A 57,671-nucleotide genomic window follows, 5' to 3' on the forward strand; every position below is an offset into this window, starting at 1 on the left:
TGAAAGGCTGGCGGCATTGACTTCAGCATAGCTGGGCACGATTTCCGCATCCGCTTCGGCGAAAAAGATCCCCCCAAGATTGCGGCAACTGCATGGAACGATCAAGCGAACGCCCAGTTCACGGGCGACAGCGGCAAAAATCTTTCCATCAACACCTTCTATTTGCGAAATCATTGCATAATCTGGTTGGATCTTCATAAAAAAATTCTTGACTACAAAATACAGTGAGGCGGCGCGTCGCAATTGCTCCTCGCCTGATCGGTGTTTGAAGTTCCGCTTTTCGGCGGCTATGTCAGAATAGATATTCCCGTTATACGAAGAGAGATCGATTTCGTTGGCATTGGATACGCTCGCCAATTTCTCTGTCCAGGCATCCTCGACATCAAGTAACGGAACTTCAGGTAATTTCTCTCGAAAAAGCTGCAAAGGAATGGAATTTCCAAGTACGATGGACCATTCCAGAAAAGGGAATAAGGACTTTGCTTTCTGGATCATGTGGTAGTGAACGAAGGGAAAGGCGCCAAATCCATGCAGTATGATTTTCATGATTGCATCCTGTATTGATATTTTGATGATCGCGGTGCGATTCGGACAAGGATCGCCTTGAATGGCGTTTTTGGTTCCTCGCTGTTGCACATGGGTAGGCTGCCCGGATTCTTGAGCCAAATGTGGCGGGTTTTGGACAGCGATGGCGGCGCACGTACCTCCTCGCGTCGGACCTGATCCACAGCATCATGGACCACCGAAGCGATCAAACGAGATTTCGGCATTGGGAAATGGCTCTTGCAACCTTGCCGTGGAACTTCCGAAGGGAGGGGCACGGTAAGGGGGGTGAGGGGGAATCCCCCCATTATGCAAGTTATCCTTTTCCAAACAGCCTCTTAGAGCAGAAACGTCATCGCCGTCTTGTCTTCGGCCAGGAGCAGAGCATCCAGAAAGAAGGCGTCCTGCCAGGCGTAACGTTCTGCCGCCCACAGCAGGGTAGGAATGAGGTAACCGGATGTTTCCGGATAGGCAGGCATCCAGCCTCGCACAAAATGCAGTGAATGCGCAAATCCCCTGCCGTCACACGGCGCGGAGGTACGGATCAACCATTGCACGGCAGCAAGAATCGGGTCTGCAGGCGGGGATGAACGACGGATGGTTTGCAGATAATCCAGCCAAAGGGGCGCATGACGCACAGCAGAAAACAGCAGAGACGGGCGCGTAACCAGGGTCTTCATGTTCTATTGAACTTTATTTTCTGAGAGGCTGTTTGGTGATTCCGTCCATGAAATCGATAAACAAGCACGGTTCGAAAGAATCGGACCGTGCTTGGACAAATGGCTGTGCAATCTGGCGGGCTATCCCATGGCCCGGGTTGGCTGTTTGGCCATTGCCAAACGGTTTTTCAGAGGTCAAGCACGCTCAATCTTTGCTAAGGACCTCCCTTCGGGAGTTCCACGGTAACTTGCATGATGGGGGGAGAACCCCCTCACCCCCCGTACCGTGGACCTCCCTTCGGGAGTTCCACGGTTAGAGAATGGAGGATGCGCTCTGCTCCACGTCCATCCACCAATTTTCTGCCACGACCGGACATCTCAAGGCGGAGAGAGACATTCTCCAGCAATTTGACGACCTCTTGAGCCAAGGTGTGCGCGTCAACTTCGACAGCCACACCAAGATGCAAAGAACTCCCTGCCTCTTCAAATGGACGATTGATATCCGCATGAGCGTGATCAATCGATAACAATAATGTCGGAGTTCCCGTGGCGGCCAGTTCGTATTTGGTCAGGCCGGATAATGAAATGGCCAGGTCACTCCAGATCATCCACTCGGCGAGATTCCGTGGGGAGGGCAGCAACTCGACGTGATGACGGGAATGGAGCGACAGACGATTGATTTCGAGCCGCAAAGGCTCCGGGAAACAAGGCCCGACAACGATGCGCGCATCCAAGCGACGGTCGTCAATCCGCTCCAGTGCTTGCTGAATCCGCAGGGTCACAGCCAGGGGATCCGCCCCCCCGCAACTGATCAGAACCCGATCGCCTGTACGCCTTATGGGACGTTCCCACGTCTCGGCCATCCGATAGCATGAATCCAAGGGATAATATGCCGTGCCATTGCAATAAAGGATCCCGTTCACGGGTTCGACCGGTATTTCACCACAATAGGGAGAAATTATGCAGTCCGCAGCCGGATTCTGCAACCTGGCCCGTAAAGAATCACAATAGGCGGCGTCCAGAATCGCGACACCGCAAAAGCGATGGCGCAGGGCATGCAGATAAAGCTCGAATTCCCTAAGGTGTTCAAACGTGCGAAAATGAGACATGTCCAGCATCATGATCGCAAAGTGGTCTGTCGTTCCGCCCGGACCAACGATCACGTCTGCATCATAGGCCTCTTCTGAGAGCAGTACCTGACAAGGATATCCGGATTCAAGGACCACCTGTCGCGATTCATCAGCGCCACAACCCAATACAAAGGTGGATTCGATCCCTATGAGTCTGGCGGCATCCGCCAGAACAAGGCAGCGCCGCAAATGGCCGATGCCAATCCGTTGATCGGCATCCAGTCGAAAAATCAGGTGAGAAGGTTTCATGGGTCGTAACGATTCAGGATCCATACCCTTGCAGGGGGCAGGGGAGCGCAAGGTCCCCGGCTTAAGTGCGGAGGCAGAGCCTCCGAGGTTTGTTTTTTGATTTTGCTTCATGAGCGCGTGCTTCAGAAAAAAGCGTTTCTTGTGAAAGAATGCCTAATCGTAAAAGCGCGCGAAAGGCCCATGAAGCGTCCCAAGGGCTTTGTTCTTGGATCCATCATGGGCCATCATGGGCCCCTGGACTCCGCCCAATGCAGGGGGCCTGAATCGTTACCATGGGTCATGCTTTGCGGAAAATCGCTTCCACACACCCCCCTTCCAACTTCTGCTCGAACAAATCATCTCGATGTGCCGAGGCAAACAGCGGCACAACTTGACGAAAGACCGTCTCGGTGAACTCCAGTTCCTTTTCGCCATGGGCCCCACAGGGAATATGGCTGCAAAAATACAGCAAGCCACGTTTGACGCACTCCTGCATGAAATAACTCCGTTTCAGGCGGGTTCGTTTTTCATCGACATCTGGAAAAGCCAACACCGAACGCACGGGATACCCCATCAGTTTGACGACATCTTCCAGTTGGTATTGCTTGATCAGATCCTTGAGGATGGCGTGAACAGCCTCTCCATGCTTCCAGTTTTGTGATAGAATGTTATGCGTCTGTAGTTCATCGATCGTGGCCAGACCTGCCGCCAGGGAGACCGTTTCACCTCCAAAGGTGCCTGAATAAAAGATCTCATCAAATATTTCCATGATCTCTCTTGGACCAACCACGGCGGATAAAGGCAAACCATTCGCCATGGCTTTTCCAAAAGTGGCCAAATCTGGGGTCACGCCAAAGAAAGCCTGCGCTCCTCCCAATGACAAGCGGAAACCGGTCACGATCTCATCAAAAATCAACAAAACCCCATGGGAACGGCACAGCTCCCGCACGCCTTCCAGATATCCCGCTTGCGGTGGTTCCACCCCTACCGGCTCCATGATGACCGCGGCAAATTCACCGGGGTATTGGATCAACAACCGTTCCAAGGATTTCAGATCGTTGTATTGAAACACATGCGTCAATTCGGCCACCGCCTTCGGCACGCCCTTGTCGCGCGTGGTGGAACCGATAAACCAGTCATGCCACCCATGATAGCCGCAACAGGCCACCCGATCGCGACCGGTATAGGCCCGCGCGGCACGAATCGCGGCGGTGTTGGCATCGGAACCGTTTTTTCCGAAACGTACCATTTCCGCACCTGGAATGATTTCGACCAGCCGTTCTGCCAGTTCCACTTCCAGCCGATGCATCATGCTGAAGGTTGATCCGGCGCGCATTTGATCGCAAACCGCCTGCTGGATGCGCGGATGGTTGTAACCAAGAATGATGGGACCGAGTGCCATCAGATAGTCCAGATAGCGATTCCCGTCCACATCCCACACCCAGGCGCCCTCCCCACGTTCCAGAAAGTGTGGGGAAACACCTCTGACCCACTGCGTCGGTCCTTTGGAGAAGGTCTGGGTCGCGGAGGGGATGACCTTATAGGCACGCTCCAACCATTGTTTCGATTGAGTAAAGTTCATCGTCGTGTCCGGTGCGGGTTGGGTTGAATGGGTGGACGATCCTGGGAGGCTGTTTGGCACGGGCCAACCATCCGGTACGGACCATGGCTGGTCTGCCAGATGGCGCCGCCGGTTGTTCAGGCACGAATGCGCAGCGCGGACGTTTCTCGAGATCGTGCGGGGTTGCATGGCATGCACGCCCTTGGATCTCGCTTGTCGTCGTGTGCCTTGCCGGGTTGGGTCAGCAACTTCCGTTCCATTTTTGGCGGGCAGTCGGCGTGAGCGATTCTGCCGGATTCCAGGGGGCGGCGTGAGCGACGGCGGCCATGCTGGCAGATTTCAGGCCTTTGATCCTTGGCCCGCGCCAGGCTCTCCGTGGACGCTGATCCGAACGCCGTTCTCCGTTGGGATCCCCGCTTCCACGAGTCGCCATGCCTGCTGGAAGGTGAGGGTGCGGATCTCCCCGGCGTGACGACGCCACACGCGATCATGGAACCGCTCCAGGGCGGCCAGATGTCCGGCATGAATCCCCTTGGGATGGATGTTCATGGCCACGAAGAGCGGATCTTCCTGCCCTTCACGGTAACCGCTGGCGCGCAGATGGTCCTCGAAACAGGCGAGCAACGGGCGCGGATCGGTGCCGAGTTCCAAGCGTTGAAAATCACGCGCCAACACGGTGTTGAACCGCCACCAGGCCCGCTTGATCCGACCAGCCGATGAGGTGGTGGCGATCGGTTCGTTGCAGGGGGTTCCGCGCGCGGCGGGACCGGACCGGTTCAGCAGGATTTCCCACCCCTGCCGCAACGCCTCGGGCAGACGCAGGGCCAGCCGGTGTCGGGGGGTGAAACGACAGGCGCCGATCGGAATCTCCATCAGCCCTTCTCCACGGGGGGCCGGTTTGTTCAGACCGGTTCGTGGCGCGATCCATCCGTTCCCGTGCGCGGGGAGACGGGTGAAATCGACCCGTTGCATGGGGGTGTGGAGCGTGAATCCCGGAATGATGCTCGAGTCGATGCGATGGCCGGTCTCGTGCAAGGCCGCGAGCAGCATCGCTTCGTCGGGTTGGAGTCCGTACCCTCCGGCGCGAAAGGCGATGCAGCGGTAATCCGGTGCATGTGGGGTCAACAGTTCGGTCAGGTGGGTGGCGGCACGGCGCAGCCAGGCCGTGGTGCGTCGTCGTCGCGCCTCGGGATCCGGGGAACAGGTGCCGCAAAGATAGCTTGACGGGTCGAAATGAAATCGACCCGCCTCGATGCGGGTTGTCTCCCAGTGCGGGTGGAGGTGGCTCTGGACATCGTGACCGTTCTGGATCGCCTCCACCAGTTGCGCTTCGGCCAGATCCGGGAAACGGTCCAGTCCCAAGGCGCGATAGCGCCACAGACAGGCGACATCGGCAAAGAGGGTCAGTGGGATGCCGATCCTTGTGCAACACGCCAGCAGCCGCGCGGTCGGTTCGATCAGAACCGCCTCTTCCGGCTGGTCGATGCCTCCCAGAAAAAGTTCATAATCCGCGGAGTAGAGCAGGTGGATCATGCGCGTGGCCAAAGGGTCCGTGTGGTGGTGGGTGGTGGGGGCGTTGCCCTCGCCGGAGGTTGGTCAAACCGATCCGCTTCCAGATGAGCGGGTGACGTGACGCCGGCATGGCGCGTTGCTCGGGCGCGTGATTCGGGTTTTGATCCAGTTGAGCGTCCTTATCTCCACGAGATGATGAAAAAGATGCGACACCAGGACGATGAGGGGCAAGGAGGTCGTCAGCACCAGGATGGCGATCACGATCTGATGGTCGATCCATGCGTGAAGGGTGACGAACAACCAGCAGGAGAACGATGCGAGGATGGGAATGTGGACCAGGTACAGGGAAAAGGAGATCTTGCCCAGATACCGGATGAAAGGTGTGGTGATCCAGGCATGGAGATGGTTGCGCAAGGAGGCGACGACCAGGATGGTCAATGCCAACAGATACTCCAGGACATTGCCGTCCAGGATATGGTATTCGAGGATGCTGCCAAATCTCGGGAAGAGGCGCAAGGCGGAGAAAAAGGCCAGGAAGAGCGCGATGATGGCGATCTCGATCCCGGATAGCGCGGTTGGACTCAGCAGACGCTTCAGTCGTTCCTGGGGTTGCAGATGAATGGTCCAATCGCACAAGGCCGCGCCCAGCACAAAACCGAGATACAACGATTTCCAGAGCAGGATGGTCAAGACCAGGTAGACGAGGGATCGAATCCACAAGGCCTGGCGGGCAAACATGAATTGCAGTGCGAACAGGCTCATCGAGGCGGCGAACTCGATGGGCATGGTCCAGAATACGTTGTTGTATCTTGGAAAATCGGATGGAATGTTCAGAAGGAAGCGTATGATCGTGCCGAAGACGGCATCCGTGAGATTGGGTTCGAAATTGGACAACCGCAGAAGCCATCTTTGTTTGACCAGGGCGAAGGCTTCGTTGGTGGAATAGAGTTCCATTTTCAAGAATGCGTAGATCAGAAGTGCCGAAAAGATCATCGGAACGCCCAGGCGGAAGATGCGGTACAGTGCCATTTGGCGGATTTTGTGGCTTCCGTGGTTCATGAGGATCGGATAGGAGAGACTGAAACCGCTGATCATGAAGAACAGTTTAACCGATATCGCGGAGTGGATGAACAGATAGAAAGGGGAGTGATATACGAGTTGTTGCAGCCACTCTCCGTTGGGCAGGGTATTGTAAGGCAGGAGTAAATTGCGAACGATGTGCGCCAGCACCACGGAAACAGCCGCCAGGCCGCGTAAACAGTCCAGATACGCCACTCGGGATTCGGGTGATGGGGGTGGATCGGCGGGTGTCATGATGTTATGGTCAACGTTTGGAGGAGCCGCCACGGTGGTGATGCCTGATTGCGAGGCGGATAAGGCAGCCGGAGTGGGTTGCCGGTGAACGCAAGGAATCTTATTGCCTGGCAACGTGACAGGACGGTTGCATCGTGGTTGTGTCTCGATTATGGGGTAGTATAAGGACAGGCGCGGAGAAGGTCAAAGCAGCGTGATGAACCGGGGCGATGGCATGGATGAAGGAGATCGGTCATGTCGGGCATGCGTACCGTATTGAAGGCTTTTCTGGCGGGATTGCCGCGCCGCTGGCGCGAGACCCTGTGCGAAGCGGTGGCGGAAGGGTTGCATGACGATGCCTTGCGCGGGCTGTTGGCCCGGCTGGCCCAGACGCGGGCTGAAGATCTGCAAGCCGGGGAGGCGCTGCGTTTTCTGTTCCGGCTTGACGATCGTCTCTACAAGGTGCAGGGCGAGCAGGCGGTGCGTTTCGGCGCCGGACTGCATCCCAAGCATCGGTTGATGGCCTATCATGACTTCTTCGTCGGTCGTCTGGAACCGGGTGAGCGGGTGTTGGACGTGGGGTGCGGGAATGGGGCGTTGACCCGCGACATGGCCGAAAGGGGAGGGTGTCGGGTGCTCGGAATCGAGTTGGAGTCGGTCAAGGTGGAGGAGGCCCGTCGGTTGCGTCCCCATCCCCATGTCGAGTACCGGGTGGGTGATGCCACCTCGGAGGAGGGGTTGAACGGTCCGTTTGATGTGGTGACCCTTTCCAATGTGTTGGAACATCTGTCGGAACGACCGGAGTTTCTCAAGCGTCTGGTCGTCCGTTGCGGGGCGCGGCGTCTGTTGATCCGGGTGCCGTTGTTCGAACGCGACTGGCGCGTGGCCCTGAAACGGGAGTTGGGGGTGGCGTGGCGATTGGATGCCACCCATCAGACCGAATACACGTTGGAGTCGTTTCACGAGGAGATGCGCGCCGCCGGTCTGGTCGTCGTCCATCTCGAGGTGCGCTGGGGGGAGATCTGGTCCGAGACCAGACCGGTGGACGCCGGGCCGGCAGAGGTGGTGGCATGATTCCCCTGACCCGTCTTGTCGATCCCCTGGTTCAGGAGTTGCGCGGGCGTTTGCGTCGCAGGGTCCATTATGTCTCCGATTCGGCCAACTGGTCTTACCGGTGGGATGCCCATTACATCGCCACCGGGCTGGAGAGTCGTCTGGGGGATGTCGTGCCGATCATCACCGCCCCCTGGCGTCTGCGCCATCAGGTGATTCTGTTTGGCAACCGCGCGGTCTGGTTTGCCGGTCCGCGCGATCGGTTGCACCCCTCCAATGCCCTGTTTCTCACCTGGTTCCACGGGGAACCCGACAGCGGTGAACCGAAAATGGATGAGATGTTCGCCAGGATGCCGGGCATCTTCGATCGGATGCGCAAGGTGGTCGTTTCCTGCGTGATTTCGCGACAGGTGTTGATGGCGCATGGCGTGCCGGGGGAGAAGATCGAGTTGATCCCTCTCGGCGTGGATCTGACCCGTTTCCGGCCCGCCGATGCCGAGACCCGCGCCCGTCTGCGCGCGGCGCTGGAGATTCCCCGCGAGGCATTCGTCATCGGTTCGTTTCAGAAGGATGGGATCGGCTGGGGCGATGGCGAGGAGCCCAAGCCGGTCAAGGGGCCGGATCTGTTTCTGGAGTTGTTGGAACAGCTCCGGGGACGCCATCCGAATGTGCTGGTCATGCTGACCGGCCCGGCCCGTGGCTACGTGAAGCGCGGACTCGAACGGCTGGGCATCCCGTACCGGCACCGCTTTTTGGAGAATTATCTCGATATCGTCTCCTGTTACCAGATTCTGGATCTTTATGCCATCACCTCCCGTGCCGAGGGCGGACCCAAGGCGTTGATGGAGAGTTGGGCCTGTGGGGTGCCGGTGGTTTCGAGTCGCATGGGCATGCCGGCGGATTGGATCCTGGATGGCCGGAACGGGTTCTTGTCCGATGTCGGCGACACGGCGCGCATGGCCGGACAGGTGGGCAGGCTTCTGGAGGATCCGGCGCTGCTGGCCACGATCCGGGATGGTGGGCTCGAGACCGTGCAGGGGTTGGATTGGGATCGGATCGCCGGGCAGTATCATGCCATGCTGCGTGAATGCGATGTGATTTAGGGTTGCCCTGGAAAGGGGCTGTTTGATAGACTTTGGTGCGTAACGAATTACTTTTTGTTATCGAAAGTCAGATGAAACGCTCCGGCAATCCGGAACATCGCGGTTGCAGCGCGATCTCTTTATATTAATGCAATGTACGCCCAAGGAAAGCAACAACATGACCATGAAAGCCGAGTTTGCCGGGTTGATCAAGGAAGCGGTCAAGGAGATGTTCTCCGCCTATCTGGTCATGGAAGTCGAGCCGGGCCCGACGGTCCAGAAAAAGGAGGATGACGACTACCGTCCACCAAGCTCCGAGGTGACCGTGGTGATCAACTTCTCCGGGGGCATCCACGGTGGCATCCATCTGGCTGCGCCTCTGCATGCCGCCATCGAGCTGGCATCCTCCTTTTCGGGCGAGAGCTACGACACCATTTTTGGCGAAGCGGGGGACGGTTTCGGCGAGTTGGCCAACATCATCGCGGGTGGGGTGCAGACCCGTTTGGGTACCGGTTTTGGCAACATCAACCTCACCCCGCCGACGCTGATCACCGGAACGGATTACACAATGCAGTACAAAAGCAATTTCGACAGTGTGAAGCAGTACTTCAGGTGTGAGGCAGGTCTGTTTTTCGTTGAGTTCTTTTTCTACGTCCAGCAGTTCATGAAGAAACGCTGAACAGTCGGCTGTTCCGTCCGGATCGCCGCGCGCGGTCCGGACGGGAGATTCCGCGCCCGATATCCCGGTTTTCCCTTCCGAGTCGGCTTTCCCTTCCGAGTCGGCTTTCCCTTCCGAGTCGGCTTTCCCTTCCGAGTCGGTTTTCCCTTCCGAGTCGGCTTTCCCTTCCGAGTCGGCTTTCCCTTCCGAGTCGGCTTTCCCTTCCGAGTCGGCTTTCCCTTCCGAGTCAGCTTTCCCTTCCGAGTCGGCCTTCGGAGTGACCATCCCGAACCGGTCTCTCTCTTCCCATTCCAAATCGATGGGTCATGTCCCGGTCAATCCGTCCAACACGTTGGTCAGATGGGCGAACTCCGCGATCGAAAGGGTTTCGCCGCGTCGTTCCGGATCGATCCCGGCGCGGGTCAACCAGTCGCGCGACTCGGGGTGGATCGACTTGAGGGCATTGGCGAGCACCTTGCGGCGCTGCCCGAAGGCGGCATGCACCACCTGGGAAAAGCGTCCCAGATTCCGCGTTTCGGCCAGGGGGGCCGGGCGGGGGATGAGACGGATCACCGTGGAGTGGACTTTGGGAGGCGGACGGAAGGCGGCGGGAGGCACCTCCAGCAACGGCTCGACGCACATCCACATTCCGCACATCACCGACAGCGCGCCATACGCCTTGGATCCGGGAGAGGCCGCGAGCCGTTCCGCCACCTCGGTTTGCAACATCACGGTCATGCTGGCGATCACCTCCCGTTGTTCCACCAGATGCATCAGGATGGGCGTGCCGACGTTGTAGGGAAGATTGGCCACGATGGTGAGGGGGCCACCCAATCGGGTGGCCAGCGCCCGATAATCGACCCGCAACGCATCGGCACGCTCCACATGCAGCGTTCCCAACCCCTTGACGCGATTCTCCAGCAGCGGCACCAGCGTGGCGTCGAATTCGATCGCCCAGACCTGGCCACAGGCGCGCAGCAGCCAGACGGTCAAGGCGCCGGGTCCGGGACCGATCTCCACCACCCGATCCTTGGGGCCGGCGCCAGAAACCGCGACGATTTCCTGGGCGATGGATTCATCGGCGAGAAAATGTTGTCCCAGACGTTTCTTGGCCTGGGGAAAGTGGGTGTGGCCGGTGGCGTGCATCGTGTTCTATCCCAGGAAACGGCGCACGCGCGGAATGAACTCATTCGGCGAGAAGGGTTTGGTGATGAAGTCGTTGGCGCCGAGTCGGAAGGCGGTTTCGCGGGTTTCGATGGCGTTGTCGCCGGTCACCAGGATCACCGGGATCTGGCGGGTTTTCGGATCTTCGCGCACCCGGCTCAGGAATCCGAAGCCGTCCAGACTCGGCATCTGCACGTCGCAGATGATCAGGTGACAGACGTTGGATTGCAGGGTGGCGAGGGCATCCAGACCATCGGTGGACTCCACGGTGCGCACCCCCTCCTGATGCAGAAAGGCCACCAGCAGTTGGCGGAACTCCGCGTCGTCGTCGATGATGAGCGCCTTGGGCACCACTTCCGGCAGTTGGGCGTAGAAGATGCTGCCGATCCCCTCCTTGGATTCGACGGTCAGGTCGCCGTGATGGGCGCGCAGCAGGTCGCGGCTGAAGGGGAGTCCGTAACCGGTGCCGTGTTCGCCGGCGGTGCCGACCGTGGAGGTTTTCTCCTCGAGGCTGAAGAGTTTGGGGATGCGTTTTTCGCGGATGCCGACGCCGGTGTCGAGCACCGCCAGGGTCGAGGGTTTGCCGTTGGGACGCAACAGGGTGATGCGATCGCCGCGGTTGCAGAATTTGACCGCATTGGTGAGCAGATTGTGCAGCACCTCGCCGAACAGGGCCGGATCGGCATGCAGACGGAACGACTCCGGCAGATTGTTCAGGAGTTCGATCCCCTTCTGGTCGGCCATGGGACGGATCGAGTCCAGGGACTTGTCGCCGAAGAAGCGGGCGTTGAAGAAGCGCGGTTCCGGGACGATCTTGCCGGTTTTCAGACGGCTGATGTTGAGGATTTCGTTGATCAGGTCGAGCATCTTGGCGCTGCTCTCGGTGATCCAGTTCAGATACCCTTTCTGTTTTTTGCTCAGGGGATTTTTGGGATCGTTGTCGAGGAGTTCCAGGAAGCCGAGAATCGAGGTGAACGGACCGCGCAGGTCGTGGGCCACCAGGGAGACGAACTGATCCTTGAGCCGGGTGGCCTGCTGGGCGGCATCGCTGGCGCGACGCAGGGCGGCCTCGGCCTTGCGGTGCCGGGTGACGTCGCGCAGGATCACCACCACATGCCAGGCGCCGCGGATCTGGATCGCCGAACTGGAGGCTTCCACTGGAAAGCTTTTGCCGTTCTTGCGTTTGACCACGAATTCGGTCACGCGTCCGATCATCGTTCCCTTGCCGGTGCGGCCAAACCCCTTGAAGCTGTTTTGCAGACGGGTGGCGAACTCGCTGGCGGGGAGCAGTTCCAGGACCGACCGGCCCAGGATCTCCTCCGGGGTGTGGCCGAAGACCCGCGCGGCGGCGGGGTTCCAGAAGGTGACCTGCATCTGGGCATCCAGGATCATGATCGGATCCAGGGCCGCCGAGGCGATGGCATCGAGCCGTTCCCGCGCTTCGCTCAAACTTTCCGCTTCGCTTTCGACCCGTTTTTCGAGCAGGGACTTGGCCTTTTGGAGTTCGCTCAAGGCGGCTTCGAGGTTGCGGGCGCTGCGACATTTTTCCAGCACATGATGGATGGCCCGGTTGAGCACCTCGATGCTCAGTTCGCTCTTGCGCAGATAGTCGTCCGCGCCCACCCGCACCGCCTCCAGAAGCGCTTCGTCCCCCTCCGTGCCGGTGAACAGGATGCATCCCGCCCGGCTGCCCATCCCCTTGAGGCGGCGGATCAGATCGATGCCCGATTCGTGGTCGAGTCGATAGTCGATGAAGGCCAAGTGCGGGTCGCCGTGGCGCTCCACCTGTCGGATCGCCTCGTCCACGGTGGCGCAGGCGATGGGGGTGATGGTCCAGCGGGCGATTTTCTTGAGCAGAGCGGACAACAGGGTCCGTTCCATCAGGTTGTCGTCTACGACCAGGGCGATGAGCGTCTCATCCATGGTGTTGATATTCCGTGCCTCTCTTGACCGTGGAACTTCGGGGGGTCCATGGTCCGGGGGTGATGGGGATCTCCCCCCATCATGCCAATTTGGGTTCAGGTGTCCTGAATCGCATCTGTTTCGTGCGGTGTGTTGCATGTACGATACCACGTTTTTCGCGATTGCGGAAAAATTGGTGTGTGGAAAGACGATTTTTTGTCACGCCATGGGGTTGTCGTGATTGTCGGGATGGGGTGGGGTTCGCGTCTTTCCGGGGCTCGGCCTGGGGCAGGCACGGCATAAATGTTAACATATTGTAAATGAAAAACCGTTTCTCCCGTTCGAATCAAACGAATTCAAAGGAGGGGGCGTTCGAACTGGTGAGTAATCTTGATTGTTCAATCCGGGTGGGTATAGACTGATTGGAATGATTGTCCGGTTGACGTGAGTCTTATTTGGTCATACACATGGAGGGTATTGTCTTGACATGGTGGTCGGAGTGTAACAAATTGTCATGAATGGAGCCGCGCATCTGCTGATCGTCGAGGATGACACCGTGACACGGGAGTTGCTCGCCGCCTGTTTCGAAAAGGAGGGGTATGCGGTCTCGCGGGCCGAAAACGGCGCCGCCATGTGGGAGATCCTGCAAGAACAGGCCATCGATCTGGTGTTGATGGATATCAATCTGCCCGATGATGATGGCTTTTCGTTGACCCGGGCCCTGCGCCGGCGCTCCGAGATCGGCATCATCCTGGTGACCGCACGCAAGGAGGATGTGGATCGAATCATCGGCCTGGAACTCGGCGCGGACGATTATGTGGTCAAACCCTTCAACGACCGCGAACTTCTGATTCGCGTCAAGAACCTGCTGCGACGCACCCGCAAGCAACGTCGGGAAGAGGATGCGTCCATCACCCGACACCTCTTCAACGGCTGGACCCTGGATACCGAACGGCGTCGTCTCACCTCCCCGGAGGGCGAGGTGGTCCCTTTGACCAACGGAGAATATCTTTTATTGTCGGTGTTTGTGCGCAAGCCCGGTCGGGTTTTCACCCGTGACCAACTCCTGGAAGCGGTCAGCAGCCGCGACTGGATGCCCAGTGATCGCACCATCGACGTGATGGTCAACCGCCTGCGTCGCAAACTGAACGAATCCGCCATGCCACGCATGCTCGTCACCGTGCATGGCGTCGGCTATCAGTTTCTTTCGGAACGTGAATGAGTCGTCATTAATGATTGTGTTGTTCCTGGGTATTTTTTCTTTCAATCCTTGGATGTGACGTGTAAACTCTTTGGCAGGTTTTGCGGATTTTCAAGATCGCTTCTCATGCGAGGGGGTGACCCGATGTCCGCGACCATTCAACGGGGTGGGTCATTTCCCACTGACCTGCGAATGGCTCGAAAACGATCCGGAATGGCGACTTCTGACGCTCGGAAGTCATGAACATTTCTATCGAGATCTGAAACGACATGGGGGAGTGACCAGGATGGATGAGAGACGCATCGCATCATGGATCGGTCTGCTGTTCGTGCTCCTTGCGTTCCTGGTTCCGTTTCAGCCCCCTCTCCACGCCAGCGGTAAACACCGCATCCTTATCATCAGCAGCTACCATCGCGAATACCTTTGGTCCCAGGATACCCAGCGCGGGGTGCATCACGGGCTGCTGGAGCTGGGGTATTTCGACCAGCAGGCCCAGATCGCACGGTTCTTGCGCGAGGATCGGGTCGAAACCTCACGGGCGGTGCTGCGCAAGCTCTGGATGGATACCAAGCGCAAGAGCGCACCAGACGAAATGGTCGCGAGCGCCCGTCGTGTTCTCGAGGAGGCCGAGGCCTTCGCTCCCGATCTCCTGCTTTTGGGCGACGACAACGCCGCCCGGTTGATCGGCTCCCACTATCTGGATACCCCCATCCCTGTGGTTTTCTGGGGGATCAACATCTGGCCGCTGAAATACGGACTCCTCGACAGCATCGCCCATCCGGGACACAACGTGACCGGAATCTATCAACCCGGTTACATGCGCGAGGGGTTGGAGTTCCTGCTGCGTCTGGTGCCGGGGATCCGTACCCTGGGGGTGCTGGCGGATGACTCCGAGACCAGTCTGGCCAAGATCAAGGAGCTGCACCGGCTCGAGGAGACCGGCAAACTGCCGGTCAAGCTCGGGGGTACGGTGGTCACCAACGACGAAACCGCCTGGAAAAAGGGTGCCCTGGCGTTGGCCGCCCAGGTGGATGCCATCTATCTCACCAACCACAACACCATCCGCGACGCTACGGGCAGACCGATCGATCAACTGGCCCTGGGCGCCTGGTATCTGCGCAACATCGCCAAACCCGACATCGGGGACGAAAAGCAGTTCGTGGAGGAGGGGGTGTTGTGCGTGGCCGATGACTCCGGCTACAAACAGGGCTACGAGGCGGTGCGCATGGCCCATCGGATTCTGGCCGAGGGGATGGATCCAGCCACCATGCCGCCGGTGGCCCCATCCCGTGGCGCCCTGATCGTCAACCGCACCCGCGCTCGCCAGCTCGGCATCGAGGGCCGGCTCAAGAGCCAGCCCGGCATCGAGGAGTTCATCGATCGCTCCGTGGCCCTGGATCGCCATCCGGTCGCGCCATGATCCCGCTGGGCCGCTCGATCTTTCACAAGCTGCTCGCCTGGTTCGTGGGGGTCGGGGTGGTGTTGATCCTGATCTTCGGGACCGCGCAGTTCGTGATCGTCAAGCGGCAGATCCAACAAGAGCTGGAACAGGCGGCCCGACACGCCCTCGACGAGGCGGCGGATAGCTTCGAACGCGGGGTGGTGATCCCCCTGGAGAGCGCCCTGCGCATCCTGGAGAGGCTTTCCGGGCTCGATGAGATGCTCCAGGCCTGGGGAGATAAGGCACTGCTGATCAAACCGAATGTGGAGCGGAATTTTCTGCATGTCGCCTCCGCCCATCGCGGTCTGTTTCTGTCGATCCGCTATTTCGACAGTCGCGGCGTGGAACGGGTGGCGGTCGCGGACAACCGGCGGCTGCGCGATCCGGTGAACCTGACCGATTATACCGGGACCGATCCCTATTACGCCGAGGCGCGGGCCCTGCATGCCGATCTGATCCACGGCCCGGTGGGCGCGTTGCGCTTTCGGGGACCGTTCCGGATGGTCGATGGACGCTGGACCCTGTTGGCCGGCATCCCCAAGCGGGATCCGGAGATCGGCGAATTGGCCGGGGTGGTGCTGATCCATGGGGATCTGGCCGATTTTTTACGCCACATCATTGATTTGCGCGTCTGGGGCCATCAAGGGGCGCGTCTGTTCATCGCCAAGGGAAGGGGGTTCGAACCCCTCGATGGGGGTGGCGTTCTGACGTTGGGCGAGATGGACGGGATGCTCACCCGTGAGGTCCGGCTGGGAGGGGATGATCATGCCATGCAGTTCCGGATGGCCTTTCCGCTGACCGCCGCCATGCTGCACGATCCTGTCATGCGGGCGTTGCATCAGGCGTTGGTGCCGCTGTTTCTGCTGCTGGTGATCATCACCGGCCTGGCCTATCGGATTTCCCGCCGTCTGGCCGCTCCGATCATCGAGTTGCGTCGGGGCATGGATGCCATCGGATTGGGCCGTTTCGACACCTCGATCCCTGTCACCACCCGCGACGAGATCGGCGAGCTGGCCGAAACGTTCAACCGCATGGGACGCGATCTCCGGGAGATGACCCGCGAGCTTTCCAATTCCAGAGCCGCCGCCGAGGAGGCCAATCGGTCCAAAAGCCTCTTTCTGGCCAACATGAGCCATGAAATCCGGACGCCGATGAACGCCGTGATCGGTCTGACCGATCTGGCCCTCGCCCAGGAACTCTCCCCCAAGGTCCACGACTACCTCCGCAAGATCTCCCACGCCTCACGCTCGCTGCTGCGCATCATCAACGATCTGCTCGACTACTCCAAGGTCGATGCCGGACGCCTGGAACTCGACAACATCGACTTCAAACCGCGCGAGCTGTTCGACCATCTCATCGAGCTGTTTCGGGTCCAGATCGCGGGCAAACGGATCACGCTCCTGTTCTCCGTGACCGAGGTGTGTCAAACCTCCCTGCATGGCGATCCATTGCGCCTGGAACAGATCCTGATGAACCTGATCGGCAACGCGGTGAAGTTCACTCCGGAAGGGGGCGAGGTGGAGGTGTCGGTTCGCCGGCTCCACCACGCCGGCGAGGTGCCGATCCAGTTGCATTTCAAGGTGCGCGATACCGGCATCGGCATCACCGATGAACAGGCCGGACGTCTGTTTCAACCCTTTTCCCAGGCCGACCTCTCCGTCACCCGCACGCATGGCGGATCGGGTCTGGGGTTGGCGATCTGCAAGCGGCTGGTGGAGATGATGAACGGTCGGATCTGGCTGGAGAGCCAGCCGGGCGTGGGAAGTACATTCCATTTCATCGCCCGTTTCCAGCCCGCCGTGATCGCCGACGCGATGGATCTGCTCTTGCCACGCGAATGGCGGGGGCTGGCGGTGCTGGTGGTGATCGCCCATCCGGGATTGCGCGCCACCGTGGAGGGGATGCTGCGACAGTTTCAGGCCTCGGTGGTGGCCGTGGCGAGCGTGGAGGCGGCATTGGCGCGGATCGGCCACGCCAGGGCCAGGGGGATCGATCGACCGTTTCGTCTGGCGGTGCTGGATGACGAGATGCCCGAGTGGGCGGATCGGGAGCTGGAAAACCGGTTCCGGAGCGTTTTGTTCGACGGCGAAGGCGCCGGCAGGGTGCTCAGACTGGTGGGGAGCGGGCAGGGACCGGAAGGGGAGATCCTCGGCGCCGAAGGGGAGATCAGGCTGGTCAAACCGGTGGGGTGTACCCGGTTGTTCGCGGCGATCCTGGAGCTTTGCGATCCGGAACGGATCCGGAATGCAGGTGTCGTGCCTCATGATCCGGATCCGAACCATCTGGTGGGAGATCTGTCTGGCGCGCGGGTGCTGCTGGTCGAGGATAATCTCATCAATCGACAGGTGGCCGAGGAGAATCTGGTCGGTTTCGGGATCGAGGTCGAGATGGCCGACAATGGCCAGGAGGCGGTCCAGATGGTCTCCACCCGCTCCTACGATCTGGTGTTGATGGATGTGCAGATGCCGGTGATGGACGGTCTGGCCGCGGCCCGGTTGATTCGTTCGGATGGCCGTTTTGAAACCTTGCCGATCCTGGCCATGACCGCCCATGCGCTGGAGGAGGATCAACGGGCGACACGGGATGCCGGCATGAACGGCCATATCAGCAAGCCGATCCGGCGCACGGAGCTGCTTGCCGTCTTGCGGGAGTGGCTTCCGTCGCGGCATGGCTTCGTGCGGTCGGCGCGTGCCTGGGAGGGGGCGGACCGCGGCGCGCGGCGCGCGGAGGGATCCGACGAGCTTCTGGATCGGGCCGGGCTTCTGGATCGGATCAACCATAAACAGGGGCTGCTGCGCTCCCTGCTTGGGGAGTTTCTGCGTCATTTCGATGGTTTGCCCGGAACGCTGCGCGGCATGCTCGAGGACGGGAGTCCCGAAGGGGTCGCGGAGGCGCGAAAACGGGTGCATGCCTTGAAGGGGTCGGCGGGGAATTTGACCGCCATGACGCTCTTCAACGCGGCTCAGGCGTTCGAGTTCGTTTTGAAGCAGGAGTCTGGCACGGCATGGTGGGGCGGTCTGGAGCGGCTGGAAGAGAGCCTGGAGCGCACCTTCGAGGCGATCCGGCTCTGGTTGAGGGAGCTGGACCGCGAGGAGGTCCAGCACGACGCGGCGCATCCCGATTCCCAGGCCCCGCTGGATCGGGCGTGGGTGACCACGATGATGCGGGAGATGGATCTCCTGCTGGCGCGTCAGGATTTGGCCTCCCAGGATCTGATGGAGTCTCTGGTGTCGATGTTGGGGAGGCGGGAAGAGAGTCAACGCCTGGAAGAGGCGATCGATCGGCTCGAATTCACCGTGGCGCGGGTTGAACTGCAAGCCCTGGCCGAGCGGTTGGGGGTGGTGTTGGAACGGTGAGGAGAGGGGCGAACGGATGGGGCGGTGAGCCTGCCGGCCCGGTTTGGCCGTGTCGTCATGCCTCCTCGCGATCTTGGAACACCTCGACGAACAACGGACCGTTGGTGGTCATGAAGTAGCAACGGGTGCTGGCCTGGGTGTTGGGTTGCCGTTCCGTTCGTTCCTCGCCTTGCAGCACCTTGGGCGGGGTGAGGCTGATGTCGTCGTTGATGCGGCTTTTCAGGGCGCCGGCGATGATGTTGGTCAACTCGCCGAGGGCGTCGCGGGCGGTGTCGTTGAAGCTCTCCAGTGGTTCGCCCCAGAAGGCGGATGCCAGACCCACCGCCGCGTGCATGGGCGCGGAGAGATGCACCCCACCGGTCAGTCCACCTTGAAAGGCCACTATGGCGGTGACATCCGCCTGGGGAGTGAGAAAGGGGTTGCCCTCGCGCTGGATCATCGCCGGGCCTTCCTGGATGTCGATATCGGTGGAAAAAAAGGCCAACGCGGTTTCGTGCATGGTATCACGGATCGCGCGGATCAGATGAAGGTGTGGATCGGTGGCGGAACGCATGGTCTCCATGATCGGTTTTCCCTGATCTATTATTCATATCTTATCTGTTGATAAAAAGAAAATATTTTATATGAATTACCGTTCATATTTCATGATTCAGGCGGGATTTCGAAACAGCATAGTCGGATAAAATGTAATAATCAAGCAGTTTATTTGCGCGAATGACAAGATTTTCAGAATTTGACAGACCAGGAACAGGGGGACGCACGGCAATCCCTCTCCCAAGATGTGGATTCGGATCAATCGAGCAGGCGTGGAATCAGCGTGCGCGCGGCCAGGCGCCAGTCCGGCATCGCGATGCCCAGCCGGTCAATCGAGCAGGCGTGGAATCAGCGTGCGCGCGGCCAGGCGCCAGTCCGGCATCGCGATGCCCAGCCGGTCGTGAATGCGCTGGCAATCGAGTCGGGAGTTGGCCGGCCTTTGGGCGGGCGTGGGAAATTCCTCGGTGGGGATGGGGCGGATCTCGCGCACCGGCAGCGTGATCCGTTCGCCGGCGGTGGCGACGATGAACCGGGCGAAGGCGTGCCAGGTGACCGCTGGCGCGCCTTGATAGTGATAGGTTCCCCAGTCGGAGAAGCCGGGCTGGAGAGCGTTCCCGGCCACCTCCAGGAGCATCCGGGCGATGTCGTCGGCGGCGGTGGGTCCGCCGGTCTGATCATCGACCACGGCCAGGCTCTCCCGTTCCCGCGCCAGTCGCAGGATGGTCTTGACGAAGTTCTTGCCGTGCAACCCGAACACCCAACTGACGCGGATGATCAGATGATGGGGCAGGAGGGCGCGGATCGCCTCTTCGCCCTCCCATTTGCTCACGCCGTAGAGCCCGAGCGGGGCGGGTGGATCCGTCTCGCGGTATGGGGTAGACTGACGGCCATCGAAGATGTAATCCGTGGAGAGGTGGATCAGGGGGAGGCGCATGGCCGCGCAGGCCGAGGCCAGGTGGCGCGCGCCGTCGCGATTGACGGCAAAGGCCGCGTCGGGTTGGCTCTCTGCCAGGTCCACGGCGGTGTAGGCTGCGGCATTGATCGCCAGATCGGGTCGGTGGGCTTCGAGCGCGGCCCGGACCGCCTGGGGATCGGTGATGTCGAGATCGTTTCGGCCCAGGGGGATCGGGTGGAGGTTGCGTTGGGCCGCCAGGGCGACGATCTCCTGGCCGACCTGGCCCTGGGCACCGGTGATGAGCAGTTTCATGGAGGGTCTTTCATGCTGGGGTGACTCCTGGCGATGATTTAACCCTGCCTGATCTCAAAAGGAAAGAGCGCGTGAAAGGTTTTCTCCATGACGGGTGATCGCGAGATGAGGCTGGCGTTGATTCGTCAGCGTCATACGCCGTTTGGCGGTGCGGAACGGTTTCTGGACCGGGCCATGGGGGCCTTGCGGGCCCGTGGGGTGGCGATCACCCTGATCGCCCGGCGTTGGGAGGGCGGGTGCGACGGCCTTGAAACTGTGCGTTGCGATCCGTGGCATCTGGGGCGCTGGTGGCGGGATGTGGCGTTTGCCCGCTGTGTCCATGCGCGGCTGGCCGAGCGTCGTTTCGACCTGGTGCAGAGTCACGAGCGCATTCCCGGCTGCGATCTCTACCGTGCCGGCGACGGGGTTCACGCCGAGTGGCTGGAACAGCGTGGACGGGCACGGGGTCGGGTGGCCCGGTGGCTGGATGGGATCAATCCGTTTCATCGCCATCTGCTCAACCAGGAGCGGCTTTTGTTCGAGCATGCGGATCTCAAGGCGGTGATCTGCAATTCGCGCATGGTGCGCGCCGAGATTCTGGCGCGTTTTCGGATCGCGCCGGAGAAGCTGGTGGTGATCTACAGCGGTGTGGATCTGGAGCGGTTTCATCCCGAGACGCGGGCGCGGGAGCGTGATGCGGCGCGCGCCGGGTGGGGCATCGCCCCGCATGAGACGCTTTTGTTGTTCGTGGGATCGGGTTTCGAGCGCAAGGGGGTGCCGGCTCTGCTGACCGCCCTGGCCGGGCTGGATCGTGCGACGCGGCTGGTGGTGGTGGGGCGTGACAAGGCGCAGGGTCGCATGGAGGGTCTGGCGCGGCGTCTGGGCGTGGCCGATCGGGTGCTTTTCACCGGCGGTCGGCGCGATGTGGTGCCTTGTTACGCCGCCGCCGATGCCGTGGTGTTGCCGACCCTGTACGATCCGTTTCCGAACGTGGCGCTCGAAGCCATGGCCATGGGATTGCCGCTGGTCACCACCTTCAAGTGCGGGGCGGTGGATCTGATCGACCACGGGGTCAACGGTCTGTTGGGCGACGCCTTGGATCTGGCCACCCTGACGCGGAATTTACAGAGTCTGGACGATGCGGCGTATCGTGTCGCCCTGGGTCGGGCAGCGCGGGAGACGGTGGTCGGGCTGAGCCTGGAGACGATGAGCGCGCGGCTGATGGAGCTTTATCAGGGGTTGTTGACGCGGGGTGCGGGTTGCTGAATCCACCCTTCCCGTGCCTTGGCGTATTTGCAAAAGCTGTTGAAACAACCGATCAGGATATGCACCAGTCCCGGCGTTCCATCGAGAAATCCCAGGCGCAGCAGGTAAAATTTAAAAAAACGCAGCAGAGGACTCAACACGATCCGCGCCGCGCCGGGTCGTTTGCCTGCGGCGATCAACCGTTCCGCCTGCAGGGAGGTATAGCGGTTCTGTTTGGCCAGGTAGCTTTCCAGCGTTTGTGCCGATTCGTGCAGAAGATCCCCGGTCAGGGTGCCGACCTTTCCTTGCGCCTCCACCCCCTCGTGGATTGGATCCGTGCGCCACTGGGCGTGGTTGCGGTGGAACAGCCGCAACTGCCAATCCGGATACCCTTCGCCGTGCCGCAGCCAGCGACCCAGGAAACGGTTGCGACGGGCGAAGCGGTAGGCGGTGAAACGCGGGGTGGACAGTTCGTGTTCAATGGCCTGGCGCAAGGCTGGGCTCAACGACTCATCCGCATCCAGGCACAGCACCCAGTCGTGTTGGGCCTCTTGCACCGCGAACCGTTTCTGGGGTCCGAAGCCGAGCCACGCCTGGTGGACCACCCGTGCGCCGTGAGTTTCGGCGATGGTTGTCGTGGCATCCCGGCTTCCGGAATCGACCACCAGGATCTCGTCCGCGAACGGGACGCTGGTCAGACAGTTGGGGAGTTGCGTGGCGGCATCCTGGGTGATCACCACCAAGGAGAGCGGGAGGCGGGTCATGGGCGGGCGATCTCCTGCACGGTTTTCCAGGTCTGCTCCGGGGTGAGGGTGTGCATGCAGCGATCCGGATCGTCGCGCAGGGGGCAGATCCGGCGTCGGCAGGGGGCTTTGGGGCAGTTCCCGATCAAGCGTGTGGCCTTGGCGCCGACGATGCCGATCCGTTCCGTGGGCGTGGGGCCGTAGAGGGCCACGGTGGGCACTGCCAGGGCCGCCGCCAGGTGGGCCGGGCCGGTATCGGTGGCGATCACGGCGCGGGCGCTGGCCAGTTCGCTGGCCAGTTCAGTCAGGGTGAGTTTCGGGGTCACGCGGCAGGCGTTGGGTGCGATCTGGGCGATGCTGTGGGCGCGAGCCTGTTCCTTTTCGTTGCCCCACGGCAGAACGACTTCGATGCCGGAGGAGGTGGCGAGTTTGGCCAGGGTTTGCCAATGGGATTCCGGCCAGTGTTTGGAGGTCCAGGTGGTGCCGTGCAGGAACACCAGGTAGGGTTTTTCGGGGGTGTGGTGGGTGAATCGGGCTGGATTGAGGCCGAAATCGGGGGGGGAGAGGGGTTCCGGGTAGTCGAGTGATTGGGCGAACAGTTGGCGCAGGCGTGACACGGCGTGTTGTTGTTTGGGGATCTCGTGGGTGAAGTGGTAGAGAACCGAAGCGAGTGGTTCGCGTGCCGAGGTGTGGTGCATGCCGTGGCGATCCCCGTGGGCCAGTCGGGCGATCAGGGCGCTTTTGAGGAGTCCCTGGGCATCGAGGATGAGGTCGAACGGTTGGTTGCGCAGGCGGGTGAGAAAGGCGGGCAGTTCGCCGGATTGCCAGGCTTTCCAGGGGTGCTTGCGCCAGCGGCGCCAGGCGATGGGGATGATTTCGGTGACGTTTTCGGCCCAGGTGGGGATTTGGGCGAAGGCCTCTTCGACCACCCAGTGGACATGGATGTCCGGGCGGGCGAGGTGCAGGTCGCGCAGGGCGGGGAGGGTGTGCAGCACGTCGCCGAGGGAGGAGGTTTTGATCAGGAGGAGGTTCATGTCATCACGGGGGACGGGGCGGTCCCAAGGTTCACAGTCATCACGGGGGACGGGGGGCGATTATCGCCCCCGGCGGGGGCGGGGCGGCGCCCCGCGACTTTGTTTTTGAATTTGTTTTTGAATTGGTCTTGATTTGTTGATTCTGATTTGCTTTTGATTTTTTGCTTTTCGCGCGCTTTTCAAGACAAGCGATTTTTCGCGGTTTTTGCGAAAAATCGCGCAGCGCGCGCCGTCTCATGTGCCCTGTATCGTTGCCGGTTTTGGGCAACGATACAGGGCGAATTGCCTGCAAGACAAGTCGCCTCCGGCGACCGGTTGTTGGCCATGTTCGCGGGAAGGTTTCGCCAAAAGCGCGAAACCTTCCCGCAGCCAAGGCAGCGCGCAGCGATTTTCACAAAAAGACGTGAAAATCGCTTTTTTTGAAGAGCGCGCCAAAGACTTAAAGACAAAGGCCAAAGACGCCGGCAAAGTCAAAACCTCGGAGGCTCCGCCTCCGAACCTCCGCCGGGGACCTTCGGTCCCCGGTCCCCTGCGACGCCAAAATCACAACCTCGGAGGCTCCGCCTCCGAACCTCCGCCGGGGACCTTTGGTCCCCCGTCCCCCGCGACGGTTGCGGTCCCTTCTTCCGCCTCAATGCCTGAAATGCCGCACCCCGGTGAACAACATCGCCATGCCATGCTCGTTGGCCGCCTGAATCACCTCTTCATCCCGAATCGATCCGCCCGGCTGAATCACCGCCGTGGCCCCCGCCGCCGCCGCCGCGTCAATCCCATCCCGAAACGGGAAAAAGGCATCCGAAGCCATCACCGATCCGGCCACCGGATTGCCGGATCGCCCGGCAGCCAAAGCCGCATCGTTGGCCTTGGCAATGGCAATGCGCGAAGAGTCCACCCGACTCATCTGGCCGGCACCTACCCCCACCGTGGTCAGATCACGGGCGTAAACAATGGCGTTGGACTTGACATGCTTGGCGATCTTCCAGGCAAACAACAGATCGCGCCGCTCCTCGGGCGTGGGCGCACGCCGCGAAACCAACTTGAGATCCCCCTCGCGCAACTCGCCAACATCCGGTTGCTGCACCAACAAACCTCCAACCACCCGCTTGAGATCCATTTTTAACAACCCCTCGCGGGAGATGACCGGCGCCAACGGCGAGGAGGTCTCCAACAGCCGGAGATTGTTCTTTCCGGACAAGATCTTCCGGGCCGCTTCGGTGAAACCCGGCGCGATGATCGCTTCGATGAAGGTGGTGGCGATCTCCTTGGCCAATGGCTCGTCCACCGGACGGTTCACCGCGATCACCCCACCAAAGGCCGAAACCGGATCCGTGTCACGGGCACGTAAATACGCGGTGAGCAGATCCGGATCCGTGGCCACGCCGCATGGGTTGGTGTGCTTGATGATGGCAATGGTGGGCTCGGAAAACTCGCGCACCAGCTCAAAAGCGCCATTGGCGTCATTGATGTTGTTGAAAGATAACTCCTTGCCCTGCAACTGACGGGCATGGGCGATGTTGCCGCCCGCCGGGGAGCCGTCCCGATAAAAGGCGGCACGCTGATGGGGATTCTCGCCGTAACGCATCTCCTGCTGCTTGACGAATTGCAGGGTGAGTACCTCGGGAAACATCCCCGGCTTGTTGTCCGCATCCAGCGCGGTGAGCCAGTTGGCGATGGCGGCATCGTAGGCGGCGGTGCGCGCGAAAGCCTTGCGGGCCAACTCGGCGTTGGTGCGCGCCGATACCGCGCCATGATTGGCACGCATCTCGGCCAATACCCGGACGTAATCCTCGGGATCGACCAGCACCGTCACCCAACGGTGATTCTTGGCCGCAGAACGGATCATGGCCGGACCGCCGATGTCGATGTTCTCCACCGCCTCCTCCAGAGTACACCCCGGACGGGCCACCGTGGATTCGAAGGGATAAAGGTTGATCGCCAGCAGATCGATCGGCTCCAGATCGTGCTCTTTCATCTGGGATTGGTGCTTGCGGTTGTCGCGTACCCCGAGCAGTCCACCGTGAATGCGCGGATGCAGGGTCTTGACGCGCCCGTCGAGCATCTCCGGAAACCCGGTGAAATCCGAGACCTCGGTCACCGCCACGCCATTGCCCTGCAACGCGCGCGCCGTGCCGCCGGTGGAAAGAATGCTCACGCCCATGGCGGCCAGTCCCTCACCCAGAATGGCCAATCCGGTTTTGTCCGATACGCTGATCAAGGCGCGTTTGATGGGAATCATGCTCATGTGTGGTTCGACAACCGTTAACGGTTCCTCTGCAAAAGGGCGGCAAAAAAGCCGTCGCACCCGGCGACGTGCGGCAGAATCACGAGATCCCGCTCCTGGAAGTATAATCCTGCGTACCCTTGCGCCGCCAGGGGCGGCATGGCGGAGAGATGTCGAAAGTTCTGATTTTCATTAACAAAACGTTCGACCACCGCCTGGTTCTCCTGGCGCAGCAGGGAACAGGTGGCGTAGACGAGCCGTCCGCCGGGCCTGAGCAGCGTGGCGGCGGCGTTGAGCAGGGCGCTCTGCCGGTCGGCAAGCGCGGCGATCTGGGCCGGGTCAAGATGCCATTTGATCTCCGGGTGACGGCGCAGGGTGCCGGTGCCGCTGCACGGGGCATCGACGAGCACGGCATCCACCTTGCCGACGTGTGGCTTGAACCACGGGTCGCGCTCGTGACGCAGCGTCTGGACCCGCACCAGGCTGGTCCGGGTGCGACGGGCGCGCTGGGTGAGCCGGTTGAGACGGCGGGCATCGGTATCCGTGGCCAGGATGCGTCCCTGGTTGCGCATCAGCGCGGCCAGATGAAGGGTCTTGCCGCCCCCGCCGGCGCACAGATCCACCACCGTCTCCCCCGGACGCGGCCCGAGCAGGGGGGCGATCCACTGGCTTCCCTTGTCCTGGATCTCGAACAACCCGTCGTGAAACGGCTCCAACGTGGTCACCGGCGGATGGCCGGTGAGCCGCAGGGCGTCGGGGGTCTCCTCCAGGGGGGTGGTGTGGATGCCGGCGGCCAACAGACGCTGACTCAGGGTGTCGCGGTCGATGCGGGCGCGGTTGACGCGCAGGTCGGTAGATGCCGGTTGGTTGAGGGCCATGCCGAGGGCCAGGGCCTGTTCTTCGCCCCACTGGGCGACGAACGTCTCCCAGAGCCAGTCGGGCAGGGAGCAGCGAACCGGCGCGGGGGAGAAAAGGGGGGACGCGGCGGGGGTGTCCAGGTCGCTGGCGGCAGCGGCAACGAGTCGGATCACCCGGTCGTTGCCGCCGGCGGATTCGGCGTCGGCCTCCAGCCGCCGCAGGTGTCGCAACGCATGAAACACCAGATCGCCCACCCGTGCCCGCTCCGTGGAGCCGGAGTTGCGTTGCGAGAAGAGTTGACGCAACGCCCCATCCGCCGAGGCGTGATGGTCGAGGATCTCTTCCAAGACGCGCTCGGCCAGCCGGTGGGAGAGATCGGGGGTCATGCGTCGGGCGCCTGCGCGTCGTTGGCCACGGTGACCTCGAGCACGCTGATCACCAGCACCGCCAGCGGCACCGCGAAAAAGACCCCGGCCACTCCCCACAGGGAACCGAACAGCAGCACCGCCAGCATGATCGTGGTGGGGTGGACGTGTACCGTCTCGCCGAGGATCATCGGCGCCACCAGGTTGCCATCCACCAGTTGCAAAATGCCGTAGATGACCAGCGGATGGGTGGCTTCCCAGGTGATGCCCCATTGCAGGATGCCGAGCACGATCACCGGGATGGTCACCACGGCCAGACCCAGAAAGGGGATCAGCACCGACAGGCCGGTCAGCACCGCCACCAGAAAGGCATACTGAAAGCCGATCAGCACGAAGCCCAGATAGCTGGCCGATCCCAACAAGAGCATCTCCCAGAACTTGCCGCGAATGTATCCGCCCACCCCGGCGTTGACCTCGCGCAGCACCTTGACCAGCAGCGTGCGCTCCCTGGGCAGATAACGGGAGAAGGCGCGCAGCAGTTCGGTTTTGTCCTTCATGAAAAAGAAGATCAGAAACGGGACCAGGAGCAGGTAGACCAACATCGACACCAACCCCGGCAGTCCCCCCTTGAGCAGCATGGAGATCGACTCCGCAGCCCACCCCTGGGATTTTTCCACCAGACCCAGCAACATGCTCTCCGCGAACGGGGTGTCGATGAATCCGGAGGCCGAAAGGGTGATCTGATGCAGCAGGGCTTTCAAGGTTTCGGTGATTCTCGGGATTTCGGTCGAAACCCGCGACAACTCCTGGGCCAGGGCCGGGACCAGGCTGAAAAAGAAGGCGATGCCAAGCAGGATGAAAAGGCTGAACACCAGCAGTACCGCCAGGATGCGCGGCATGCGCAGCCTCTCCAGCGGGCGCACCATCCCTTCCAGGAGATAGGCCAACACCACGGCGGTCAGGTAGGGGGCCAGGGCCGAGCCGAAAAAGGTGATGGTGAGCAGCGCGCCGAGCAGGGCCAGGAAAAGTCCCATGAACTGCGGGTTGTCGAGTTTTTGCAGGTATCCGGCGAGCAGGGGGGGCATGGCTTGGGCGTCTCCTCAAAGGCTCGTTCAGGTATGGCTCGACCTTGTTGTTTCGGAATGGCGATCCCATGTCGTGCATGGGAGATTCGATTGTTCGCGATCGCAAGGAGAAGCGGCAGTCGATGCTTGTCGGATGGTCCGGATGATTATAGCCAGAAATTCCGTCCGCCAACAGGATTCATGCGGGCCGGAATGGTGCGATGCCGCACAAAGGTTGATTTGAGTCAAGAAGGGAGCGTGAATCGACCGTTTTTTCAGAGGCGTGATTGGAGCGGGGTGCGTGACAGGGGCAAGGGGGTGCGAGCAGCGGGCGGAAACGTCGAACACCCGCCGCGACCGGGGTGCGTGACAGGGGCAAGGGGGTGCGAGCAGCGGGCGGAAACGTCGAACACCCGCCGCCGAAGGTGGCCCGGCGCCGGGAGTCGGGTGCAGGCCCCGCCGCCGGGTCTCCCGCGCCGGGATCCGGTCGGGGTGGCCGAGATCCGGCGCGGGGGCTCTCCCGGACTCAATCGTCGTTGACCACCTTGGCCGCGCCCAACGGCAGACGTCCGTGCAGCAGATCCAGGAACGACTCCCGACCCAGGGGCGGGGAGAAGAAAAATCCCTGCACCTCGTCGCCCCCCTGCTGTTTGAGAATGTTCAACTGCTGATCGCTCTCCACCCCCTCGACCACCACCCGTAACCCCAACTGCTGGGCCATGGAGATGATCGCCGAGGTGAACGAGGCGTTGCGTCCATCCGGGGTGAGATCCTTCACGAACGACCGGTCGATCTTGATCACCTGGATCGGCAGGCGTTTGAGCAACGCCAGGGAGGAGAAGCCGGTGCCGAAGTCGTCCATGGCGATGGAGATGCCCAGATCGCGCAGCTGATTCAAGGTCTCGGCGGCCTGTTCGGGATTGCCGAGCATCATGCTTTCGGTGATCTCGAGTTCGAGATTCTTGGCGGGAAAGCCGGTTTCGAGCAGGGTCTCCTCGACCATGCTCACCAACCGTTCGCCGTCGCGGAATTGCAGCGCAGAGAGATTGACCGCCAGTCTCAGGTCGGGGAATCCCTCCTCGATCCAGAGGGTGGCATCGCGACAGGCGGTGCGCAACACCCAGGCCCCCACCTGGGTGATCAGTCCGGTCCCCTCGGCCAGAGGGATGAACTGCTTCGGAAACAGCACCCCCTCGCGGGGATGGTCCCAGCGCACCAGCGCCTCCATGCCGGAGAGTCGTCCGGTGGCCAGGCGGATCTTGGGTTGATAGTCGATGAAAAACTCGTCGTTCTGAAAGGCGAGGCGCATCTCCCCCTCGAGGGTCATGCGCTGGTGAGCCTGACGATCGATCTCCTCGGAAAAGAAACGGAAGGCGTTGCGACCCGACTGCTTGGCCAGATACATGGCCGAGTCGGCGTTGCGGGCCAGATCGTGGGGAGTGGCCCCGTCGTCGGGGAACATGCCGATGCCGACGCTGCCGGAGATGGCCACCTGCTGCCCCTTGAGGATGAACGGGGTGGAGAGTTGCTCGAGAATTTTTCGCGCCACCAGTTCGGCCATCGATTCGTGGAGGATGTCGGAGAGGATCACCGTGAACTCATCCCCGCCCAGGCGGGCCACGGTATCCGACTTGCGCACCACCCCTTTCAGGCGTCTGGCCACCTCGATGAGCAGGGTGTCCCCGGCATCGTGGCCCAGGGTGTCGTTGACCCACTTGAAGCGATCCAGATCCACGAACAGCAGGGCGAAGTGACGGCGACGCCGTTCGCCCACCAGAACCGCCTGTTGCAACCGGTCGTGAAAGAGCTTGCGGTTCGGCAGAGCGGTGAGGGCATCGTACTCCGCCTGCTCGCGTAGTTGGGTTTCGAGTTTTTCTCGGCGCCGGATCTCCTCCTGAAGGCGGAGATTGGTTTTTTCCAGAATGTCGCGTTGTCTCTTCAAGGCCAGATGGGCGGCGACCCGCGCCCGCACCACCGCCGGATTGACCGGCTTGGTGAGAAAATCGACTGCGCCCACCTCGAAACCGCGCGTCTCCGCGTCCATATCGTTCAACGCGGTCACCAGAATGACCGGAATTCCGCGGGTCGATTCCTGGGCGCGCAGCCATTGGCACACCTCGAACCCGTCGATTTCCGGCATCATCACGTCGAGGAGCACCAGATCTGGATGGTTGGCGACCGCGCTGTCCATGGCGGCCTGGCCACTGGTGGCGAACAAGACCCGACACTCTCGCAGGAGGATGTTCCCCAGCAGGCGGATGTTGTCGGGTGAGTCATCCACGACCAGAACCGTGGGTAGTGTTTCGACCGGTTCCATGAGGCTCTCCTTGTCCTGCGCCGACGATTCAGTGGTTCAACAGGTGCAGCAATGCATCTACGGTCTGCTTTGCCTTTTCCATCTCCAACCGGTCCATGTGTCCATGCAATCGGAGGACCACCTCATCGAACCCGTTCAGTTCAAAAAGAGCCCGCTCGATGCGTCGGTACACAACATCGCAGCGAATATCCCCCTTGTCTAACAAGATGCCCAATTCCTGTAGCGATTGCAACAGATTTTTTTGATCGATTGAACGCCCGTTTATTTGGTTGTGGGGCGCCTGTGAGGGCGAGTCCTGGCCGGGGGGTGAGGAGGGGCTTTCCCCATCATGCCCTGTGCCGGAAACCTTTTCGAATGGTCCGGAGGTGCGCTCGATCTCCTGGATCACCGCCAGCAGCGCGGCTTCGAGTTTGGACATCCACACCTGGGCGGAGGAGGTGTCCAGCTTGCGCAGCGCGGTTTCCAGGGAACCGGCGATGCGGGCCAGCTCCACGGCATCGATGTTGGCCGCGGCCCCCTTGAGTTTGTGGACGCGGCGCAAGGCTTCATCCCAGAGGTTCTGGTCGAACGGTTCACGGATCCACCCCGACGCGGTGGAGAACTCACGTCTGAAGTTGGCGATCAGCCGTTCCTGCAAGCCGGCATCCCCTTCGCAGCGTCGCAAGCCGGCGGCCCAGTCGATGGGGGTGTTGACCGGATCGGGCATGGGCTCCGCCCCGGGGGGCGTGGACGGTTCGGTTGCGGATGGTCTGTCGCACCAGAGGATCAGTTTTTTCAACAGCGCATCGACCATGATCGGTTTGGCCAGGTGGTCGCGCATGCCGGCTTCCAGACAGGATTGAACATCCTCGGCGAGCACGCTCGCGGTCATGGCGATGATCGGCGGTGCGTTCGGGACCGGCGCGAGGAGGCGGGTGGCTTCCAGACCGTCCATGACCGGCATCTGGATATCCATCAGCACCAGATCGAAGAACCCTGGATCCGCCGCCCGCACCGTCTCGACCGCCATGCGACCATCGTGGGCCTCGACCACCTGGATGCCCCGGCGGGTGAGAATTTCGCGGATCAGCTCGATGTTGTCGGCCAGATCATCGACCACCAGGATCCGTTTGCCGCGCAGCGCCTCGATGCCGCGCGGATCGTGGGCGGGCGCCTCGACCAGCGCGCGGGTCAACGCCTTGCCGAACCGCGCCATCACGGCATCGAAGAGGGCCGACGGGGTGACCGGTTTGTGGATGAAACTACAGATCCCGGCATCTTTGGCCGCGGCCATGACCATTTCGCGGTCGAAGGCCGAGACCATGATGATCACCGGATGCAACGGGATCTCCGGATCGGCGATGATGCGGCGCGCGGTCTCCACCCCATCCATGCCGGGCATGGCCCAGTCCATCAGCACCAGCTCGACCGGCTCGCCTCGGCGGGCGGCGCGGCGCAACGCCAGGAGCGCCGCCTCGCCCGACTCCTCCGCCTCGTGGACGAACCCCATGGCGCGCAGCAGGCCGGTGAGAATCTCCCTGGAGACCGGGTTGTCATCGACCACCAGAACCCGGCGTCCGCGCAGATCCTCGGGGGTCTGGAACGAATCGCGCCGGACGTCCGGGGTCACGGGGAGACGGAGCGTGAACGAAAAACGGCTTCCGGCCCCCGGTTTGCTGGCCACGGTCAACGCGCCCCCCATCATCTCCACCAGGTTGCGACAGATCGCCAACCCCAACCCCGTGCCGCCGTAGCGTCGCGTCGTGGAGCTGTCCGCCTGTTGGAACGGCTGCATCAGCCGGTCGATCTGTTCGGCTTCGATGCCGATTCCGGTATCGTGGGTCACGAACTCCAGTTCCACCCAGTCGTGGCCCTCGGCGCGTTTTACGATCGCCAGCACCACCTCGCCCTGGGCGGTGAATTTCACCGCGTTGTCGCACAGATTGGTCAAAACCTGTCCCAGGCGCACCGCATCCCCGATCAACAGGCGCGGCACATCCAGGGGAATCGAGACCAGCACCTCAAGGGCCGGATTGGCGCTCGCCTTGGCCAGCACCCCATCGGTGACCCGTTCCACCATCTGACACAGATCGAACGGCAGAATTTCCAGCTCCAGTTTGCCGGCATCGATCTTGGAGAAGTCCAGCACGTCGTTGATGATGCGCAACAGCGATTCGGAAGCGGCCTGGATCTTGGTCAGGTAGGCGTGCTGCTGGTCCGAGAGGCCGGTCTGCTTCATCAGGTGACCCATGCCCAGGATGGCATTCATCGGGGTGCGGATTTCGTGGCTCATGTTGGCCAGGAAAGCCCCCTTGGCGCGGTTGGCCAGCCGGGCCCGCTCCTCGCTGGCGCGCAGTTCGTCTTCCATCCGCTTGCGGTCGGTGATGTCCCGCGACGCCACCACCACCCCTTCCACGCGCCCGTCCCGGCGCTGGTATGGAAAATAGGAGACATCCATCCAGCGGCGACCCAGCGCGGGATAGTCGAACCAGGCCTGATAGTTGATTGACTCCCCGGCCAGGCAGCGGTCCAGATTGCCGCGAATCTTCTGGAAGGTTGCGGTTCCGAGCAGTTCGGCGACGGCATGTCCCACGATGTCGCCTTGTTTGGCGCCGTGGGCGCGCAGATAGGTCGGGTTGACCGCTCGATAGATGTAGTCATGCCCGACAAAGGACAGGTGATCCCTGGAAGCGGCCACGATGGCCGCGTATTGACGCAGGCTCTCCTCCACCTGGCGTCGTTCGGTGTGATCGACCAGAATCAGCCGATGCTCGACGATCGCGCCATGGAGGTCCATTTTCGGGGAGACCGACAGGCTTACCCACAGAATCTCGCCGGTGGATTTCTTGAGGGCCACCTCGCGATCCTGCACCCCCGGACCGGCGAGCAGGTACATCGTGGCCGGATCGACCACCAGGTCCTGGAACCGGGCGCCATCGACATGCTGGAAATCCTGTCCGAAGAGCGTGTCGGCGGCCCGGTTGCCGCGCAGGATGCGCCCCGAACCGGCATCCACGGACAAGAAGGCCACGGGTGCGTTTTCGTAAAGATCGCGCATCAGCTTTTCGGAGGCGCGCAGGCTCTCCTCGGCCTGTTTCTGCCTGGTGCGATCGTTGAATACCGCGACGATTTCGCCGGACTCCAGCCGATAGACATGGTTTTCCAACCAGCCTTGGAGATGTTGATCCTCATACAGGGTCACCGGGCGATGCTCGGGAAACCCGGTGCGGTGGACCCGCTGGAACACCTCGAAGAGACCGAAGTCGTGTACGCCGGGGAAGACTTCGCTGACCTTGCGGCCCGTCACCAGCTCCGGGTCGGTGCGGGTGATGCGTCCGCCGGCCTTGTTCAGCTCCTTGAGCAGAAAATCCTCTCCATCGTTCCACGCCTCGTAGACCGCCACGCCGCTGGCCATGGCGTCGAAGAGGAGGCGATAGCGTCGTTCGTTGGCGGAAAGCTCCCTTTCCAGGCGTTGTTTCTGGTGCCGTTCGCGCAGGTTGCGGATCCCTTCGGCCATCTGCACGGTCAGTTCGCGCAACAGGTCGATCTCCATTTCGTCGAACGCCCCGGCCTGGGCCGCATGGATGGTGAGCACGCCGATGGTGGTTTGATCGATGCGCAACGGCAGGGCGATGCAGGCGTGCAGACCCGTCGGACCGGGCGGGGAGGGAGAGGTCGCATCGGTCTGACTGGTGCGCAACTCCTGGATCACGCAGGGACGACCGGTGCGGATGGCCATGCTGGTGGGGTTTTTTTCCAGGGACGCTTCGTTCCAGTGGATGGGACGATCCGGGAGAGGGGTGGGGTGGTGACCGTGGGAAGCCACCGGTTGGACGTGGGTGTCGTCATTCGGGTCGATCAATCCCACCCAGGCGCACCGATATCCCGTTCCCTCGATCAGCACCCGACAGAGCCGTTCCAGCATCACCCGCTCATCGTCGTTCGCGGAGAGGATCTCGGAGAAGCTCAACCGGCCACGCAAGGCGCGATTGGCCTGGGCCAGACGCTGTTCGTGCTCGCGACGCTCGGTGATGTCCTCCTGCACGCCGATGAAGTGGCTGATCTCCCCGCCCGGATCACGCACCGCCGCCACCGCCACGGATGATCGGTAGGATTCGCCGCTCTTCGTGCGACTCACCAGTTCGCCCCGCCAGGGTTGATCCGGGGTGGCCACCCGGGTGTCGGCGCGTGTCCCCTCGCGCAAGCCGAACCGTTCCAATCCATTGGGCAGACCGATCAGTTCCGCGCGGGCATACCCGGTCAAGGTCTCGAAGCGGGTGTTGACATACTCCACCACCCCCTGGGCATTGGTGACGATGACTGCCGCCGGGCTTTGTTCCACGGCCACGAAGAGTTTGTGAAGTTCGATGGTCTGGCGATTCCGGGCATCCAGGGCCCCCTTGGCCATCCACAAGGTGATGGCCACGCTCCAGATGGCGAGCAGCACGTAGAGGCGGTTGACCAGGGCCAGCCAGACCGAGACCTCCTGCATGGGGGTCAACCAGAAATCCACGAGGACCAGCAGGGAGAGACCGGTGGCGGTGTAGAGGAACCGGTGCCGGTTGCCCGGCATCCACCACCCCAACAGCAGCACGGCCAGATACAACACCCCATCCGCGGAGTCGAGGGGCTGCATGAGGTCGAAGGCGAAGATCGCCCCGGTCAACAGCACGGCCAGCAGGACGAGGCCCGGTCGTTCGCTGAGGGATCGCAGGGATCCCGGATCCTGGTTGGTGGTCATCCTTCCTCGCGCGCGTTGGTCGGTAGAGGTGATGGGTCGAGAGGATCTTTTTTCGGCTCCTGTTCGGGGGAGGGTTGGGCTCCTTATCCCGGACAGTCGGATAGAAAAAATATTGCGTGACAAAATCCAGTTTTGAATTTTTTTATTGCTTTTGCATTGCGGTATGAATTATGATGCACTGCAACGATCTCGACAATGAGAATTCATGCATAATTCGGGAGAACCCTGACATGAGACTCGCTCTTCACCACGGCACCCTTTTGGAACCGGAAAACTGGTCCATCTTCAAGAAAATCCGGCCCTCGGCCTTGATCCCGGCCATGCCGGTCTCCTGGCCCGTCTCCATCCCGGCCAAGACCGCCGCGCCCAAGGCCCCTGCCCGGAAACGGCGCGTCCCCAACCTCGACACCCTGTTCATCCGCTGGATGCGCATGGCCCTGATCGCCGCGCTCGTGGCGCTCTGGTCCCTGGCCGGCTGGGTGGTCGTCGATGCCCTGCGGATGATCTTCGCCTGATGCCCACCGGTTGCCCGTCATGAGGCGGGAAAGCGCCTGCTCAACCCGTGGATCCCTTGGAGGGTTTCGGGTGGGTCGGTGAAAACCCGGCTACCGCTTCTTTCCTGCCGAGCACGCCGCATCGCTTCATCAGCGTTTGCTTCAAATCATTGCCAAGTCGCGCAAAATCGGCCACAATACCACAAAGAACACGCCTTGTGCCGTGAAACCCCCATGGGGGGATTCCGGTGCGATGGGAGAGGGGCCCGTCCCCAATCAAGTCCGTGTATCCCTTCCAACCTTAGTTCAAGAAGGATCCCGTCCATGAATAAACAGCTCCTCGCGGCGACGCTTGGGGTCGCGCTGCTTTGCGGAACCGTCACGCTTCAGGCCGCCCAGCCCCAGGAAACCCAACCCTTCACCCAAGCCGAACTGGATCGCTTCGTCGCCGATTATCCGGGACTGGTTCAGTGGCTCGGCAAACAGAAACCCCAGTTTGACACGGCGCGCACCCCCTGGCTGGTCGCGAGCATGCGCGGCGACCCGAACTTCAATGCCCAGTTGAAAGAGAAGAACTGGGATCCGGACCGCTTCCACTACCTGCTCAACCACATCAACACCGGGTTGGCGCTGGTGGAGTCGGAGAAGGGGCAGGCCGAAACCCAGGCCCGCATCGCCAAGGAGCGCCAGGAGAACGAGGCCCGCATCGCCAAGGAGCGCCAGGAGAACGAGGCCCGCATCGCCAAGGAGCGCCAGGAGAACGAGGCCCGCATCGCCAAGGAGCGCCAGGAGAACGATGCCCGCCAGGCCGAGGGACGCCAGCGGATGGAAAAGGAGATGGCCGCGGCCAACAAGCGCATGCGGGATCAGCTCGAGGCGCAAAAGGAGCAGATCCGCGCCAATCCCTACATTCCGCCGTATGAGAAACAACGTATTCTTGCCCAAATGGCGCGCGACGTCCAGAGCAATGCTGCGCCCGCGAATGCTCCGGCGACCGCCCAGGTCGATGCGGTGGAGGCCGCTCGCCAACGGCAGGCCGCATGGATCGATGCCCAGGAGCGGCAGATCCGCGCCAATCCCTTCATGCATCCCATGCAGCGTCAGCAGTCCCTCGAGCAGCTCGAGCAGGCGAAAAAATCCCTGAAGCCCGTCGCCTCCCCGGCGAACGCCGCTCCCGCCGCGGCCCATCCCTCCGATCCGGCGGCCCTGCGCGCCGACATGGAGAAGATGCACAAGCAGTGGTTCGCCAACCAGAAGCAGGTGATCAACAACGCTCCCACCATGCCGCCGGCGCAAAAGAAGATCGCTCTGGATCAGCTCAAGAGTTCGGAGAAGCAGTTCACCGAGACCCTGGCCAGGCAGGCCGACATCCCCGCCATCCTCCCCAAGGAGGAGAAGGCGTTGATCGAATCCCGGCAGAGCAAGCTCACCGAGCTGTTCGCGGTCAAGTAGTCATCGCGTCGCCGATGGCGTGGCGATCGCCGCGCCGTCGGCGTGTCGGTCGTGGCCAGGATCGCGGGCCGGCGCGGGCGGTTCGGGCACGGGCGGTTCGGCAAGGCGTTTACGGGCTCAAGAAGACCCTCAGTGCCTTGTGGACCGGACTGAACTGGCCGCGCACCCGTTCCAGGGCGACCTCGGCCTCGCGCCAGTTCCGTCCCTTGATGCACTCGTGCAGCTGCCGGGTGTGCGGCTGCAACTGCGGGAAGATGGTGTTGGCCATGCTCCCTTTCAAGACATGGGCCGTGGCACGGGCCGCCTCGTGCTCCCCGCCGATCAGGTCCCGCTCCAGACTGTCCAGAAGCTCCGGAATCTGCGTGATCAGCAGACCGGCCACATCGCGAAAATCCTCCTCCGGCAGGCCGATCGACTCCATGGCGCCCAACAGGATCTCCACATCGCTCTTTTCAGGCGCGACCACCGTTTCCGGAACGGGCGGAGCGATGGCTTGGGCGCCTGGCGCGGCGGCGAGGAGGGATGGCATCTTCTGAACGGGCGTGAGATGCCGCTCCAAGACCGCCCGCAACTCCGCGAGGGTGACCGGCTTGGAGAGAAATTCGGACATGCCCGCCTCTTCGCCACGCTGCCGGCTTCCGGTCGTCACGTTGGCGGTGAAGGCCAGAATCGGCACCGGCGGCAACTCCCGTTCCCGCTCCCACTCCCGAATCCGTCGGCTCGACTCGTATCCGTCCATGCCGGGCATCTGGCAATCCATGAGCACCAGATCGAAATCCCGCGCCATGAACCGTTCCACCGCCTCCTGACCGTCCCGCGCGCCGATCACCCGACTGGCCGTGCACCCCAGGCGGGTCAGCATGCCGCGCGCCACGGTGACATTGGCGGCATGATCGTCCACCACCAGGATGTGGGCGTCGTACTGGACCGAATCCGCCTCACGACGCTGGGCCGGGGTCACCACCGGACAGCTCGCCCCCTCCCTGGGCAGCAGCAGCCACTCGATGGCCAGACGCAACCGTTCGGCGCTCACCGGTTTTTTCAGACAGATCGAGGCGCCGGGCAGGTCCGAGGCGTCATCCCACCCCTGATCCAGCATGTCGGTCAACAGGATGAATTTCCAACGCGACTCCCCATCCCGCAAGGCCCGATAGGTGAGGGGATTCTCCTGGCCTGGCTTCTGGTTGAGCAGCACCAGATCATACGGATGGCCCTCCTGTCTGGCGTGCCGCAGCACGGACAGGGCGGTTTCGGTCTCGGCGACGAAATCGAAACGCGAGCCGAACAGCTCGAACACATCCTCCAGAAACAGCCGTTGCAGTCCGTCGATCTCGACCCCCAGCACGCGCAGATGCTTGAAGAGATCCCGTCCCGGCTCGACGCCAGCTCCCTGGGGTTGCTGATGGAGCTGGATGCTGAAATGAAAGATGCTGCCGGTCCGGGCATGGGGGTTGTCGTCAACCCCGATCGCGCCACCCATCCGTTCCACCAGACGCCGGCTGATGGCCAGTCCCAGGCCGGTGCCGGGAAATCCTTGCGCCCGATGCTCCTCGGCACGGGCGAACATGTCGAAGATCCGTTCGCGATCGCTCTCCGGCACCCCTGGTCCGGTGTCGCGCACCTCGAAAAGATACTCGGTGCGTCCTTCGCTGCCCGGTCCCACCGGACCGCCATGCAGTTCGACGCTGCCACGCTCCGGGGTGAACTTGATGGCATTGCCGAGCAGGTTGGTGAACACCTGTCGCAGCCGGTTCACATCCCCGCGTACCGCCGTCGGCATGCCGTGAGGAAAGAACGGGGTCAGCTCGATCTCCTTGGTATGGGCCAGGGTCGCCAGAATCAGGGCCGATTCGTCCACGAGCGCGCGCAGATCGAAATCCACCTCGTCCAGCTCCAGCCGGTCGGCCTCCATCTTGGAAAAATCCAGCACATTGTCGATCAGCGCCAAAAGCGTCTTGCCGGATCCATATGCCAGCCGCACCTGTTCGCGTCGTTCGTAATCCAAAGGCGCCTCGCGCAACAGCTCCAGCATCCCCAGCACCACGTTCATGGGGGTGCGGATTTCGTGGCTCATGATGGCCAGAAATTCGCTTTTGGCCTGACTTTCGGACAGGGCGCGCGCCAGTTCTGCCTCGAGTGTCGCGATTTTTTCGAGGAGCCGGGTTTCTGCCGGGGATGGCGCGGGGGGTTCCGGGTCGGGCGTGACGGAGGACTCGATCGGCTGGGGTATCGCCAGCGGCGCGGGGGGAGAGGGCGCGCCATGCCGACGGGCGCCGATGCGCATGCCTGCCCCGAACGCTCCCCCCAGGGCCAGCGCCACCGCACCCGCGACCGGGCCTTCCGCCACCGCGCATCCTGTCGCGACCGCGATCCAGACCAGCCAGGGTTGCCAGGAGATCCCCCCCTGGTCACCGTCTTCGCGTCGATTGCTCACCGGGTTCCCCTTCCGCGCGTCACGACATTCCCCCGGATCTTGAGTCGTTCACACGAAAAAAAGTTCATCGAAACGGACCACCGTCTCCAACATTCGGATTACGAGTTGATCAAGTTCCGCGTCATCTTCGGCCTTTTCGATCCCGCGCAACACCACCAGAAGCTCCAGCCAGGCCGCCAGATGGGCATGATCGATCTGTGCGGCGAGCGTGGTGAGGGAGTGCATGGCCGGCAACCGCTCCTGCGCGATCTCCCGGAGCGACTCCCGGAGTTCCGCGTTCATTCCCTCGGCGTGCAGGGCGTCGATGCCGGCGCGCATCATCGGCGGCTCTGGCCACCAGGTGTTGTTCTCGGGCAGATGCGCGGGTTTCCAGGCGGCCAGGCAGGGATCGACCAGCGGAGCCAGAAAAGCGCGCAGGGTCCCTTTCCAGGCCTGGCGGGTATCCACGGTGGCCCGTTTTTCATACAGGGCGAACAGCACCACCAGAAAGCCCCCCTGCATGCAAAAGCCGATCAGTTGGGGCAGCAGGGTCCGGGTGACGCTGGTCTCCGAGTAGAGCCACAGTGTCAAAAACGGGGCCGCCGCGAAGAACATCACCAGAAAAAACAGGTAGAACAGAAAGAACCCCTTGAGCCAGGATACCTTCTCCTCCAGAAACCGGATGCGCATGTCAGCCCTCGTCCATCATCAAGAGTACCCCCAATTTTTCAGGATGCCGGCCTCCCGGCATCCCGACCATCGTCGAGGCATGTCCCAGAGTCGGGTTGGCGAGGCCATCATCACCCGCGCCGGCTTGGGCCATGGCCCAACCACCGCTCATGCATCGAGTCGTGCGGTATCCAGCAACACCGTCTGGATCTGATCCCCGACCAGCATCACCACCCCTTCGCGGATCAGATGGGTGGCCTCCAGGTAGCGAAAGGCATAGATGCGCCGGAGTCTCAACCTGCCGTGCCCGTCCCGCGCGAAGCCCAGCGACTTCAAGGAGACCGTCTCGTCGAGCCACGCCCAGGCCATGCGATGGCAGATGACGCGCGCCTCGGCGCAGGCGATCTCCCGCGCCCGCATGGAGCCATGCCATACCCATGCCAACACCACCAGGGAAAGAATGGCCCACGGTTCCATGTTCGCGCATCATCCCGGCCAGTCGAGGCCGGCGCAGATCTCGTCCAGGGTGACCTCCGGCTCCAGGGGTTCCAGACGCGGGCGGGTGTGACGTCCGATCCGATCGGGCATCCGCCACCCCGCGCCGTCGCGCCGCCAGCACTCCACCTTTGGTTCCGATTTGACGTGAGCGGACATGGGTTGATCTCCTCTTTGAAGAAAATCACAAAATCGATTCACCTTTCAGACCATCTTGGCGTATCATACCCGATTCCCACTCCTTGCAAACCGGAAATCCAAGCAAACATGGCCCTGATCGGTACGCGCGACGTGAAACTCGCCTTTGGTGGTCCGCTTCTTCTGGAAGAGGCCAGTTTTTCCATGGACAAGGGCGAGCGGGTCTGCCTGGTGGGTCGCAACGGCACCGGCAAATCGACCCTGCTGCGCCTGCTGGCCGGAACGTGCCAACCCGACGAGGGGGAGGTGATCCGCGCCAAGGGGATCACCATCGCCACCCTCGATCAGGAGGTGCCCGGCGATCTGGAAGGGGTGGCCCGCGAGGTGGCCCTGCCGGACTCCGCGCCCCTCCATCCCGAGGATCTGCCGAGGGTGGCGGCGCGGGTCGAAAGTCTTCTGGCGCTGCTCGGCCTCAACGGCGATGCTCCCTTCGCCACCCTTTCCGGCGGTCTCAAGCGCCGGGTGCTGCTCGCCCGCGCCCTGGCCGCCGAGGCCGACGTGCTGCTGCTCGACGAGCCCACCAACCACCTGGACATGGCCACCATCGAACAGCTCGAGGGGGTGATCAAGGGGTATCGGGGGGGCCTGCTCTTCATTACCCACGACCGGATGTTTTTAGAAAGGATCGCCACCCGCATCCTGGAGCTGGATCGGGGACGGCTCACCGACTGGCCGGGGGATTACCGGCTCTATCAGCAGCGCAAGGAGGCGGCCCTGGACTCCGAGGCGGTCACCAACGCCCTGTTCGACAAGCGTCTGGCCCAGGAGGAGACATGGATCCGCCAGGGGATCAAGGCGCGCCGCACCCGCAACGAAGGGCGGGTGCGCGCCTTGGAGAGGATGCGCGGGGAGCGCCGGGCGCGGCGCGAGCTGGAGGGACGGGTCCGTCTGCGCGCCGAGCTGGCGGAAAAATCGGGCAAACTGGTCGCCGTGGCCGAGGAGGTGGGCTACCAGTACGATGGCGTGCCCTACATCCGGAACTTTTCCACCGTGGTGCAGCGTGGCGACAAGATCGGCATCATCGGACCCAACGGGTGCGGCAAGACCACGCTGTTGAATCTGCTGCTCGGACGGCTCGCTCCGCAGGCCGGTTCGATCCGGCTCGGCACCAACCTGGAGGTGGCCTATTTCGATCAGTTGCGCGCCGGACTCGACGAGGAGAAGACGGTTGCCGACAACGTGGCCAACGGACGCGAGATGGTGAGCGTGGGAGGTCAGACCCGTCACATCATCGGCTATCTGCAAGACTTCCTCTTTCCGCCGGCCCGTGCCCGCTCCCCGGTGAAGATCCTCTCCGGCGGGGAGCGCAACCGCTTGCTGTTGGCCAAGCTGTTCTTGAACCCGGCCAACATCCTGGTCATGGACGAGCCCACCAACGATCTGGACACCGATACCCTGGACCTGCTCGAGGAGCTTCTGGCCGATTACGCCGGCACGCTGCTGCTGGTGAGCCACGACCGGGCCTTTTTGAACAACGTGGTCACCAGTTGCCTGGTCTTCGAGGGGGAGCCGGGAGAGATTCGCGAATATGCCGGCGGTTACGACGACTGGTTGCAACAGCGACCGCCCCCGCCGGTGGTCGCGGCCCCGGCGGTGGTCCGGAAGGCCGCTCCCAAGCCACCGCCACCCGCGCCGAAAAAAGCGACAGGCCTCTCCTACAAGGAGCGGCGCGAGCTGGAGGGGCTGCCGGCCCGCATCGAATCCCTGGAGGCCGAACAGGGGGTGCTGCATGCGGCCATGGCCGAGGCGACCTATTATCGGAACTCTCCGGAACGGTTGACCGCCGATCAGGCGCGGCTGACGGCCCTGGAGTCGGAGCTGGGCGCGGCCTATGCCCGCTGGGAGGCGCTGGAGGGGATGGATCCGTAACGGCCCGCACCAGCGCCAACACGCGCCGTGCGACCCGCCGACCGCTCTTTGCCCGCTCCCTGGTCCGGAATTTGCGTTTGTCAGCATGGGCGCTCGCGGAGCGTTCGACAAGCCGGATCCACCCCTCTTTCGCGGCAGGTGCAAACCTTTGAAGATCACCCTCGTCACCACGGGCCGGGCCGATTACGGCCTGCTCTCCCCCCTGATCCAGGCGATCCGGGGCGAGGCGCGACTGACCCTGGAGATCGTCGCCACCGGCGGTCATCTCGTCGAGGCCCAGGGCGGGACGATCCGTTTCATCCAGGCCGACGGACATGCGGTGACTTCGATCCCCATGACCCCGGAGGTGGACTCCGAGGATGGGATCTGTCGCGCCGTGGCCGCGGGGTTGAGCGGTTTTTCCAGCCATTTCGCCCGTCTGCGGCCCGATCTGGTGCTGGTGCTCGGCGATCGCTTCGAGTTGTGGGCGGTCTGCATGGCGGCGGTGCTGCACAAAATCCCCATCGCCCATCTGCACGGCGGCGAAACCACCTTGGGCGCCATCGACGACACCATCCGCCACACGGTCACCAAGATGGCCACCTGGCATTTTCCCGCCCTGCCGGAGTATGCGCGGGTGATCCTGGCCATGGGGGAACACCCCGAACGGGTGCATGTGGTCGGCGCCCTGGGCATCGACGCCATCGTCAACACGCCGCCCCTGGAACCGGCGGAGCTGACCGCCCTGACCGGCATCGATTTCGCGGTCAACCCGGTGGCGCTCCTCACCTACCATCCGGTCACCCTCGACGATCACGCCGAGGCCGCCCGGCAGACCGCCACCATCCTGGAAGCGCTCACCGGAACCGATCTGACCACTCTGATCACCATGCCCAATCTGGATGCCGGCGGCGCGGCGATCCGTTCGACGCTCGAACGCCACTGTCTGACCCATCCGGAGCGGTTCCGCCTCGTCAAGAGTCTGGGACAACGGGGCTATCTGACCGCCATGCGCCACGCCGCGCTCATGATCGGCAACTCCTCGAGCGGCATCCTGGAGGCCGCATCCTTCCGGCTGCCGGTGATCAACATCGGCGACCGTCAGGCTGGTCGCATCCGGGCCGGCCATGTGCTGGACTGTCCGTGCGAGGCCGGGGCGATTCGCCAGGCGCTCGGAACGGCCCGTTCCGCCGCGTTCCGCGCCTCGCTCGCCACCCTGGTCAACCCTTATGGGGATGGATGCACGGCCCCGCGCATCGTGCGGATTCTGGCCGGTCTGGATCTCAGCGCGCGCGCGGATCTGTTGAAAAAAGGCTTTCATGCGTTTTCAGGAGCCCTCCCGAGATGAATCCTTCCCAAACGACCCGCGCGTATGTGATCGCCGAGGCGGGCGTGAACCACAACGGCGATCTGGACCTGGCCCGGCGTCTGGTGGATGCCGCGGCGCAAGCCGGCGCGGACGCGGTGAAGTTCCAGACCTTCCGCGCCGAGGATCTGGTCAGCCGGCACGCCCCCAAGGCCGACTATCAACGGCTCTCCACCCATCCCGAGGAGTCGCAGCTGGCCATGATCCGCCAGCTCGAACTCGACCACGCCGCGCACCGGATCCTGCATGACCATTGCCGCGAACGGGGCATCGCCTTTCTCTCCACCCCCTTCGATCCGGTCAGTCTCGAGTTCCTCGTGGCCGGGATGGGGCTGGAGACGATCAAGCTCTCCTCGGGGGAGGTGACCAACGGTCCGTTTCTGGTGCGGGTCGGCGCCACCGGCAAGCGGGTGATCCTCTCCACCGGCATGTCCACCCTGAACGAGATTTCGGTCGCCCTGGGCGCTTTGGCCTTCGGCATGATCATGGGGGATTTTCCGCCCGAGCCCGACGACTTCGCCAGGGTGCGACGGCATCCCGAAGGGGCCGCACAGTTGCAAAAGAACGTCACGCTGCTCCACTGCACCACCGAATATCCCGCCCCCTTCGCCGAGGTCAACTTGCGCGCCATGGAGAACCTCGGCGACACCTTCGGACTGCCGGTGGGTTACTCGGACCACACCCCCGGCATCGCCATCCCGATCGCGGCGGTGGCGCGGGGGGCGTGCGTGATCGAAAAACACTTCACCCTGGATCGCACCCTGCCCGGACCCGACCATCGCGCCTCTCTGGAGCCCGATGAGCTGACAGGCATGGTCGAGGCGATCCGCCAGGTGGAACTGGCGCTCGGCGACGGTCGCAAGCGACCCATGCCCTCCGAGATGGGCAACCGGGAGGTGGCCCGCAAGAGTCTGGTCGCCATCGCTCCGATCCGGTGCGGCGAGCCGTTCACCAGCGCCAATCTCGGGGTCAAGCGTCCGGGAAACGGGATTTCGCCCATGGCCTACTGGCAGTGGCTGGGGCGCGTCGCCAGCCGGGACTATCCCCTCGACGCCCTCATCGAACCGTAATACAGGAGTTGTTGGCCATGATAGGCGCCGAAACCGTGTTGGCCGTGATTCCCGCCCGTGGTGGATCCAAGGGGGTGATGCGCAAGAACATCCGTCCCTTGGCCGGCAAGCCGCTTCTGGCCTGGAGTATCGAGGCGGCGCGGCTCTGTCCGGAGATCGACCGGTTGATCCTCTCCTCCGAGGATGACGAGATCATCGCCACCGCCCGCGCCCATGGCTGCGAGGTGCCGTTTCCGCGCCCCCCGGAGCTGGCCGGCGACGACGCGCGCGCCATCGACGTCGCCCTGCACCTGCTGGACACCCTGCCCGAATCCTACGACTGGCTGCTCTGGCTGCAACCGACCTCGCCCCTGCGGTGCGCCGAGGATATCCGCAACGCCCTGCGTCTGGCGGTGGAACGTCGCGCCGACAGCGTGGTCGGGGTGACGCCGGCGGACAAAAGTCCCTACTGGATGTTCCACGTCCAGGCGGACGGCGCCATGGAACCGGTGCTGTCCGGGGATGCCACCCGTCGCAACCGGCAGGAGTTGCCCCCGGTCTGTCAGCTCAACGGCGCGCTCAATCTGGTGCGTACCGCCTGGATCCGGCAGTCGCATCGCTTCATCGACGCCCGCACCCTTGCCTACGTCATGCCGCCGGAACGCTCCCTGGATATCGACAGCGAACGGGATTTCCTGGTCGCGGAGTGGTGGCTGCGCGCATCCGGAGTCTGACCGGACACGATGAGATCGAGGGTTGTCAGGCTTCGCATGCTCGTAATCCCTTCGCGCGCGATTGCCTTTTGCAAACCATTAAGGTAAATAATGGTTCGGCATGCCGGCAGCGACCCATTCGGTGATCCATTGGAACCAACCACGGCTCGATACCATGACCTCTCTTGAGAAAATCCCCATGTCCGCCGACTTTTCCGAGCCGCGACCGTCCGAGGATGGTGAAATCGATGTTTTCAAGCTGATCGCGATGCTGTGGCAGGCTAAAGGTTTGATCGCACTGGTCACGGTGGTCTGTATCGCCTTGGCCTTGACCTACGCCTTCATGGCCACTCCGATCTTCAAGGCCGATGTGTTGCTCGAACCTGCGGGGGACGATGCCAAGAAAGGCGGGGCCATGGCCCAGCTCGGTGGCCTGGCGGCCATGGCCGGCATCAACATCGGGGGTGGGGGCACCTCCAAGGATGCGGCGATCGCCAAATTGAAATCCAGAATCTTCATCGAGGAGTTCATCCGCGATGAGAATCTCCTGCCGGTTCTGTTCGAGGAGCATTGGGACGCCGCGGCGAAGGGTTGGAAGGAACAGGATCCGAAGAAACAGCCTTCCTTGTTCCAGGGGGTTGAAATGTTCCAGAAAAGTTTGTTGAAAATCATGGAGGACAAGAAAACCGGGCTGGTCACCTTGACCCTCGAATGGAAGGATGCCAAACAGACCGCCCAGTGGGCCAACCTTCTGGTGGAACGGGTCAATCGCCACCTGCGAGGCCTGGCCATCGAGGAGGCGCGGCGCAACATCGATTATCTGAACGGTGAGTTGGCCAAGGCCATGATCCTGGAACTCAAACAGGTCATCGCCTCGTTGACCGAGGATCAGATCAAGAAAATCATGCTGGCCAACGGTCGTCTGGAGTTCGCCTTCAAGGTCATCGATCCGGCGGTGGTTCCGGAACGACGCATCTGGCCGAAACGGGCCATGATTGTCGTTCTGGGCAGTGTCGGGGGCGTCATTCTGGGGGTCATGGCCGTCTTCATGCGGCACGGCTGGCGCGCGCGCAAGGAGCGTCTGGCCTCGATCACCCCCTAGGGCGTGTTGACGGGAGGTGGCCGTGCGTCTTCAAATCATTCGTTTTTCTGCATGAAAGGCATCACAAGCCCATGTTCCAAGACCGCGCCCGAGTCCAAGAGGCTCTGAATGCCGGATTTCACGGTCGTTCCGTGCTGGTGGCGGGCGACCTGATCCTCGATCGTTACATCTGGGGAGAGGTGACCCGCATCTCGCCCGAGGCCCCGGTGCCGGTGGTGAAGGTGGGGCGGGAGACCGCACGGTGTGGCGGTGCGGCCCATGTGGCGGTGAACCTGGCCAACCTGGGGCTGCAAACCCGCCTGTGCGGCTGGGTGGGCGCGGACGCTGACGGCGAGGCTCTCAAGACCATGCTCCATCAGACCGGCATCGACATCGAGGCGGTCCATGCCCTCACCGATCGACCCACCATCGTCAAAACCCGTATCCTCGGTGGACGCCAACAGATGCTGCGTCTCGACCGGGAGCAGACCGATCCGGTCTCCGAGGAGATCTGGTCCACCTTCGCGGGTCACGTTCTGGATCAGCTGCAACGGGAACCGCGTCCGGATGCGGTGATCCTGTCGGATTACGGCAAGGGGACCCTCACCGAACAGGTGTGCCAGGCGATCATCTGGGCGGCGCGTACCCTGGAGGTGCCGGTGCTGGTGGATCCCAAGGGGATGAACTACGACAAGTATCGAGGCGCCACCACGCTCACCCCGAACCGACGCGAGCTGGCCGAGGCCATTCCCATGCATCCCGGCAAGCTCGATCCGCTGCTGGTCGCCGGAGAGCAGCTGCGGGCGCGCATTCAGGCCGATTTTCTGGCGGTGACCCTGAGCGAGCTGGGGATCGCCCTCGTGGAGGGGGATCAACCTCCGGTTCGGATTCCGGCCATGGCCCGCGAGGTGTTCGATGTGTCGGGCGCCGGAGATGCGGTGATCGCGGTGTTGGCGGCGGCGCTCACCGCCGGTCTGTCGCGTCTGGATGCCCTGCATCTGGCCAATCTGGCGGCGGGGGTGGTGGTGGGCAAGGTGGGAACCTCGCCGATCCATCGCGACGAACTGCTCGCCGCCTTCCACTCCCAGGAGGTGCTGACCCAGGCCGACAAGATCTGCCGGCTCGATGTCGCCTTGACCCGGATCGAATCGTGGCGTCAGAAGGGGGAGCGTCTGGTCTTCACCAACGGCTGTTTCGATCTGCTCCACGCCGGACACGTCACCTATCTGGAAAAAGCGCGCGCCCTGGGCAACCGGTTGATCGTCGGCCTGAACACCGACCGGTCCGTGTCGGCCTTGAAAGGACCCAGCCGCCCGGTGATCCATCAGGAAGATCGCGCCCGGGTGTTGGCCGCGTTGGCCTCGGTGGATCTGATCCTGCTTTTCGACGAGGAGACCCCCCTGACGTTGATCCGTGCCGTGCGTCCGGAGATCCTCGCCAAGGGAGCCGACTACACCGAAGAGCAGGTGGTCGGCGGTCGGGAGGTGAAAGCCTGGGGCGGACAGGTGGCCCTGATTCCCCTGGAGCCGGGACGCAGCAGCAGCAACATCTTGAATCACATTCAAACCACTCAGGGAGCCAGCTGACCCATGTACATCGTGACCGGCGGAGCCGGATTCATCGGCGCCAACCTCGTGTCCACCTTGAACCGTCGGGGTGATTCCAACATCCTGGTGGTCGATGACCTCAAGCAGGGGGACAAGTTTTTGAATCTGCGCGATCTGGAGATCGCCGATTACATGGATCTGCACGAATTCCGCGACCTGTTGCGCTCCGGACGGCTGCGCAACACCCGCATCCGGGCGATCTTCCATCAGGGGGCCTGCTCCGACACCATGGAGTACAACGGCCAGTACATGATGGACAACAACTACACCTACTCCAAGGAGCTGTTTCACTTTGCCCAGGAGCAGAACGTGCCCTTCATCTACGCCTCGAGCGCCGCGACCTACGGCGGCTCGAAGGTGTTCATCGAACATCCGGACAACGAGAAGCCGCTGAACGTCTACGGTTATTCCAAGCTGCTCTTCGATCAGTATGTGCAGCGCCACCTTCCGCGATGCATCTCGGCGGTGGCTGGCTTGCGTTATTTTAATGTCTATGGCCCGCGCGAGGATCACAAGGGGCGCATGGCTTCGATGATCCACCAGATGTACCACCAGATCCTCGACGCCGGCGTGGTCAAGCTGTTCACCGGCAGCGGCGGGTATGGCGATGGCGAGCAGCGGCGGGATTTCATCCACGTCGAGGATGTGGTGAAGGTGAATCTTTTTCTGGCCGACAGCGGATCGGTGCAAGGGATCTTCAACGTCGGCACGGGCAAGAGCCGCGCCTTCAACGACGTGGCGCGCACCCTGATCGAGCGGCTCGGACAAGGGGAGATCCAATACGTGCCGATGCCGGAGGTGCTCAAGGAGAAGTATCAGAGCTTCACCGAGGCCGACATCTCCCGGTTGCGCGCGGTGGGCTACGATGCGCCGTTCCACTCCCTGGAAGAGGGGATCGCGGCCTTTGTCGTCGCCAGAAAACAGCGGGACGCGTGAGATCGACACCCGGTTCACCTCTGGCGCGGTTTCTCCTGCGGGTGCGCGCACGGCAGAGGAGGAGTCGATCCTGGTGATCGGTCCCTCCTGGGTCGGGGATATGGTGATGGCCCAGTCGCTCTTCATGGTCCTTAAACAGGAGCGACCGGAACGCCCCATCGACCTGGTGGCCCCGACCTGGGCCTTGCCCCTGGCTGCGCGCATGCCCGAGATCCGTCATGCCATCGCCCTGCCTGCCGGGCATGGCGAATTGGCGCTCGCCGCCCGCTATCGGGTGGGGATCTCCCTGCGCGGTCGCCATGCCCAGGCGATCCTTTTGCCCAACTCCTTGAAGTCCGCCCTGGTGCCGTGGTTCGCCCGGATTCCGCGTCGGACCGGCTTTCTGGGCGAGCTGCGTTTCGGCCTGGTCAATGACATCCGTACCCTGGACAAACAACGTCTGCCCCGCACCGTGCAACGGTTCGTCGCCCTCGGTTTGCCCCGCGACACGCCGTTGCCGGACTCCCTGCCCGTGCCGCGTCTGCGCGCCTCGGTGGAGGAGGGGGAGCGGATCCTGGGCGTCCATGGTCTTTGCGCCGAAAAAAAATTGCTGGCCCTCTGCCCCGGTGCGGAGTACGGACCGGCCAAACGCTGGCCGGTGCGCCATTTCGCCGCCCTGGCGCGGGCGCGCATCGCCAGCGGCTGGCGCGTGGCGGTGCTGGGTTCGGCCAAGGAGCGGACTCTGGGCGCGGAGATTCTCGCCGGTCTGACGGACGCGAAGGCGATTGATCCATCCGCGTCGGGCGGGCGCGACCTGGGGGGGACGGATGCGGTCAACCTGGCCGGGGCCATCGATCTGGTGGCCGCCATTGATGTGCTGGCGTGCGCCGAGGCGGTGGTCAGCAACGATTCGGGATTGATGCATGTCGCGGCGGCGCTCGATCGTCCGGGGGTGGCGATCTTCGGCTCCTCGGATCCGGGCCACACCCCGCCGTTGGGCACGAGCATGCGGATCGTGTCGCTGGGTCTGGCCTGCGCCCCCTGTTTCAAGCGGGTGTGTCCCGAAGGGGCGGCGCGCTGTCTGGAGGAGATCACCCCGGAGCGGGTGCTGGAGTCGTTATGAGCTCCGCCCCTCCGCCGCGCTTGAAGCATCGCCTGGAATGGCTGCTGTTGAAGGGGCTGCTCGGCCTGGTGCGCGCCGGGGATCTCCCCTCGGCCTACCGGCGCGTGCGGCGGCTGGCCGCGCTCGGGCGGCGCATTCTCACCTCCGAGTGGGCCTGGGCGAATGCCAACCTGGCCATGATCTACGGCGCTCACTTGACCCCTGGCCAGCGCGAAAAACTGGTCTCTCTGGCGTTCGAGAATATTTTTTTCAGTTACATGGAGTCGATCCGCGTCCACGAGATCGCTTTTCGCGACGAGGGGCTGGAGCGGTTGCACGCGGTTCATGGCCTGGGACGCGGGGTGGTGGTGGTTGGGGTGCATGTGGGATGCTGGGAGCCGGGATTGAAACGGCTCGGCGGACAGGTCTCCCCCACCGCGATCCTCTATCGCCACGCCAACAATCCGTTGAGCGAAAAAACCTTCATGGGGCTGCGCGCCGGGTATGGGGTCGAGTTCATCTCGCGCCAGAACACCCGCGAGATCGTGCGCGCCATGCAGGCGCGCAAGGTGATGGGGTTCATGACCGACATCAATACCCGCGAGGGCGGGGTCACGGCGCCGTTTCTGGGCGTGCCGGCCCAGTGTCCGCCCGGTCCGGCGCGGCTGGCCCTGAAGTTCAACACCCCGATCCTTCCCATCATCGCCACCCGCGCCGGATGGGGCGAGGCGGTGTTCCGGGTCGGGGAGCCGATCGAGCCCCAGGCCGGCGGGGTGAGCGAGGAAAAGGTGGTCGCCCTGACCGGTGCGATCAACGCCGCGTTCGTCCCCTGGGTGCATGAGTTCGCCGAGCAGTACAACTGGCTGCACGCCCGCTGGCGCGCCCGCCCGGATGGCTCCCTGTGGCGTCCGGAACAGGCTGTTCTCGCCAATCCCACCCCGGCGCAACCCTCGGAGCGGGTGTTGCGGCTGTTGGGAAATGGGTGAAGGGGATGCGTGTCACGGGTGTGCGGGGTTGGGTGCGTCAGAATGGTTGGCGTACCGTGGCAGTCAACCGGAATCATGTAAAAAAACTTGCATTATTGGTTCAGGATTGTTTTAAAGCGATCAGGGCGATCAGGATTCCAACGGCAGATAAGACAAGGCTAAAAATACCAATCAGCCAATTGCGCCGATCCCGCTTTTCATCGGCTTGCTTATCCTCCAGTTGTTTGTTCAACTCAGCACGAGATACGGCGGCCTTGGTAACAATGGGAGCCAGTTGTTCGTTGGCTTCCAGGGTCTGATTCAGGAGCGTGACACGATTGTCGGTCTGATCATCAATATCTTCGGATTTAACTACAGATTCCAAAATAGATTTGGTGTTTTCAAATTTTTGGCAATCATCCAGATATTCAGGCCACACTTGAGGAATGACAACTGTTCTGTAGTCGTCTTGAAACTTCTTGAATTCACCTAGATAATACCAAAGAAGGATCTCCACGGCATCGTAACGGGCACGTTGGCAATGTCGCAGAGCGCGCCGTAACTGCTCGTCTCGTTCAGAGGCGTGATTGTTGGTCAGACCTTTCAGGAGATGATGGCCGGCATAACGTAGTTCATTTATTGCGGGGATATGGAGTTGCTGTGTGGCTCTTTCCGACTTTTTGATTTGATCTTCTGTTTCGATAAAAATTTTTTTTATTTGTTCCAGGGTGTCGTTGGTGATGCGATCGTTTTCCTGCATGATAATAATCTTTATTATCGTTTGGAATCGACAAAGTGGTAGTCACGCATGGATGTTTTGATTTGCTCAACATCCTGCGCGGTGGTGTAACGACCCATTTGGAGATTGAGATTGCCACAGGAGAAGGTGGCGACCAGTGCGCGGATTCTTTGCGGGGCGTCGGAAACGGGCACGGTTGTGGCGGGTGAATCGGGGAACAGGTGGCTTTTGATTCTGGAAGTCAGAGAGTTAAACATCATGTGATCTCAACGGATGCCCTGGATGTCTGGTCTGTGACCTTCAACCTGCATACCAGATGATTGAAAGTTGGACCCGAACTGTGTCTCGGTTCCCAATGACGGATTTTGATAGTGAATGCAACCGGTGTTGAAGTCAAGATGTTAAGAAGGATTGCATAAAAAAAACGATCTTCTGTCCCAAGATAATGATTTTTAATACAATTTAATTGCAGAATGCGTGTACCGTCCTGTCAATTGATGCGGATTTTTAAATCATGGCGAAAACATGCAATTTCTTTGCCTGTGCAGTCACTGTCATAAAATCCGGGCAGATTGCCTGGTTTTGGGTGGGTATGCAAAGCATTCGGTGAACATGCGCTTTTGCGCGCGTTTAGTTATAGAGCGCGGGTTTACTTGATCCCGAGGCGCCTGGGGCGGTGACCACCCCAGGCGCCTCGGGATCGCGCATCATGGTTACTTCTTCTCCCCCACGATCTCCAGCAGCTCCACCTCGAAGATCAGAGTGGACTCCGGCTCGATTTTCGGCGGGGCGCCGTTGCTGCCGTAGGCCAGTTTGGACGGAATCACGAAGCGGAACTTTGAACCCACCGGCATCAGCTGCACCCCTTCGGTCCAGCCCGGAATCACCCGGTTGAGCGGGAAGGTGACCGGCTCCTTGCGCGCCACCGAGCTGTCGAACACCGTGCCGTCGAGCAGGGTGCCATGGTAGTGGACCTTGACCTGATCCGTGGCCTTGGGCTTGGGACCGCTGGCCTCCTTGAGCACCTCGTATTGCAGACCGCTGGCCGTGGTGGTCACACCTTTCTTCTTGGCGTTGGTGGCCAGATAGTCGCTTCCCTGCTTGGCGTTGCGGGAGGCGGCGCTTTGTTGCTTCTGCTCCATCTCCTTGCGCACGATGTCGCGGAATTCGTTTTTGGCCTGCTCCACCTGCTCCGGGGTCAGCTTGGGCGGCTTGCCGTCCAGGGTGTCCTTCATGCCGGCCATGAAGGCGGACATGTCCATGGAACTGGTGATCTGCTTGACCTGTTCGCCGATCTGCAATCCCACCGCGTAGCTGTAACGCTCCTTGGAGTTTTTGAAACCGGACGCATCCGCGCCGGACTTCTCTTGCGCCCCGATCGGGGCGGCGGTCAAACCAACAAGCAGCAGCGCGGCGGCGGCCAGCAGAGAAACAGGCTTCATGGGTGGGATCCTTCGTCTGGGGTCTTGTGTTGTGAACGTAAGTCAGAGGATTCACGTTCGATAATCTTGTGCGTTAATGCAACCATTATGGCCCGAATTGAACGAAAACGGCAGGAATTATGTGAAAAAATCTCTTCAAGGCACTCGACAATCTCTGGTCCCATCCCGGATAATTTGTCTTTCGCCAGTCCATGGCATTTGGATGTTGGTTTGAGAGGGGTTGAGATGTCGTGGCAACAGCGTTTCTGATCGGTTCTTCTTGACGAGGGAAGGGTAGGCGCGGCGATGGGTGAGCGTTGGCTCGTCGGGTTTCCCCCGGATCGGGAGGGGCTGGTTCCCTGGACCCGACCCGGCGAGGGCGTGCGCGAGGCGAGGCGCGAGCCTTTGGCGCGGGTTGCGGGCGCCGTGGGGCGGCGCGTGGTGCTGGTGGTGCCGGGCGAGGAGGTGCTGTTGACCCGCGTCGTGCCGCCGCGCGCCTCGCAACGGGAGCTGGAAAAGGCCCTTCCGTATCTGTTGGAGGAGGCCCTCTCCGTGCCGGTCGAAACCCTTCATTTCGCCAGCGGTCCGCGCCAGGCGGATGGCGGCCTGCCGGTGGCGGTGGTGACGGAGCGGCTGATGAGCGAGTGGCTTGAGCAGGCGCGCGCGGTGGGGATCACCCCTGAGGCGGTGATCCCCGCGCCGCTGCTGCTGCCGCTGGAGCCGGGGGCCTGGAGTCTGGCGCTCATGCCGGAACGGGTCTGGCTGCGTAGCGGGCCGCACCGGGGATGGGCGGTCGATGCCGGGAATCTGGCGTTCACCCTGCGCCTGGCCCTGGAAGAGTCGGTGGGGGATCCGCCCCGGCGGTTGATCGTCTGGCGCGGGGCCGGCGTGGGCGGGGAGGCGTTGTTCGCGGATCTGGATCTTCCCATCGAGTGGCGCACCCTGGAGGGGGATCCCCTGACGCTGTTGGCCGTCGGGGATCGCGCCGGAGAGGGGTTGGATCTGGCTCAGGGCCGTTTCGCGCCGACGGGTCGGCTGGCCGGGGTGGTGGGGGCGTTGCGTCCGACGTTGTTCTTGGCGCTTTTGTGGCTGGCGCTGCGCGCCGGAGAGACCGGCTGGGAGATCCAGAGGCTGGAGGCGCGCGCCGCCGGGTTGGATCAGGCCATCGAACAGGTGTTCCGGGAGAGTTTCCCGGAGGTCAAGCGGATCGTCAATCCGCGCGTGCAGATGAATCAACGGTTGGAGGCGCTGCGCGGCCAGGGGGGCGGTTCGGGCGCGGAGGGGGAAAAAGGGTTCCTGGCCCTGCTGGCTCGGGCCGGAGGGGCGCTGCGCGAGTCCCCCCAACCGCTGGTCAACGGGATCCGTTATGCCGAAGGGAAGCTGGAGGTCAGCATGCGCCTGCCGGATCTGCAACGGCTCGATGCCTTGAAGAAACGGCTGGAGTCCCAAACCCTGACGGTGGCGATCCTGTCGGCCAACCGCGAGGGGGATGGGGTGGCGGCGCGCTTGCGGGTGGAGTCGCCATGAACGCGCGACTCTGGTTGGGATGGCCGGGACGGTGGCTTGCCACCCTGGGCAGACGGGAGCGGCGCCTGGTGGTGGGCGGAACGCTGGTGGTGGCGGTGGTGCTGATCGAGACGTTTGCCATCGAGCCGGGTCTGGAGTGGCTGGAGGGGCGGCGACGTTTCGTCGAGGGGCGCGCCGAGACCTTGGCCCAAATGCGGCGTTCCGCCGCCGAGGTGGCCCGGTTGCGGGACGCCGGCGGCGCCAAGGGAACGGTGGGGAAGGAGTCGCTGCCCGACGAGTCGCTGTTGTCGCTGGCCGATCGTACCGCCAAGGAGCAGGGTCTGGGCGCGGCGCTCAAGCGGGTGGAGCCCGAAGGGGAGGGGCGGGTGCGGTTGTGGTTCGACAAGGTTCCCTTCGAGGGGTTGATGGCCTGGCTGGAGGGTCTGGCGACCCGGCATGGGGCGCGCGTCGAGAACATCACCCTGGATCGCGAGGAGACCCCCGGACTGGTGCGGGCGCGGGTGGGTCTGGCCTGGCCGGAGCGGCCCGGCGCGACACGCGGCGCGGGACGATGAAAAGCTGGCGTGGGCAGGTTCTGTTCGGCCTGCTCTGTTATGGCGTGTTCCTGATGGCCGGGATGCCGGCCTCGTGGGCCTACGGGCAGGTGGCGGGATGGATTCCCTTCGCGCGGTTGGAGGGGGTCCGAGGCACCATCTGGTCCGGCGGATTTTCCGGCCTGATCCTGGGGGCGACCCGTCTGGGCGGCGGGGTGTGGCGGTTGGCCCCCGAGGCGTTGCCCTCGGGTCGGCTGGCCATCGATTTCACCCTGGGCGCTCCGGGTGGCGTGTTGCATGTGGCGGGTCGCGCCGGTCTGGAGGGTGTGTCGGCCCTGTTTGCCGAAGGGGTGACGGTCGAGGCGGAGGTCGAGGCGTTGCGCGGGGTGGTCGGGATGATCCCGCCAGGCAGTCGCGGTCGCTTCGCCGGACGGCTGGAGACGCTGGTCGTCGAGCGCGCCGGGGTGCGGACGGCGCGTGGGAGCGGGGTCGGGAGCGGCCTGCATGTGGGTTCGCCCCTGAACGTCGAGATCGGCGATCTGGCCGGTGAACTCCAGCCGGACGAGGGGCGTGGCGTGTTGTTGCGGGTGAACGATCGGTCCGGTCCCTGGCAGGTGCGGTTGACCTTCGGCGTCAAGCCGGACGGGAGCTATCGGGCGCGCGGGATCGTGGCCGCGCGGGATTCCGGGGATGCGCGCGCCGGGAATTTGTTGCGGGTGCTCGGGCCCATGGATGGTCAGGGGCGGGTGGCGATTTCGGAGAACGGGCGGCTGCCGGGATGGTGAGTCATGCTCGAGAGCGATCGGGTGGGTACGATGGTGGATGGTGACGAGGCATGAAGATTGGCGTGATTTCCGACTCCCATGACCATCTGGAGCACATGGGGCGTGCCTTGGCGCGGTTCCGCGAGCTGGGGGTGACCCGCATCCTGCATGCCGGGGATATCGTCTGTCCGGCGATGATTCTGGCCATGTCCGGTTTCGAGGTCGCGGCGGTGTTCGGCAACAACGACGGCGAACGGGCCGGTCTGATGCGCGCCATGACCCGGATCCATGGCCGTCTCGAGGGGGAGTTCCTGGAACTGGACGCACCGGGCGGGATGGGTCGCATCGCCCTTTATCACGGCACCACCGCCCGGTTGCGCGATGCGTTGATCGACAGCGGGGCCTATCGGCTGGTGATCACCGGTCATACCCACCGGGTGGTCAACGCGTTGCACGGGACGACCCTGGTGCTCAATCCGGGCACGTTGCACGGCTTTGGCAAACGGGCCACGGCCATGGTCTACGATGACGACACCCAGACCGCCGAGTTGATCGAGCTGCACCCCGATCCCCTTTGTCCGTTCACCACCCCGGACGGCGCGCGAGGCTAGCACGCGATGGAACTGGCCCGCACCCCTCTGTTTTTCGTCGTGGACGACGATCCGGTCACCCGGATCATGTTGAGCCGTTTTCTGGAAAAACAGGGCTACGTGGTGCGTACCCTGGCCAACGGCGCGCTGGTCTCCGATGCCCTGGACCAGGAGATCCCGGACGTGGTGCTGATGGATGCCAAGATGCCGGTGATGGATGGCTTCGCCGCCTGCCGACAGCTCAAGGCCCGTCCGGATGCCCGGCATGTGCCGGTGTTGATGATCACCGGCCTCAACGACGACGAATCGGTGGACCGGGCCTTCGAGGCCGGGGCCACCGACTTCATCACCAAGCCGATCCACTGGGCGATCCTGCGCAACCGGGTTCATTATCTTTTGGACAACTCCCGCTCCAGCCATAAACTTTCGCTGGCCGCGCGGGTGTTCGACAACACCAGCGAGGGGATCGTGGTCACGGACGGCGGCGCGGTGATCCAGTCGGTGAATCCGGCCTTTACCCGCATCACCGGTTATTTCCCCGGCGAGGTGTTGGGGCAGCGCATGAGCCTGCTCAAATCGGGACTGCACCCCCCGGAGTTCTACGACAGGCTCTGGAAAGATCTGACCGCCAATGGTCAGTGGCAGGGGGAGTTCCGCAAC

48 protein-coding genes (2 of these 48 cut by a window edge) are annotated in these 57,671 nt (G+C 62.4%); 23 read left to right on the top strand and 25 right to left on the bottom strand.

Annotated features, from left to right (window positions below):
- The 6 genes from ACOY6C_RS02535 to ACOY6C_RS02560 all read right to left on the bottom strand — a co-directional run.
- Positions 1–546, bottom strand: partial view of a capsular polysaccharide export protein, LipB/KpsS family gene (locus ACOY6C_RS02535; protein WP_420903909.1) — the 5' end (the start) only. It extends 891 nt beyond the left edge of the window; the window shows 546 of its 1,437 coding nt (coding positions 1–546); the start codon lies at positions 544–546; its stop codon lies beyond the left edge, outside the window.
- 335 nt (positions 547–881) lie between these two features.
- Complete coding sequence (locus tag ACOY6C_RS02540; RefSeq protein ID WP_420903910.1) at positions 882–1,223, bottom strand: hypothetical protein; 342 nt, start codon at positions 1,221–1,223, stop codon at positions 882–884.
- Positions 1,224–1,474: 251 nt separating this feature from the next.
- Positions 1,475–2,581: a hypothetical protein gene (locus ACOY6C_RS02545; protein ID WP_420903911.1), complete on the bottom strand. Its 1,107-nt coding sequence runs from the start codon at positions 2,579–2,581 to the stop codon at positions 1,475–1,477.
- A 277-nt stretch (positions 2,582–2,858) separates the two neighbouring features.
- Complete coding sequence (locus ACOY6C_RS02550) at positions 2,859–4,142, bottom strand: aminotransferase class III-fold pyridoxal phosphate-dependent enzyme (RefSeq protein ID WP_420903912.1); 1,284 nt, start codon at positions 4,140–4,142, stop codon at positions 2,859–2,861.
- A 318-nt stretch (positions 4,143–4,460) separates the two neighbouring features.
- The gene (locus ACOY6C_RS02555) at positions 4,461–5,654 is read right to left on the bottom strand and encodes a polysaccharide deacetylase family protein (protein WP_420903913.1); all 1,194 of its coding nucleotides are present in this window, start codon (positions 5,652–5,654) and stop codon (positions 4,461–4,463) included.
- Between the two features lie 63 nt (positions 5,655–5,717).
- Positions 5,718–6,947, bottom strand: a complete 1,230-nt coding sequence (locus ACOY6C_RS02560) for an acyltransferase family protein (protein ID WP_420903914.1) — start codon at positions 6,945–6,947, stop codon at positions 5,718–5,720.
- A 234-nt stretch (positions 6,948–7,181) separates the two neighbouring features.
- Between ACOY6C_RS02560 and ACOY6C_RS02565 the strand changes: the two genes are divergently transcribed.
- From ACOY6C_RS02565 to ACOY6C_RS02575, 3 genes are all read left to right on the top strand, one after another.
- Positions 7,182–8,000: a class I SAM-dependent methyltransferase gene (locus ACOY6C_RS02565; RefSeq protein WP_420903915.1), complete on the top strand. Its 819-nt coding sequence runs from the start codon at positions 7,182–7,184 to the stop codon at positions 7,998–8,000.
- Positions 7,997–9,082 (top strand): glycosyltransferase family 4 protein, encoded by a 1,086-nt coding sequence (locus ACOY6C_RS02570; RefSeq protein WP_420903916.1) that lies wholly within the window; start codon positions 7,997–7,999, stop codon positions 9,080–9,082. The genes ACOY6C_RS02565 and ACOY6C_RS02570 overlap by 4 nt, the downstream gene beginning before the upstream one ends.
- A 157-nt stretch (positions 9,083–9,239) precedes the next feature.
- Positions 9,240–9,740: a chemotaxis protein CheX gene (locus ACOY6C_RS02575; protein WP_420903917.1), complete on the top strand. Its 501-nt coding sequence runs from the start codon at positions 9,240–9,242 to the stop codon at positions 9,738–9,740.
- Positions 9,741–10,043: 303 nt separating this feature from the next.
- Here the strand turns inward: ACOY6C_RS02575 and rsmA are convergent, their stop codons facing one another.
- Both rsmA and ACOY6C_RS02585 read right to left on the bottom strand, forming a co-directional pair.
- A complete protein-coding gene (gene rsmA / locus ACOY6C_RS02580; protein ID WP_420903918.1) occupies positions 10,044–10,865 on the bottom strand; it encodes a 16S rRNA (adenine(1518)-N(6)/adenine(1519)-N(6))-dimethyltransferase RsmA in 822 nt (273 codons plus the stop codon).
- Positions 10,866–10,871: 6 nt separating this feature from the next.
- Positions 10,872–12,806 (bottom strand): response regulator, encoded by a 1,935-nt coding sequence (locus ACOY6C_RS02585; protein WP_420903919.1) that lies wholly within the window; start codon positions 12,804–12,806, stop codon positions 10,872–10,874.
- Between the two features lie 493 nt (positions 12,807–13,299).
- On the opposite strand from ACOY6C_RS02585, the gene ACOY6C_RS02590 reads away from it, so the two are divergent.
- The 3 genes from ACOY6C_RS02590 (at position 13,300) to ACOY6C_RS02600 (ending at position 18,783) form a co-directional block, all read left to right on the top strand.
- A complete protein-coding gene (locus ACOY6C_RS02590) occupies positions 13,300–14,007 on the top strand; it encodes a response regulator (protein ID WP_420903920.1) in 708 nt (235 codons plus the stop codon).
- 265 nt (positions 14,008–14,272) lie between these two features.
- Positions 14,273–15,406 (top strand): ABC transporter substrate-binding protein, encoded by a 1,134-nt coding sequence (locus tag ACOY6C_RS02595; protein ID WP_420903921.1) that lies wholly within the window; start codon positions 14,273–14,275, stop codon positions 15,404–15,406.
- Positions 15,403–18,783: an ATP-binding protein gene (locus ACOY6C_RS02600; RefSeq protein WP_420903922.1), complete on the top strand. Its 3,381-nt coding sequence runs from the start codon at positions 15,403–15,405 to the stop codon at positions 18,781–18,783. Before ACOY6C_RS02595 ends, ACOY6C_RS02600 begins: the two co-directional genes overlap by 4 nt.
- A 55-nt stretch (positions 18,784–18,838) precedes the next feature.
- Here ACOY6C_RS02600 and ACOY6C_RS02605 read toward each other — a convergent pair whose 3' ends face one another.
- Positions 18,839–19,345 (bottom strand): chemotaxis protein CheX, encoded by a 507-nt coding sequence (locus ACOY6C_RS02605; RefSeq protein ID WP_420903923.1) that lies wholly within the window; start codon positions 19,343–19,345, stop codon positions 18,839–18,841.
- Between the two features lie 300 nt (positions 19,346–19,645).
- Complete coding sequence (gene rfbD, locus ACOY6C_RS02610; protein WP_420903924.1) at positions 19,646–20,524, bottom strand: dTDP-4-dehydrorhamnose reductase; 879 nt, start codon at positions 20,522–20,524, stop codon at positions 19,646–19,648.
- 87 nt (positions 20,525–20,611) lie between these two features.
- On the opposite strand from rfbD, the gene ACOY6C_RS02615 reads away from it, so the two are divergent.
- A complete protein-coding gene (locus ACOY6C_RS02615; protein ID WP_420903925.1) occupies positions 20,612–21,769 on the top strand; it encodes a glycosyltransferase family 4 protein in 1,158 nt (385 codons plus the stop codon).
- Here the strand turns inward: ACOY6C_RS02615 and ACOY6C_RS02620 are convergent.
- The 8 genes from ACOY6C_RS02620 to ACOY6C_RS02655 all read right to left on the bottom strand — a co-directional run bounded on the left by ACOY6C_RS02620 (position 21,736) and on the right by ACOY6C_RS02655 (position 35,070).
- The gene (locus ACOY6C_RS02620; protein ID WP_420903926.1) at positions 21,736–22,512 is read right to left on the bottom strand and encodes a glycosyltransferase family 2 protein; all 777 of its coding nucleotides are present in this window, start codon (positions 22,510–22,512) and stop codon (positions 21,736–21,738) included. The genes ACOY6C_RS02615 and ACOY6C_RS02620 overlap by 34 nt on opposite strands.
- On the bottom strand, positions 22,509–23,525 hold the full coding sequence (gene waaC / locus ACOY6C_RS02625) for a lipopolysaccharide heptosyltransferase I (protein ID WP_420903927.1): 1,017 nt from the start codon (positions 23,523–23,525) through the stop codon (positions 22,509–22,511). Before waaC ends, ACOY6C_RS02620 begins: the two co-directional genes overlap by 4 nt.
- Positions 23,526–23,565: 40 nt before the next feature.
- Positions 23,566–23,817: a hypothetical protein gene (locus ACOY6C_RS02630; RefSeq protein ID WP_420903928.1), complete on the bottom strand. Its 252-nt coding sequence runs from the start codon at positions 23,815–23,817 to the stop codon at positions 23,566–23,568.
- 339 nt (positions 23,818–24,156) lie between these two features.
- Positions 24,157–25,761, bottom strand: coding sequence for a bifunctional phosphoribosylaminoimidazolecarboxamide formyltransferase/IMP cyclohydrolase (gene purH, locus ACOY6C_RS02635; protein ID WP_420904249.1), 1,605 nt, complete (start codon positions 25,759–25,761; stop codon positions 24,157–24,159).
- A 23-nt stretch (positions 25,762–25,784) separates the two neighbouring features.
- Positions 25,785–26,990, bottom strand: coding sequence for an RsmB/NOP family class I SAM-dependent RNA methyltransferase (locus tag ACOY6C_RS02640; protein WP_420903929.1), 1,206 nt, complete (start codon positions 26,988–26,990; stop codon positions 25,785–25,787).
- Positions 26,987–28,054, bottom strand: coding sequence for an AI-2E family transporter (locus tag ACOY6C_RS02645; protein ID WP_420903930.1), 1,068 nt, complete (start codon positions 28,052–28,054; stop codon positions 26,987–26,989). Before ACOY6C_RS02645 ends, ACOY6C_RS02640 begins: the two co-directional genes overlap by 4 nt.
- Before the next feature lie 505 nt (positions 28,055–28,559).
- Entirely contained in the window at positions 28,560–30,350 is a 1,791-nt protein-coding gene (locus tag ACOY6C_RS02650) for a putative bifunctional diguanylate cyclase/phosphodiesterase (RefSeq protein ID WP_420903931.1), read from the bottom strand.
- A gap of 28 nt (positions 30,351–30,378) precedes the next feature.
- A complete protein-coding gene (locus ACOY6C_RS02655; RefSeq protein ID WP_420903932.1) occupies positions 30,379–35,070 on the bottom strand; it encodes a response regulator in 4,692 nt (1,563 codons plus the stop codon).
- 230 nt (positions 35,071–35,300) lie between these two features.
- On the opposite strand from ACOY6C_RS02655, the gene ACOY6C_RS02660 reads away from it, so the two are divergent.
- Positions 35,301–35,585, top strand: coding sequence for a hypothetical protein (locus tag ACOY6C_RS02660; RefSeq protein WP_420903933.1), 285 nt, complete (start codon positions 35,301–35,303; stop codon positions 35,583–35,585).
- Between the two features lie 303 nt (positions 35,586–35,888).
- Positions 35,889–37,016, top strand: coding sequence for a hypothetical protein (locus ACOY6C_RS02665; RefSeq protein ID WP_420903934.1), 1,128 nt, complete (start codon positions 35,889–35,891; stop codon positions 37,014–37,016).
- Positions 37,017–37,125: 109 nt separating this feature from the next.
- Here the strand turns inward: ACOY6C_RS02665 and ACOY6C_RS02670 are convergent, their stop codons facing one another.
- From ACOY6C_RS02670 to ACOY6C_RS02690, 5 genes are read right to left on the bottom strand one after another with little or no spacing between them, the layout of a single operon-like run.
- The gene (locus tag ACOY6C_RS02670) at positions 37,126–39,450 is read right to left on the bottom strand and encodes a response regulator (RefSeq protein WP_420903935.1); all 2,325 of its coding nucleotides are present in this window, start codon (positions 39,448–39,450) and stop codon (positions 37,126–37,128) included.
- 48 nt (positions 39,451–39,498) lie between these two features.
- Positions 39,499–40,119 (bottom strand): hypothetical protein, encoded by a 621-nt coding sequence (locus ACOY6C_RS02675; RefSeq protein WP_420903936.1) that lies wholly within the window; start codon positions 40,117–40,119, stop codon positions 39,499–39,501.
- A 1-nt stretch (position 40,120) separates the two neighbouring features.
- The gene (locus ACOY6C_RS02680; protein ID WP_420903937.1) at positions 40,121–40,270 is read right to left on the bottom strand and encodes a hypothetical protein; all 150 of its coding nucleotides are present in this window, start codon (positions 40,268–40,270) and stop codon (positions 40,121–40,123) included.
- Positions 40,267–40,575: a DUF3301 domain-containing protein gene (locus ACOY6C_RS02685; protein WP_420903938.1), complete on the bottom strand. Its 309-nt coding sequence runs from the start codon at positions 40,573–40,575 to the stop codon at positions 40,267–40,269. Before ACOY6C_RS02685 ends, ACOY6C_RS02680 begins: the two co-directional genes overlap by 4 nt.
- 9 nt (positions 40,576–40,584) lie before the next feature.
- Positions 40,585–40,752, bottom strand: coding sequence for a hypothetical protein (locus ACOY6C_RS02690; RefSeq protein ID WP_420903939.1), 168 nt, complete (start codon positions 40,750–40,752; stop codon positions 40,585–40,587).
- Between the two features lie 108 nt (positions 40,753–40,860).
- On the opposite strand from ACOY6C_RS02690, the gene ACOY6C_RS02695 reads away from it, so the two are divergent.
- The 9 genes from ACOY6C_RS02695 (at position 40,861) to ACOY6C_RS02735 (ending at position 51,458) form a co-directional block, all read left to right on the top strand.
- Entirely contained in the window at positions 40,861–42,660 is a 1,800-nt protein-coding gene (locus ACOY6C_RS02695; RefSeq protein WP_420903940.1) for an ATP-binding cassette domain-containing protein, read from the top strand.
- Positions 42,661–42,808: 148 nt separating this feature from the next.
- Entirely contained in the window at positions 42,809–43,987 is a 1,179-nt protein-coding gene (neuC, locus tag ACOY6C_RS02700) for a UDP-N-acetylglucosamine 2-epimerase (RefSeq protein ID WP_420903941.1), read from the top strand.
- The gene (gene neuB / locus ACOY6C_RS02705) at positions 43,984–45,075 is read left to right on the top strand and encodes an N-acetylneuraminate synthase (RefSeq protein WP_420903942.1); all 1,092 of its coding nucleotides are present in this window, start codon (positions 43,984–43,986) and stop codon (positions 45,073–45,075) included. Before neuC ends, neuB begins: the two co-directional genes overlap by 4 nt.
- A gap of 17 nt (positions 45,076–45,092) precedes the next feature.
- Complete coding sequence (locus tag ACOY6C_RS02710; protein WP_420903943.1) at positions 45,093–45,788, top strand: acylneuraminate cytidylyltransferase family protein; 696 nt, start codon at positions 45,093–45,095, stop codon at positions 45,786–45,788.
- 100 nt (positions 45,789–45,888) lie between these two features.
- Complete coding sequence (locus ACOY6C_RS02715) at positions 45,889–46,869, top strand: Wzz/FepE/Etk N-terminal domain-containing protein (protein ID WP_420903944.1); 981 nt, start codon at positions 45,889–45,891, stop codon at positions 46,867–46,869.
- A gap of 71 nt (positions 46,870–46,940) precedes the next feature.
- A complete protein-coding gene (rfaE1, locus tag ACOY6C_RS02720) occupies positions 46,941–48,434 on the top strand; it encodes a D-glycero-beta-D-manno-heptose-7-phosphate kinase (RefSeq protein ID WP_420903945.1) in 1,494 nt (497 codons plus the stop codon).
- A 3-nt stretch (positions 48,435–48,437) separates the two neighbouring features.
- Complete coding sequence (gene rfaD, locus ACOY6C_RS02725) at positions 48,438–49,391, top strand: ADP-glyceromanno-heptose 6-epimerase (RefSeq protein ID WP_420903946.1); 954 nt, start codon at positions 48,438–48,440, stop codon at positions 49,389–49,391.
- 100 nt (positions 49,392–49,491) lie between these two features.
- Complete coding sequence (gene waaF, locus ACOY6C_RS02730; RefSeq protein ID WP_420904250.1) at positions 49,492–50,493, top strand: lipopolysaccharide heptosyltransferase II; 1,002 nt, start codon at positions 49,492–49,494, stop codon at positions 50,491–50,493.
- Complete coding sequence (locus ACOY6C_RS02735; protein WP_420903947.1) at positions 50,490–51,458, top strand: lysophospholipid acyltransferase family protein; 969 nt, start codon at positions 50,490–50,492, stop codon at positions 51,456–51,458. The genes waaF and ACOY6C_RS02735 overlap by 4 nt, the downstream gene beginning before the upstream one ends.
- A 100-nt stretch (positions 51,459–51,558) precedes the next feature.
- Here ACOY6C_RS02735 and ACOY6C_RS02740 read toward each other — a convergent pair whose 3' ends face one another.
- Together ACOY6C_RS02740 and bamJ are read right to left on the bottom strand one after the other, a co-directional pair.
- Positions 51,559–52,197 carry a hypothetical protein gene (locus ACOY6C_RS02740; RefSeq protein ID WP_420903948.1) on the bottom strand — a complete coding sequence of 213 codons (639 nt, stop codon included), beginning with the start codon at positions 52,195–52,197 and terminating at the stop codon, positions 51,559–51,561.
- Positions 52,198–52,889: 692 nt separating this feature from the next.
- The gene (gene bamJ, locus ACOY6C_RS02745; RefSeq protein WP_420903949.1) at positions 52,890–53,618 is read right to left on the bottom strand and encodes a BamJ family beta-barrel-assembly machinery protein; all 729 of its coding nucleotides are present in this window, start codon (positions 53,616–53,618) and stop codon (positions 52,890–52,892) included.
- A gap of 285 nt (positions 53,619–53,903) precedes the next feature.
- Between bamJ and gspL the strand changes: the two genes are divergently transcribed.
- The 5 genes in view from gspL to ACOY6C_RS02770 are tightly spaced (at most 50 nt apart) and all read left to right on the top strand, a layout consistent with a single transcriptional unit that may run on beyond the window.
- On the top strand, positions 53,904–55,124 hold the full coding sequence (gene gspL / locus ACOY6C_RS02750) for a type II secretion system protein GspL (RefSeq protein ID WP_420903950.1): 1,221 nt from the start codon (positions 53,904–53,906) through the stop codon (positions 55,122–55,124).
- Positions 55,121–55,678 (top strand): type II secretion system protein M, encoded by a 558-nt coding sequence (gene gspM / locus ACOY6C_RS02755; protein ID WP_420903951.1) that lies wholly within the window; start codon positions 55,121–55,123, stop codon positions 55,676–55,678. The genes gspL and gspM overlap by 4 nt, the downstream gene beginning before the upstream one ends.
- The gene (gspN, locus tag ACOY6C_RS02760; protein WP_420903952.1) at positions 55,675–56,442 is read left to right on the top strand and encodes a type II secretion system protein N; all 768 of its coding nucleotides are present in this window, start codon (positions 55,675–55,677) and stop codon (positions 56,440–56,442) included. The genes gspM and gspN overlap by 4 nt, the downstream gene beginning before the upstream one ends.
- A 50-nt stretch (positions 56,443–56,492) precedes the next feature.
- Positions 56,493–57,032, top strand: coding sequence for a metallophosphoesterase family protein (locus tag ACOY6C_RS02765; protein WP_420903953.1), 540 nt, complete (start codon positions 56,493–56,495; stop codon positions 57,030–57,032).
- A 6-nt stretch (positions 57,033–57,038) separates the two neighbouring features.
- Positions 57,039–57,671 carry the start of a two-component system response regulator gene (locus ACOY6C_RS02770; protein ID WP_420903954.1) on the top strand. The gene runs 1,425 nt beyond the window's last position, so only the first 633 of its 2,058 coding nucleotides appear in the window; it begins with the start codon at positions 57,039–57,041; the stop codon falls past the right edge of the window.

The sequence above is a fragment of the Candidatus Magnetaquiglobus chichijimensis genome (genome assembly GCF_045865675.1).
Classification (GTDB): Bacteria; Pseudomonadota; Magnetococcia; order Magnetococcales; family Magnetaquicoccaceae; genus Magnetaquiglobus; species Magnetaquiglobus chichijimensis.

Excerpts from the sequence above, each read along its gene's own strand:
- ACOY6C_RS02645 (WP_420903930.1), bottom strand. The coding sequence starts at position 28,054 with ATGCCCCCCCTGCTCGCCGGATACCTGCAAAAACTCGACAACCCGCAG.
- ACOY6C_RS02690 (WP_420903939.1), bottom strand. The coding sequence starts at position 40,752 with ATGTCCGCTCACGTCAAATCGGAACCAAAGGTGGAGTGCTGGCGGCGC.
- ACOY6C_RS02710 (WP_420903943.1), top strand. The coding sequence starts at position 45,093 with ATGATAGGCGCCGAAACCGTGTTGGCCGTGATTCCCGCCCGTGGTGGA.
- waaC (WP_420903927.1), bottom strand. The coding sequence starts at position 23,525 with ATGAACCTCCTCCTGATCAAAACCTCCTCCCTCGGCGACGTGCTGCAC.
- waaF (WP_420904250.1), top strand. The coding sequence starts at position 49,492 with ATGGTGATGGCCCAGTCGCTCTTCATGGTCCTTAAACAGGAGCGACCG.
- ACOY6C_RS02560 (WP_420903914.1), bottom strand. The coding sequence starts at position 6,947 with ATGACACCCGCCGATCCACCCCCATCACCCGAATCCCGAGTGGCGTAT.
- ACOY6C_RS02555 (WP_420903913.1), bottom strand. The coding sequence starts at position 5,654 with ATGATCCACCTGCTCTACTCCGCGGATTATGAACTTTTTCTGGGAGGC.
- ACOY6C_RS02735 (WP_420903947.1), top strand. The coding sequence starts at position 50,490 with ATGAGCTCCGCCCCTCCGCCGCGCTTGAAGCATCGCCTGGAATGGCTG.
- rfaD (WP_420903946.1), top strand. The coding sequence starts at position 48,438 with ATGTACATCGTGACCGGCGGAGCCGGATTCATCGGCGCCAACCTCGTG.
- ACOY6C_RS02550 (WP_420903912.1), bottom strand. The coding sequence starts at position 4,142 with ATGAACTTTACTCAATCGAAACAATGGTTGGAGCGTGCCTATAAGGTC.
- bamJ (WP_420903949.1), bottom strand. The coding sequence starts at position 53,618 with ATGAAGCCTGTTTCTCTGCTGGCCGCCGCCGCGCTGCTGCTTGTTGGT.
- ACOY6C_RS02680 (WP_420903937.1), bottom strand. The coding sequence starts at position 40,270 with ATGAGCGGTGGTTGGGCCATGGCCCAAGCCGGCGCGGGTGATGATGGC.
- ACOY6C_RS02650 (WP_420903931.1), bottom strand. The coding sequence starts at position 30,350 with ATGGAACCGGTCGAAACACTACCCACGGTTCTGGTCGTGGATGACTCA.
- ACOY6C_RS02640 (WP_420903929.1), bottom strand. The coding sequence starts at position 26,990 with ATGACCCCCGATCTCTCCCACCGGCTGGCCGAGCGCGTCTTGGAAGAG.
- ACOY6C_RS02615 (WP_420903925.1), top strand. The coding sequence starts at position 20,612 with ATGACGGGTGATCGCGAGATGAGGCTGGCGTTGATTCGTCAGCGTCAT.
- ACOY6C_RS02605 (WP_420903923.1), bottom strand. The coding sequence starts at position 19,345 with ATGGAGACCATGCGTTCCGCCACCGATCCACACCTTCATCTGATCCGC.
- ACOY6C_RS02540 (WP_420903910.1), bottom strand. The coding sequence starts at position 1,223 with ATGAAGACCCTGGTTACGCGCCCGTCTCTGCTGTTTTCTGCTGTGCGT.
- ACOY6C_RS02765 (WP_420903953.1), top strand. The coding sequence starts at position 56,493 with ATGAAGATTGGCGTGATTTCCGACTCCCATGACCATCTGGAGCACATG.
- ACOY6C_RS02590 (WP_420903920.1), top strand. The coding sequence starts at position 13,300 with ATGAATGGAGCCGCGCATCTGCTGATCGTCGAGGATGACACCGTGACA.
- ACOY6C_RS02665 (WP_420903934.1), top strand. The coding sequence starts at position 35,889 with ATGAATAAACAGCTCCTCGCGGCGACGCTTGGGGTCGCGCTGCTTTGC.
- ACOY6C_RS02620 (WP_420903926.1), bottom strand. The coding sequence starts at position 22,512 with ATGACCCGCCTCCCGCTCTCCTTGGTGGTGATCACCCAGGATGCCGCC.
- ACOY6C_RS02565 (WP_420903915.1), top strand. The coding sequence starts at position 7,182 with ATGTCGGGCATGCGTACCGTATTGAAGGCTTTTCTGGCGGGATTGCCG.
- ACOY6C_RS02585 (WP_420903919.1), bottom strand. The coding sequence starts at position 12,806 with ATGGATGAGACGCTCATCGCCCTGGTCGTAGACGACAACCTGATGGAA.
- rfaE1 (WP_420903945.1), top strand. The coding sequence starts at position 46,941 with ATGTTCCAAGACCGCGCCCGAGTCCAAGAGGCTCTGAATGCCGGATTT.
- gspN (WP_420903952.1), top strand. The coding sequence starts at position 55,675 with ATGAAAAGCTGGCGTGGGCAGGTTCTGTTCGGCCTGCTCTGTTATGGC.
- purH (WP_420904249.1), bottom strand. The coding sequence starts at position 25,761 with ATGATTCCCATCAAACGCGCCTTGATCAGCGTATCGGACAAAACCGGA.
- ACOY6C_RS02675 (WP_420903936.1), bottom strand. The coding sequence starts at position 40,119 with ATGCGCATCCGGTTTCTGGAGGAGAAGGTATCCTGGCTCAAGGGGTTC.
- ACOY6C_RS02545 (WP_420903911.1), bottom strand. The coding sequence starts at position 2,581 with ATGAAACCTTCTCACCTGATTTTTCGACTGGATGCCGATCAACGGATT.
- ACOY6C_RS02660 (WP_420903933.1), top strand. The coding sequence starts at position 35,301 with ATGAGACTCGCTCTTCACCACGGCACCCTTTTGGAACCGGAAAACTGG.
- gspL (WP_420903950.1), top strand. The coding sequence starts at position 53,904 with ATGGGTGAGCGTTGGCTCGTCGGGTTTCCCCCGGATCGGGAGGGGCTG.
- ACOY6C_RS02695 (WP_420903940.1), top strand. The coding sequence starts at position 40,861 with ATGGCCCTGATCGGTACGCGCGACGTGAAACTCGCCTTTGGTGGTCCG.
- ACOY6C_RS02570 (WP_420903916.1), top strand. The coding sequence starts at position 7,997 with ATGATTCCCCTGACCCGTCTTGTCGATCCCCTGGTTCAGGAGTTGCGC.
- ACOY6C_RS02740 (WP_420903948.1), bottom strand. The coding sequence starts at position 52,197 with ATGCAGGAAAACGATCGCATCACCAACGACACCCTGGAACAAATAAAA.
- rsmA (WP_420903918.1), bottom strand. The coding sequence starts at position 10,865 with ATGCACGCCACCGGCCACACCCACTTTCCCCAGGCCAAGAAACGTCTG.
- ACOY6C_RS02685 (WP_420903938.1), bottom strand. The coding sequence starts at position 40,575 with ATGGAACCGTGGGCCATTCTTTCCCTGGTGGTGTTGGCATGGGTATGG.
- ACOY6C_RS02715 (WP_420903944.1), top strand. The coding sequence starts at position 45,889 with ATGCCGGCAGCGACCCATTCGGTGATCCATTGGAACCAACCACGGCTC.
- neuB (WP_420903942.1), top strand. The coding sequence starts at position 43,984 with ATGAATCCTTCCCAAACGACCCGCGCGTATGTGATCGCCGAGGCGGGC.
- ACOY6C_RS02655 (WP_420903932.1), bottom strand. The coding sequence starts at position 35,070 with ATGACCACCAACCAGGATCCGGGATCCCTGCGATCCCTCAGCGAACGA.
- gspM (WP_420903951.1), top strand. The coding sequence starts at position 55,121 with ATGAACGCGCGACTCTGGTTGGGATGGCCGGGACGGTGGCTTGCCACC.
- rfbD (WP_420903924.1), bottom strand. The coding sequence starts at position 20,524 with ATGAAACTGCTCATCACCGGTGCCCAGGGCCAGGTCGGCCAGGAGATC.
- ACOY6C_RS02600 (WP_420903922.1), top strand. The coding sequence starts at position 15,403 with ATGATCCCGCTGGGCCGCTCGATCTTTCACAAGCTGCTCGCCTGGTTC.
- ACOY6C_RS02575 (WP_420903917.1), top strand. The coding sequence starts at position 9,240 with ATGACCATGAAAGCCGAGTTTGCCGGGTTGATCAAGGAAGCGGTCAAG.
- ACOY6C_RS02595 (WP_420903921.1), top strand. The coding sequence starts at position 14,273 with ATGGATGAGAGACGCATCGCATCATGGATCGGTCTGCTGTTCGTGCTC.